Raw genomic sequence first — 53,238 nt, forward strand, 5'->3', positions numbered from 1 at the left:
CGCCACGTCGCCGCGCCCCCGCCCGAGTGCGCGGTGAGGATCAGGCGGTTCACGCCCAGCGCCGGAACGCCCGCCCGCGCCGCGAAGCGTTCCAGACTCCAGCGGATCAGCTCGCGCGCCCCGCCCGGCCGCACCAGCGCGGGAAAGTCGTACCCGGCCCCCGAGCGCCCGCCGTAGAAATGGCCGCGCGGGAGGAGGCCCAGGGTGGGCCGGGTGCGGCCAGGAGCGGGGTCGAGGCCGCGCGGGTCGCTCCAGTCCAGGCCGCTCGCGCCTTCCTTGTCGCGGGCGAGGTTCATCGCCGCGCCATGCGCCGAGAAGCCGTGAAAGTGCAGCACCACGTCCACCCGGTCCGTGACCGCCAGGGTGTTCCAGCGCAGGATCAGCCCCGGCCCGCGGTGGCCCTCCAGACCGGGCACGTCCCGGTCTTCCTCGCGGCCCGGAGCCGTGCGGGCGGAAAGGTCGGGGGGAGAAGGCAGGGCGGGCACGTCGAAAGGCGCGGTCATGGGGTTGCTCCTTCATTCCCTGGTGGGGTCGGTGCGGACGCGCAGCACCGCGTAATACTGGCGCTGCCCGCCGTCAGTCAGGACCAGACCGCGTTCGTCCACGCGGATCAGCTTGCGCCCCACCGTGTTGCCGACATTGCCGCCGATGACGGTAAGGCGGCCCGGCGCTGCCTCCACGACGATGTCGCAGTGCGATGGGCGGGCCTGGCCGTCGTCCACGTTCTCGAAGGTCACGCCGCTGTCCTGGCGGCCCGTGCAGACGAGGTCGCCCGGCTGTGGCGCGACTTCCGTGATGCGGGAGAGCCAGAAAGGATTCGCCAGGTCGCCGCGCAGGCGGTTGCGTTTGGCGGCGGCGCAGTAGACGGTGTGCCCGGCGGCGTAGCGGAAGCGGTCGCCCGCCCCGGCCCGCCGCATCACCCACGAGATAAAGGCGGCGCTCCAGGGGGTGCGGTCGTCAATCGCCCGGTCGGCGGCCACGCCCCCCAGCCCGGCCCCGTCCATCCAGTACCCGCGCAGCACTGGGCGCATGGCCGGATCCGTCTCGGAACGCGCCGCGCCTCCCGGGTGCCAGCGCGCGTCTTCCTCCAGCGCGATGCGGACCACGTCGGCCTTGAACTGGGTCCAGGCAGGGTCGCCCGGCGGGGGGGTCGGGGGGACCGGCTGGGGCGGAGGCGGCTGAGGGGAAGGCCCGGCCCCGCCCGCCCACTCGTCCAGCCTAGCCCAGGTCCGGGAACCGATGACCCCGTCGTGTTCGCGCGGCTGGCCGGGAAAGGCGAGCTGCTGGAAGGCGACCGTGACCGCGCGTGTCCGCTGCCCGAACGCCCCGTCCTCCGCCAGCGGGGCACCGGGGAGGGCGGGCCGTCCGGCGGCGAGTTCGCGGGCGTGGATCACGTTGAGGAGATGCTGGGCCTCGCGCACCGCCTCGCCCTGCGCGCCTGCCCGTAGCGTGGGCCGCGTGCCTGGACCGGGTGGGGTGGGGCCGGGCGGGACGGGCACGGGGGGAATGGGCGCTGGCGGCAGAGGCGACGCCCCTTCCAGCCGTGCGCGGGCCTCCTCCCAGCGTGGGCCACGGCAGCGCCGGTCCACTGCCGCCGTCAGGTCGGAGACGCGGATGGTGCCGTCCCTGCGGCGATCCAGGCCGCTGTTCGCGGCGTAGGCGCTGGGATAGGGACCGTCCCGCCCGGTCAGCACCGTGTCGGGGTCCGAGCCGCCCGCCAGCGTCGCGGGAAGAAAGGTCGCCTGGTACAGCCGCGCGGTGGAATTCAGGCTGTACCGCTTGTAGGGCCGGTAGAAGCGTTCGACAAAGGGAAGCTGTTCCTCCGCGCTGAGGCGGCGAAAGGCCTCGTGGCCCGCCGTCCAGCCCAGGCGCAGCAGCGTGGCGGGCATGAACTGGATCAGGCCGCTGGCGTGGCCGTGCGCGTTGTGTGCGTCGGCCCGGATGCCGCTCTCGGCCATCATCACCTGGAGGAGGTGCAGCGGCTGGGCGTCCAGAGCGGCCCCCACCGCCCTCATCCCCGCGAAGAAGGCGTCGGAAAGGTCGGCGGTCGCGCTCGACTCGGCGTCGGCCTCGCCGGTCGTGCGGGGCGGGTCGGTTACCGCGGGGGCTTCCCCGAAGTTCAGGTGGGCCAGCGAGAGCCAGCCGATCACCGTCCGGTCCTGCCCGCCGCGCAGGCTGGCGGTGCGGGGACCCAGGACCAGTTCGCGTTCCCGCTCGCGGGCGCACTCCAGGCCGCCCTCGCGCTGCCCGGCGTCGGCGCTACGCCAGAAAGTCCTGCCCGCCCGCTGCACCTCCTCCAGAAAGACGCAGACGTGTTCGCTACGGTTGTCGGCCCCCCGGATGAACACGATGTCGCCCGGCCCGGGCCGCTGCCCCGCCGCCAGTTCGCCATTCAGGGCGGACACGAAGGGGAGTTGTCCCAGGTTCCACAGGCGGCGGATGTTCTGCCCGGGGCGGTAGACGTAGCCGCCCGGTTCGGCCCGGTTGACGATCTCACGGTCCTGACAGCCCAGCCGCCACAGCAGCCAGTGCGGCAGAAAGCCGCAGGTGGTGCCGCAGCGGGGGACCGGATGACGCAGGCAGGCCGCGCCGTAATCCTTGGCGATCACGTCGAACACGCCGTCGCCCGCCGTGGAGGGTACGTGGGCGCGTAGCAGGGCCAGCGCGTCCCGCCGCACTTCGGGCACGGGGCGGGCGCGGGGCGGTGAGTCGGGCGGGGCCAGCGGGGGCGCCCCGGCCAGGAAAGCGTCGAGCTGCGCCCAGGTGCGCAGCCCCACCACCCCATCGTGGTCGCCCGGGTCCACGAAAACGCGCCGCTGGAACTCCAGCACCGCCGCGCGGGTGCGGGGGCCGAACAGCATGTCCACCGTGAGGGGGGCGAAGGGGAGGCCGGGGCGCCCCGCCGCCAGCTCGCGGGCGTGGACCTCGTTCAGTTTCGTCTGCACCTCGCCCACCGCCGGGTGCACCGCGCCCAGGGCAAGCGCGCGGGGGCGGCCGGGCAAAGGAGGGGGTGACAGCGTCATGGGGGAGGCTCCTTTCCGGCTTCAGCCGCGTTCAGGGCAGCGGGCGCGGGCCGCGCAGGTCGCCGAGGTTGCAGGTGTGCAGGCCCCGGTAGCAGTCGAAGTCCCAGTAACCGCGCGTGTCGAGGGCGACCGCGTTCCAGGCCTTGTGGGCCGCGTTGACCTCCATCCAGTCGCGGGCAAAGTTGCGCGAACCCGCCGCCAGCCGCGCTCCCATGTCCCGCGCGATGGCCTCGCCGTTGGGATGATCGAGCGGGGCCGACGCCTCGTAGCCCAGCAGCGCCGTGAGCGGGCCGCCTTTCGTCCGCAGGAGTTCTGCCCACTCGACGCCGGGGCCGCTGGGTCCCGACAGGTCCACCCGCAGCACCGAACAGCCCGCGAGGATCAGCACGTCGAGGTCCATCGGGCTTTTCCAGTGCGGCGCGAGGTCGGCGGGCGTGAGCCAGCAGCCGTAGCTGTGGGGCGAAGTCTCGACGGCCAGGCAGTTGCTCGCCCCCAGCCCGTGACCCGAGTAGTAGAAGACGTCGGCGGGGTTGCGCGCGAGGGCCTTGCGGGCGTCCGGCGGGACGCGCAGGCCGGGCTGCGGCAGCACCCGCGCCTCCAGCACCTCCAGCCCACCGGCCAGGAAGAGCTTGCGGGCGTCGGGCCGTTCGCTGGCCGCGTCGCCGGTCCCGGCCCCCGGCGTGCCCGGCTGGGTGCTCCGGCCACGCGGGGTCCAGCCCAGTGCCGTCCTGAAGTCCGCGTCGCTGGTCCCGCCGATGCGGACCACGGTGGCGACCTCCTTGCGCCGCGTCTCGACCGCCAGGAAGTCCCCCAGGTCGGCCAGGGCGACCGAGAGGCGGTACTCCTGCCCGCCGGAGGGCGCCCGACCGGAGCGCGCGGCGTTCAGCGACCGGCCCGTGAGGGTGGCCGTCCCGCTGTCGCCATTCGGGGGCCGACTCACGACGAACACGGGAAGCTCACCCGGCAGCACGGCGGCGGGGAGGCCGCTGGCGCGCAGGCGGACATTCAGCCGGGCTGCGTCCAGGCCGATCACGTCGTCCCAGGCGAGGGCGCGGGTGAAGGTGTCGTCCATCAGGGCCAGCGGCTCCACGGTGACCGCCGCCGCGCCCGAAGCGGGGTCGAGCACCACGGCGTCGAGCTGCGCCCAGGTGTGGGCGCCCACCTTGCCGTCGTGTTCGGCGGTCAGGCCGGGGAACACCTGCCGCTGGAATTCGAGCACCGCCGCCTGGGTGTGCGCTCCGAAGACACAGTCCTCGGTGAGCGGCACGCCCGGGAGGCCCGGCTGGCCGCGCAGAATCTGAGCGAAGTGAAAAGCGTTCAGCTTGCGCTGCACCTCGCGCACGGCGGGGTGGACCGATCCGCGAATCAGCAGCCGGGGGCGGTCGGCGGGCGCCACGGTCACGTCGGCGCATGGTCCGGCAACCTCGGCCAGGTCAGGGGCCAGCGTTTCCCCTAGACGCGGACGCAGCACGACCGTATGCGCGGCCACCCGCCCCGCGTCGTCCAGCACGCGCTGATGCGTTCCGCGCAGCTCGCCCGCCGCTGCCCGCCAGACCGGCGCGGAGGCGTCCCCCGGCCCGCGTACCACCGACACCGCCGTGAAGGGGCTGCCGGGCGCGCGCTGCACCAGCAGGTCACCGGGCAGGAGGCCGGACAGCGTTCCGCCCGGCGCGGCCACCAGCATCAGCCGGGGTTCAAGCGCGGCGCGCACCGCCGGGAACCCGTCTCCGCGAAAGGCGGCCCAGACCTCGTGGGGCCGCAGCGCTCCCCGCGCCAGCTCGGTCCAGAGGTCCGCCTCCTCGCCCCGCGCCGCCTCCAGCAGCACCTCGGCGGCGGAGGGAGGGCGGCCCGTCCCCAGCCCCGCCTCGAAGCGTTCGAGGAAGCGCAGGCCCGCCGGGCGGGCATCGGGGGGGGGAGGGATGGCAGGTTCGCTCTCGTCCCCGGTCCCCTTGCTCTCCTCCTCGGAGGCCGAGGCGAATTCAAACGCCGTCAGCTCGCCGTCCACGTCGGAGGTGAAGCCTTCTTCCGCTTCGGGCAGACTCTCCTCCCCGTCTGAGCTACCGGCAAATTCGAGCGCCGTCAACTCCGCGTCCACGTCGGAGACAAAACCTTCTTCCGACTCGGCTGTGGCTTCCACATCGGCCAGGCCGGGCGAGTGGACCGGGTGGACGTGTTCGCGCAGGAGGTCGGCGGCGGGCTGGGACGCTTCGTGCATGAGGGAAACCTCCTGCGCGGCGGGGAGGGGGAGGGAGGGAACCTGCCCCGTCCGCGCCGCCTGCACCGCCCGCCCGGGGTCCAGGTAGCCGCTGCCGACGCGCGCGAAATCCAGTTCCGGCGCGGCGGGTTCGCAACTGGCGAGGAGCAGGCGGCGCGTCCGGGCGATGTCGAGCGGCCCGGCGGCCTCGAACATCAGGGCCACCGTGCCGGTGACGTGGGGGGCGGCCATGCTGGTGCCCGACATCCGGGTGTAGAGGCGCGTCTCGCCGCCGTCCCGCCCGTGCGAGCGCGGCGCCAGGATCATCACGCCGGGCGCGATCAGGTCGGGTTTGGGCCGCCCGTCGCGCGTCGGCCCGGAGCTGGAGAAATGCCCCAGCGGGCGGTCCTCGCGGTGCGGGTCGTAGGCGCCCACCGCCAGGGTGCGGTAGCCGGTGCAGATGGTGCCGAGGGTATAGCGGGCGTCGGCCTCGTCACGGGGAAAGCGGGACTGGCAGCTCCCGCAGGCGCTGTCACGCTCGATCCAGGCGTGGACCCGCCCGTCCTGCACGTCCTGGCCGGTCAGGATCACGTGCCAGGCGTGAACGTCCGGCACCACCTCGCAGCGCACGCTGATCTGGTGGTCGCCGTTGTTGGGGTCGAAGGCGCGGTGGTAGACGCGCAGCACCTCGCGCCCGCCCTGCTGGGCCGCCGCGCGTTCGCCCAGCGCCGCCCGCGCGGCCAGTCGCCCGTCCGCCGAGCGCACCTCCACGCCCAGGCGGTCGCGGCCCGGATACCACAGGTCCAGTTCGTTGGGGGTGCGGTCCTGCGGGCTGACCTGCACCACGAAGGTCCGCGTCTCGCCGGGGCGCAGGGTCCAGTCGGCGTGGGTGCGGCGCTCGTAGTAGTTGCCGCAGCTCTGCACGATGGCCCGCCCCGGCGCGAGCGCGACCCACTCGTCCAGCGCGCGTTCGACCAGGCTGTGGCCGGTCTTCTCGCCCGCGTGGCGCCCCAGGCTCATGTTGACCACGCAGGGCCGCCCCGCCGCCACCCGCGCGATCAGGTCCAGCCCCTCCAGCAGTTCCACCGAGTTGCCCAACGGCACCGCGTCCGGCCCCTCCCGCGCGCCCATGTGCACGAACACCAGCTCCGCCTCCGGCGCGACGCCGGGCGGCCCACCCCCCCGGCCATTGCCGCCCGCGATGCCCAGCGTGTGCGTGCCATGCGCGCCCAGGCCCGGGTCGGCGTCGGCGGGGTGGTAGCCCAGCGCGGCGTAGGGGTCGGGCGCCTTCAACGCGGCGTTCAGGCGGGCCGCGTCGTAGAGCCGCCCGTACCCGTAGGGCCAGGCGTCCGTGTCGCCTCCCCGGCGCTGGTCCCACAGGGCGAGCAAGCGCGTGGTGCCGTCCGCGTGCCGAAAATCCGGGTGGGCGAAGTCGCAGCCCCAGTCGATCAGCCCGATCACCACACCGCGCCCGGTGGCGCCCAGGTCGCCCGCGCGCCGCTCGTCGTTGGGCGTGAGGGGCAGGGCCTCGGTCAGATCGGCGGGCCGGACGAGGTCGGGACTGACCCCTTTGGGCGCCTTCATGCTCTCCACCGCCGGGTCGCGCCACACCTCGGGGATGGTGCCGCGCTGTACCCGCGCCGTGACGACGTGGCCGAAGTGGGCCACCACGCGCGTGCCTTCGGGGGGCCGGGCCGGGTCGAGCAGCCGCAGGACCACCGCGACCTCGTCGGCCGGGTCGCCTTCCTGAAGCAGTTCGTACAGCTCGGGGTCCATAGGGTCCTCGGGAGGAAGCGGGGCGGCCAGCTTCACGGGCCGCCCCGGGGTGGGCAACGATTACCGGCCGGTCTGCGACTTGCCGCCCTGCGCGTTGATCGCGTCCTTGAGGTCCTTGACCGCCGCCGCGACCTCGGACGACTTCGCCAGGCCCTGCACGGCGGCCGTCACGTCGGTCGTCCTGGCGAGGCCGCTCACAGCCGCCGTGACATCGCTTGTTTTCGCCAGTTCCTCGGGCTTGATGGCCTGGCGGATGGCGTCGATCATCTGCTCGAACTGGGTCGGCTCGCGCTGCGAGATCACGAACAGCGTGACCTGACCGCCGGGCCGCAGAAAGGTGTGGGGCGGCGGGTCCTGGCTCCTCACGGTGTTCACCGTGCCGTCGGTTTCGACGAGTTGCACCCCGGGCGTCAGGCGGTGGTCCCGCACTTTCTGCTGGGCCGCGTCCACGCTGTCCCCCGTGAGGTCGGGCACCTCGACCAGTGCTGGCCCGCTCAGCACGGGGACGTGACCCGCGACCGGCGCGGCGGTGAACAGTTCCTGGAGTGTGCGGCCAAAGCCGCCTGCGGGGTTGGATGGATTGGTCATGGTGGTCCTCCGCCGGTTCCCGGCCTGGCCGCTCCCTCAGCGGCGCGAGAGCAGCACCGCGAGCAGCAGGGTGTTCGAGCCGTCCCCCAGCAGCCCGCCGCCGGGCGAGCTGTCGCCCGGGCCGCCGCCCATCAGCAGCAGGAAGGGCAGCATCGTGCTGAGGGTGTCGCTGGGCTGGGTGACGACCTTGGCGATGGTGCCGTCCGCCCGGGGCACGTCCTCGGTCCTCTGCGAGATCAGCGGCAGCAGCACCGCGAGGGTCTTGGTCTGTTGCAGGTCGCGCCGGATATTGTCGGTGGTCTTCTTGCGGTCCTCGGCCTCCTTGCGCATCGCGGCGGCCAGGCGGTCCTGCTCGGCGGCGACCGAGTTGGTGCGGCTCTCCAGCGTCTTGACGTTGCCCGCCAGCGTGCTGATCTTGCCGTCCAGCGAACGCACGGCGGCCTGGAGTTGCGCCTGGGTCACGGCGTTGGCCGAGGGCCGCGGCTGGAAGCTGCTCTGCGGCGAGGGGGTCCGCAGCGGGGGCTGGCCGCGCTGACGGCCGCGCGGGCGGGCGCGCTCGTCGGACTCGTCGTATTCGAGGTTGTCGAGGAAGCTGTCGATATCTTCGGTGTACAGCGTCATAACGCAGTCCTTTCGGGCGCAGCCGCGCCCCCGGTGGGTGGGGAGCCTTCCCGCTCAGGCAGGGCGGGCACGATCCAGCGCCGGAACGCTTCCGGGTCGGGCCGCAGGAAGCCCGGCCGGCCCCGGCCCCGGCACAGGCGGCACCCGGCGTCCTCGCCCCAGCAGCTCGGGCAGGCCCCCAGCGCGAGCGCGAGTTCGTCGAGCCGGGCCTGGCACGCGGCGAGGTCATCCTCCAGCTCCTCCAGGCGCAGGCGCAGCCGTTCCAGACGCGCGCGGCGCCGCTCCTGCCGCTGGGCCTCCTCAAGTTGCCGGGCTTCTTCCAGGCGGCGGACCTCCTCCAGGCGGGCGCGGGCCTCCAGCCGGTCTTCCTCGTTCTCCTGCACCTCCAGGTCGCGCTCAAGGGTCTGCTCGCGCCGGGCCAGGAACTGCGAGAGCAGGCCCAGCGCCGGGTCCGTCTGCCCCAGTTCCGACTGGGCCAGCCCCGCCAGGGCGTCCTGCACGTTGCCGCCCGCCGCGAGGTGCTGCTGGAGGCCGTCGAGCAGGGGATCACTCATCGCGCTCACGTCCCCCAGGCCAGGTCCGTCTCGTCGGCCTCGAACAGCTCGAACTCGGTGTCCTCGGTGTCGAAATACGCTTCCTCCTCGGCATCCTCCGCGTCGTCGTAGGCTTCCGTCTCCTGCCAGGGGACCGGACGGGCGCGGGGCAGCGGGGGGGCCGCTTGGAGCATCTGGAGCAGCCGCGCGGCGCGCTGGTCGGGCTGGCTGGGGTCCACCACGAACTGGCCCGCGCCGTTCATCAGGTAGGCGGGGGGGCTGTCCAGCGACTCGCCGGAGCCGGAAAAGCTCTCGGCCTCGGCTTCCCGCGCCAGCGCGCCCAGCAGGCCCGCGAAAGCGCTGGCCGGGACCGGGGTGCCGCCCGCGCCGACGGGAATCGCGCGGTTCTGCCCGCCCGCCAGGGCCTGGATCGCCCGCAGCGTCTCGGGCCGTCCCAGCAGGCCCATCAACTGGTTGGCCGCCCCGCCCCCGCGCCCGCCGGGCAGCCCGCCCAGGCCCGCGGCCATGCCGCCCCTTCCGCTGAGTGCCCCGGCGGTGTTCATCACGCCGCCGAGGACGTTGCCCACGTCCCGCGCCGCGCCCCGGCCATGCTGCGAAAGGCCCGAGCCGACGCCGCCCGCGACCGCTCCCGCGAGCGCGCCCCAGGGACCGAGCGCCGAACCCGTCATCGCGCCCTGAAGGGCACCCGACGCGACGCTGCCTGCCACGGGCGCGGCCCGTCCGGCAAACTTGCCGATATCGCTGACCGCGCCTCCCAGCGCGCGGCCCAGCCCGCCGAAGAATTCCTCGTACTCGGCGGGCGAGACGCCCTCCCCGAAGGCGGACTCGAAGGCAGCCTCCAGCGCCGCGTCAGGGAGCCCCGCGAACTCGGGGCTGAGCATTTCACGCATGTTGGGATAGAGCGTGGTCTGCTCATAAGTGGTTTGCACGTAGGTCATGACACCTCCTCGGGGGCCGGAATGACGCCGCCGCCACCCCCGGAGCGCCGGGGTTCAGGGAAAGGCTTCAGGGCGAGGCCCGCACCGGACAGCGTGAAAACAGACCACCTCCTCCTCTCAGGGTCGGCCCCGGCGACCGGCCGTGGCCCGGCCGACCAGCCGCTTCCAGCGGTGCCACCACCGCCAGCTCTGGCCCGGGTCCACCCCGGACCGCTCCAGAAACGCGGCGATCACCTCGGTGATCTCGTCGAGCCGCCGGACCGCTTGGCACTCGCCCCCCGGGACGTGGGTGATCTGGCCCCGCCAGGAGGCACGCTGCCGTCTGCCGCCCGGCGCCGCTCGCTCGAGCCAGACTTTGATGACGAACGACTGGGCGTTGTCGAACATGGGCACCTCGCGGCGGAAAGAAAGGCGAGCGGTCACCTCTGAAGGTAACAAGCCCGCCTCCGGGCCGCGTCTCGGCTCCGTCTCGCCCGCGTCTCTGCGAAAGGCCCTGGCTGCGCTCTGGGCAGTCGGCCGGGTGGGAGAGGGGAGAGCCGGTGCGGGCTTTGGCCTGTTCTGGCCTGTTGCGGCCCGGGCAGGGTAGCCTGACCGCATGACAGGCAAGCCCCAGGAACAGGCGCATGCGGGCCGGGCACATCCCAACTGGGCCGGACTGGTGCCCGGCGGCGTGCAGCCGTGGAAGACGCTGTCGTCGCGGGTGCTGGTGGAGGGCTTCCGGGTGGTGCTGGAAGACCGGGTGCAGACGCCCTCCGGCGCGGAGGTGGTGTACCAGTACCGCCCCAGGGGACCGCGCGCGATGTTCGTCCTGCCCGTGACGGCCGCGGGCGAGGCCGTGCTGATCCGCCAGTACCGCTATCCCCTCCAGGCGACCATCTGGGAGGTCGTGGCGGGCGGCGTGGAGCGGGGCGAGGACCTGTTGACGGCGGCGCAGCGCGAACTGGCCGAGGAGGTGGGAGGCGTGGCCGCCGAGTGGGTGCCGCTTCCCGGTTTCTACCCGCAACCCAGCATCAGCGGGGTGGTCTTTTATTCCCTGCTGGCCCTGGGGGTCACGCTGGGCGAGACAGCCCACGAGGACAGCGAGGTGATCGAGCGCGTGACCCTGCCGCTCGCCGAGGCCTACCGGATGCTGGAGGCGGGCGAGATTCAGGACGGCCCCAGCAGCCTGACCCTCTGGCACGCCCGGCGGCTGCTGGTGGAGCGCGGCCTGTTGTGAGTGATCTCCCCGCCCCCTTCACCACCCTCGCCGCGCCGCACCGCTTTGATGCCGTGACCCTGAACAGCGAGTTCCTGGCCTTCGCGGAGCGGGCCGACACGCCGGAAGACGCCCTCGCCCAGCTCGCCGCCCTGCGGGGCGCTACCCCGACGCCACGCACCACTGCTGGGCCTACCGCATCGGCCCTGCCTACCGCTTCAGCGACGACGGTGAGCCGGGTGGCACGGCGGGGGCGCCGATCCTGCGGGCCATCGAGGGACAGGGCGTAGATCACGTGATGGTCGTGGTGGTGCGCTACTACGGCGGCGTGAAGCTGGGCACCGGCGGGCTGGTGCGGGCGTACGGGGGCGCGGCGGCGGAATGCCTGAGAACTGCGCCGCGTCTGGAAGTCCGGCCCCGCCTCACCCTCAGCGTCAGCGTCCCTTTCGGGCATCTGAGTGCGCTGTATCACCTGCTGGGCACCTTCGATGCGGTGCGGGGCGAGGAGGCGTATACCGCTTCCGGTGTGACCTTGAGCGTGCAGGTCTCCCCCGAGGACGCGGACGCCTTCGCGCAGGCGCTGAGGGACGCGACGCGGGGGGCGGCGGAGGTGGCGCAGGCCACATGACGCTCAGCGGCGCCAGACGAGCAGCATGGTCGGCCACCAGAGCAGCCAGACCAGCAGCAGAACTGTGAACCCGGGACGGGGAAGCCCAGGCTGCTTCAGAAGCGGTAAGCCGATAGCTACGGGCAGCAACACGTGAACGAGCATCAGCAGATACAGCGGCAGGGCCTCGGAACCTGTGTGGAGCGTCACGGGATGCACGTCCAGTAAGGCCGCCCGCCAGAGGTCAGGCGGCGTCAGGGCGTGCCAGCCGAGCAGCAGCAAGGCGCTGGGGGGCAGCAAGGCCAGTCCTGCCCAGTGCAGGCGTTCCTGCCCAGCAGAATGGAGGGCCAGCAGGGAGGCCTGCCACATCACCCACAGATAAACGGCCACAAGGCCACCCGTGACACCCCACTCCAGCCACATCAGCCCTCAGGTTACAAGGCTCCCACCCTGTTTCCCCCCTACACTCCCCCCATGACCCTGCCACTTCGCATCGGTTACGGAGAAGACGCGCACCGCCTCGCGGAAGGGCGGACGCTGGTGCTGGGCGGCGTGCCTATCCCGCACGCCGAGCGCGGCCCCATCGCCCACAGTGACGGGGACGCCGTGCTGCACGCGCTGGCCGACGCGCTGCTGTCGGGCCTGGCGCTGGGAGATATCGGGCAGTATTACCCGGACACCGACTCGGCGCACGCGGGGGTGGACTCGCGGGTAATTCTCGAAGACAGCCTGGCGCTGGTGCGCGAGTGGAAGTACGCCCCGGCGAACGTGGCGCTGGTGGTCACCCTCGACCGCCCCAAGCTGGGGCCGCTGCGGGCCGACATCGCCCGCAATGTGGCGACGCTGCTGGGCCTGGCCGAAACCGAGGTGGGCGTGAGCTTCAAGACCTCCGAGGGCCTCGCGCCGGACCACGTCCAGGTGCGGGTCACGGTGCTGCTCCGGCAGGTGGAGGGGTGAGGGAACCGCTCCTCAACGTCGTCCTCTTCGAGCCGGAGAAGGCGGGGAACGTGGGCAACGTCGCGCGCACCTGCGCCGTGCTGGGCGCGGACCTGCATCTGATCCGCCCCTTCGGCTTCCACCTGCACGACCGCGAGTTCCGCCGGGCGGTGATGGACTACGTGCAGGGCGTGACGCTGTTTGAGCACGCGAACTGGTCAGCCTTCCAGGCAGCCCTGCCCCCCGGCGCGCGAGTCTGGGCCTTCAGCACGCACGCGACCGCGCTGCATACCCGCGCGGGTTTTCAGCGGGGAGACTTCCTGCTGTTCGGCCCGGAATCGCGCGGCCTGCCGGTCTGGCTGCGCGAGGGACTGCCCGCCCTCAAGCTCCCGCAGCCCGGCGGGGGCCGCAGCCTGAACCTGGCGGTGGCGGCGGGTGTGGCTGCGTTCGAGGCAGGGCGGCAGATCGAGGGGTGGTAGGGGGAAGGGGGAGCTTTTAGCGGTCAGCCAAGAGCCGCCAGGTTACGACGGACACGCTTTGACAACGAGAGCGCGTTACCGCTGTTGTTCTCCTTCCCCTGAAACGCCTGATGCGCAATAGAAACTTGCTGTCTCGGATGGGCTTTTTTCCCCCGCCCCCCTTGCGGGGGACTGGCACAGCTCCGCAGGAGAGGGTTGGCGAGGGGGGTGGCGAGCGAAGCTCGGCCTCGTGTCAGACGGGAAAATTGTCCGGCCCGCTAGACCTGTAATGCGCATCAAGCGTCTTGGGGAGGAGGCCGGGTGAGGGTAAGCAGGCCCTGCCTCCCAGACCAAACACTCAACCCGTTTGCGCGCCAGTCCTGACCTTTCAGCGGTCGCGTACCCATTTCCGCCGTCCCCACCACACCAACCACAGCACGCCGCCCACTGCGCCCACGACCGCCCCGACCGGCAGCGTCAGCAGCATCAGCCAGCCCAGCACGCCGAGGGTGTACAGCAGACCCCCCGCGTTCCACCCGGCGATCACGCAGGGGTGAATGCTCCCCTCGTCCAGCGCGCAGCCGTTGGCTGTGGCGACCGCCGAGGCGACCAGCACGCTCAGGAGGGGGCCGAACGTGAAGAGCGCCCACAGGAGGACGGCGAGGAGCGGCCAGAAGCGGCGCATGGCTTAGCGTAATGGGTGGAGGTTCCGCAGCCCTCGCCTTGCAATAGGTCATCCTTTCTACTTCGATCCTTGTCGAATCGAGTTATTCTTGACTCGAAAGGGGTCGAAATGATGCAAGCTCGACCTGAAGCGCCCCAGGTGCGGATGAATGCCGAGTACCGCCGCATCCTCGAAGGTTTGCTGACCAACGCGGAGCGGGATATGCGGCTGGCCCGCGCGGAAGGTGACCGCGCGGCCACGGCCAAAGCCCAGGCCCGGTTGGACACGCTGTGGGCCGCCCTGGAGATTTACGCCGCCAGCCACTTCATCGCGTACGGCGAACGCCCCTGGCCGCGCGAGGTGCAGCCGTGAGTGCCGATCTGAACGCCCGCGCCGCCGTCTTCCGCGCGCTCTCGCACCCGGCGCGGCTCACGCTGCTGCGCCTGATCTGGACCGAACCGCTGCCCGGCGAGACGCTCGCGCGGCTGATGAACCTCGCGCCCGCGACGGTCAGCCACCACCTCGCGGGGCTGGCCGAGGCGGGGCTGACCACCGTGCGCCAGGAGGGCCACCACCGCCTGCACGGGGCAAACCGGGCCGCCCTCGACGTGACGCTGGCCGCCCTGATCCGGGGGGAAGCGAACGCGCCCGCCCCCGAGGACCCCTACCGCGCCCGCGTGCTGCGCGCCTTCCTGAAGGACGGGCGGCTGACCCGGATTCCCGCCCAGCGCAAGAAACGCGACGTGATCCTGGTTGAACTGGCGAACCTCTTCGAGCCGGGCCGCACCTACACCGAACGCGAGGTGAATGACATCCTGGCCGGGTTCCACCCCGACTTCTTCACCCTGCGGCGCGAGCTGGTCGGCCTGGGCCTGCTGGCCCGTGAGAAAGGCGTGTACTGGCGGGTGACGGCCGGGGAAGCGGTCCCAACGCTCCCCTCAAGTTGACGCCGTAGAGTGACGCCTATGACCTCCAACCCTGGGTTTGAAGAGAAGCTGGCACGTTATGCCGAACTGCTTGTCCGGACAGGCGTGAACCTGCCGGAAGGCGGCAAGGTGCAGGTCAACGCGCCCGTCGAGGCGGCGGCGCTGGCCCGGCTGGTGGCGCGCGCGGCCTATCGGGCGGGGGCGACCGATGTGCGAGTGGACTACAACGACCAGCACCTCGCCCTCGCGCTCTACGAGGACGGCACCGACGCGGCGGTGGACTTCCTGCCCGAGTGGGACGCGCAGGAGAGTGAACATCTGGTGACCGACGGCTACGCCTTTATCTCCATCCTGGGAAGTGACCCGGCGCTGCTGGCAGGCGTGAACCCGGACCGGGTCGCGCGGCGCAGCAAGCTCTCCGCACAGATGTCACGGCATGTGCAAAAGGCCATCGGCGGCTTCGAGGTCAACTGGACCGTCGCCGCCATGTCCACCCCCGCCTGGGCACGCCGCGTCTACCCCGACCTGCCGGAAGAGGAGGCCGTGGCCCGCCTGTGGGACGACATTTTCAAAGTCACCCGCGCCGACCTGCCCGACCCGGTGGCCGCCTGGGACGCGCACCTCTCGCGGCTCGAACGCCTCACCGAGTACCTGAACGGCAAGCAGTACGCCGCCATTCATTTCAAATCCGGGCTGGGCACCGACCTCACCGTCGGCCTGGCCGAGAACCACATCTGGCAGGGCGGTGCGGAAACGGCGAAAAATGGGATTCGCGGCGTGCCCAACCTACCCACCGATGAGGTCTTCACCGCCCCACACCGGAACCGCGTGGACGGCGTGGCGGTGGCGAGCAAGCCGCTGAGCCTGCGCGGCCAACTGGTCGAGGGTATCCGCGTGCGCTTCGAGGGCGGGAAGGCGGTCGAGGTCAGCGCCGACCGGGGCGAGGAGACGCTGAAGCAACTGACCCTGACGGACGAGGGCGCCGCCCACCTGGGCGAGGTCGCGCTGGTCCCTGCCTCGGCCCCCGTCGCGCAGACCGGGACCCTGTTCCTGAACACCCTCTTCGACGAGAACGCCGCCTCGCACATCGCCCTGGGCCGCTGCTACCCCACCAATGTGCAGCACGGCGAGAACCCCGAAGCCCTGCGCGCGGCGGGCGGCAACGACAGCCTGATTCACGTGGACTGGATGATCGGCACCCCCGACACCGACGTGGACGGCATCACGCAAGGCGGCCAGCGCGAGGCGCTGATGCGCGGGGGAGAGTGGGTGGTGGGAGAACTTTCAGCGGCCGGGGCCAAAGCTTAAGCCTTCACCGCTGACGGCTGACCGCTGAAAGCTGACCGCTCGCTACAATGCCCCCATGACCTCCTCTGACACCTACCAGCCCGAAGGCTACACGCCGACCCCGGAACTCTCCTCCGAGCGCCAGACCCGCTTCTCGCAGGCTCCCGAACTGGGCGAGGGCATCGAACCGGGCAAGGCTTACCGCGCGGTGTTCGAGACCAGCAAGGGCCGCATCGTGCTGGACCTCTTCCCGGACGAGGCGCCCGTCACCGTCAATTCGTTCGCGTACCTGCTGCGCCACCACTACTACGACGGCATCAAGTTCCACCGCGTGATCGACGGCTTCATGGCGCAGGGCGGCGACCCCACCGGCACCGGCGCGGGCGGCCCCGGCTACGACTTCGAGGACGAGTTCAGCCCCGACCTCCGCCACGACCGCAAGGGCACGCTGAGCATGGCGAACCGCGGCCCCGGCACCAACGGCTCGCAGTTCTTCATCACCTTCGGCCCGACCCCGCACCTCGACGGGCGGCACACCGTCTTCGGGCGCGTGGTGGAAGGCCTGGACGTGCTGGACCGCCTGACGCGCATCCAGCCCGGGATGCCCGGCACGCCGGACGTGATCGAGCGGGCGTATCTGGTGGAAAAGGACGCGGAAGGCTGAGCGGGCGGGCCGCCTACACTGCCTCATGCCGTACCTGCGCGTCACCTGCCCGGCCCTGACCGCCGACCAGCGCCGCCTGATCGCCCGCCGCCTGACGGATGAGGTGGAGGCGCTGTTCTATCACCCGCGCGGCGGCCCTTCACGGGAGGAACTGCGCGAGCATACGACGGTGCAGTTCGTCCCTTACGGTGAGGCTGACCTGTTTATCGGGGGCCGCACGCCGGACGAGCGGGGCACGCCGGACGTGACGGTGGAACTCTCCGACTGGTCCATGAGCGTGCGGCAGCAGCGGCGGGTGGCGGCGCGGCTCACGCCGGTCCTGGCCTCCCTGTTCGGGGTGCCGCAGAACCGGTTGGACAGCGTCAATCTGCGCTTCCACCCGTACCCGCCGCGCGACTTCGCCGTGGGGGGCCGCCTGCTGAGTGACCAGGTCCCGCGCGTCGGGCAGGTGCTGAAGAAGCTGCTGGGGTAGCGCCTGGAGGCGGGGCCTTCTGCCTGCGGCTTCCTGCCCACTGTGGGAGTGCCGTGAGAGCCGCCGCGCTACACTGCCGCTATGGACAACCGCACGAACCTCGACGACTATCTCGCGGGGCTGGGGATCAGTGACGCGGACGAGAGCGCGCCGCCGCCCGCGCCGGAGGTCGCCGCGCCCGCCTCCTCTGCCCTGGAGGCCGCGCACGAGGACCCCCGCGCGGTGCTGGAACGCTTCCTGCGGGGCCTGACCTCCCGCATCGACCCCTCGCTCACCGTCAGCGTGCGGGGGGGCGAGGACGCGCTGGAGGCCGAGATCGGCGGGGAGAACGCCGGGCGGCTGGCCGGACGCGACGGGCGCACGCTGGCGGCCATCGAGGTGCTGGCCTACACGGTGCTGGCCAAGCAGGCGGGCCGCAGCGACCTGCGTGTGCGGGTGGACGTGGGCGGCTACCGCAAGCGGCAGGCCGACCAACTGACCCGCCTGGCCGAGCGCCTGGCCGTGCAGGTCGCCAAGAGCGGCGAGGCCCACGAACTCCAGCCCATGCCCGCCGCCGACCGCCGCGTGATCCACATCGCGCTCAAGGAACACCCCGACGTGACCACCGAGTCGGTCGGGGAGGGGTCGGCGCGTCGGCTGATCATCAAGCCGCGTCACGGCTAGAGGGCCAGCCGCCCCGGCTCCGGCACCTTCTCCATATGGGCGAGAGCCTGCCTCCCCCCACCCTCCGCGCCTGGCTGCACGAGGCCACGCGCCTGCTGCGCGAGGCGGGCGTCCCCTCGCCCGAGGCGGACGCGCGGGCGCTGGTGCTGCACGCCCTGAACCTCGGCGGCGCGGCGCTGCTCACGCGCGGTTCAGAGCCGGTGCCGGAGGCGGACGCGGCCCAGCTGGCGGACCTGCTGCGGCGGCGGGCAGCCCGGATTCCCCTCCAGCACCTGCTGGGCGAGGTGGAGTGGGGCGGCGTGCGCCTGCGAACGGACCGGCGGGCGCTGGTGCCCCGGCCCGAGACGGAATGGCTGCTGCACCTCGCGCTGGAAACGCTCGGGACCGTGTCCGCGCCGCGTGTGCTGGACGTGGGCACCGGTACGGGCGCCCTCGCGCTGGGGCTGAAGGCGGCCCGTCCGGAGGCCAGCGTCAGCGCCAGCGACCTCAGCCCGGAGGCGCTGACGCTGGCGCGGGAAAATGCCGGGCTGAACGGCCTGGAGGTGGCCTTCGTGGAAGGCAGCCTGCTGGCGGGCCTCTCCGGTCCCTTCGACCTGATCGTGAGCAATCCGCCCTACCTGCCCGAGACAGACCGCGAACAGGCCGACCCGGAAGTCCGCTTCGATCCCACTCTCGCCCTGTATGCGGGACCGGACGGGCTGGAGGTGGCGCGGCCCCTGGCGGCGGAGGCCGTGGCGGCCCTCGTGCCGGGCGGCGTGCTGCTGCTGGAACTCGATCCACGCAACGCGGCCCCATTTGCCGCCGAACTCCGGGAACAGGGCTGGCAGGCCGAGGTTCTCCCCGACCTCGCGGGACGGGTGCGGTTTGTGCGGGCGGGAAGGCGTGAGGCGTTAGGGAAAAGAGCAGGGGACGCGCCTTTTCTAAGCCCTCAAACCTAGTTCCTGACCCCTTCCCCGCACGGCCTCACCTTGCCGGGCTTCATGCGGTGTTAAGGTGACCTACGGCAATCCTCTACCCGGTTCGGGCAGGTTGCACAGCTCCTCACCCCTTCCACCCGCGTCCCGCGAGACGCCCCGTGCCCCGCACGGTAAGCCCGCCCGAGAGGCGGCGATGGAGGCCCGCCCATGAACAGCCACGCGCAATCCACGAGCGTCCGCCCGCAGCCCATGCCGGGGACGCTCGCCCTACTTTGGGAGTCCTGGCATGAAGCTTGAGCAACGGTACGAAGGCAAGGCGAAAAAGGTCTACGCGACCGAGAACCCCCTGGAATACGTGGTGGAGTACAAAGACGACGCCACCGCCTTCAACGGCGTGAAGCGCGCCCAGATTCAGGGCAAGGGCGAGATCAACAACGCGATCACCGCCCACCTCTTCCCCCTGCTGGAACGGGCAGGCGTGCCCACCCACTTCCTCGAAAAGCTCAGCGACCGCGAACAGCGCGTGCGTGCGGTCACGATCATTCCCGTCGAGGTGATCGTGCGGAATGTCGCGGCGGGGAGCTTTGCCAAGAGGCTCGGTCTGGAGGAAGGCACGCCCCTGGCCCGCCCCGTCGTCGAATACTGCTACAAGAGTGACGCGCTGGGCGATCCCCTGATCAACAGCGATACCGCCGTCGCCCTCGGCTGGGCCAGCGAGGCCGACCTGAAGCGCATCCGCGAACTCGCGCTGAAGGTGCGGGATTTCCTGGTGCCCTACTTCGAGCAGCGCGGCATCCGCCTGGTGGACTTCAAGCTGGAATTCGGCCGGACGCCGGACGGAACCATCGTCCTGGCCGACGAGATCAGCCCCGACACCTGCCGCTTCTGGGACGCCGAGACGAACGAGAAGCTCGACAAGGACCGCTTCCGCCGCGACCTGGGCGGGGTGGAGGACGCCTATGCGGAAATGCTGCGGCGCGTGACGGGGGAAGGGGTCAGGGATTAGGTTTGAGGGCTTAGGAACAGCCCCAACCTCACTTTCCCCCCTTCCTGCTTTTCCTGACTCCTAACGACTAACCCCTAATCCCTGAGGTTTCCATGCCCACCTACCACGCCAAAGTCTTCGTCACCCTCAAGCCTTCCATCCTCGATCCGCAGGGGCGCACCGTCGAGCGGGCGCTGTCGCACCTGGATTACGCGAACGTGTCGGGCGTGCGCGTCGGCAAGTACATCGAACTCACGCTGAGCGGCGAGCGGGCGGAAGTGGAAAGCCAACTGGCCGACATCGTGGAGAACGTGCTGAGCAATCCCATCATGGAAAACGCGCGCTGGGAGCTGGAAGCTGTGCCTATGCAGGAAGGGCGCGAGGTGGCGGGCGCGTGAAGACCGCCGTGATTCAATTCCCCGGCTCCAACTGCGACGCCGACGCGCTGCACGCCGCGCGACTGACGCTGGACCCGGAGGCGCAGTTCGTGTGGCACACCGAGGCGGGCCTGCCAGAAGGCACCGAGCTGGCGTTCCTGCCGGGTGGCTTTTCCTACGGCGACCACCTCCGCTCCGGCGCGATTGCCGCCCGCAGCCCGATCATGGCCGCCGTGAAGGAACATGCCGAGCGCGGCGGGTACGTGCTGGGCGTGTGCAACGGCTTTCAGGTGCTGACCGAGGCGGGACTCCTGCCCGGTGCCCTCTCGCGCAACCGTGACCTGCACTTTCACTGCGCGCCGGTCCACTTGCGCGTGGAGAACCACCAGACTGCCTTCACGGGCGCGTACGAGGCGAATCAGGTCATCGAAATCCCCATCGCCCACGGTGAGGGCAACTACTACGCCGACCCCGAAACGATTGCCCGCCTGGAGGCCGAGGGCCGCGTGGTCTTCCGCTACGTGGACAATCCCAACGGCTCCCTCAACGACATCGCCGGAATCATCAACGAGGACGGCAACGTGCTGGGCATGATGCCGCACCCCGAGCGGGCGGTGGAGTTGCTGCTGGGGAGCGCGGACGGGCTGGGGATGTTCGAGAGCCTGAAAGCGAAGTAACACTTAACTCTTCGTACTACAGTAAGATGACAGTATGACGCTACGCCTCAACCTGGGACGTTACCTGCAAGAACATGACATCTCCGCGTACCGGCTGGTGCAGGAGGTGAAAGGCCGCGTTGCGCCCAACACGGTCTACAGCCTGGCCCGCAAGCCTGTGCAGCGCATCGACCTGGATACCGTCGCCAAGATTTTGCAGGCGCTGGGGCGCGTCAGGGGTGAGAAAGTCGCCATCACGGAGATGCTGGAGGACGTGCCTGACGCGCCCCAGACGGCAATACCGCCCGTCTACGATGCCAGCAACCGCAAGGTGTTCAAGTACAACGGCTACCGTGCCAAAGTCGCCCCCGGCCCCTCGGCTCAGGAGATTCTGGATGACCTGCGGGGACATGTGGAATGACCACGCTGTATCTGGATTCCAACGCCTTCGTCAAGCTGTTCACGGACGAAAACCTGGGTGAAGCCGCACAAGTCGAAGCTGCCCTTGAGAAAAGCAGCGACCTCGCCAGCAGCGCCATCACTTACGCAGAGGTCTGCGGTGTCTTTGCCCGTCAGCTTCAGCAGGGGCGCATGAGCGAGGAGGTGTACTGGACGACCCGGCAAGCCTTTGAAGACAACTGGGAGCAGGTCAATGTCGTTGAAGTCTCTGCCACCGTCTCCAAAATCGCCGCTGACGTCCTGAAGGCTCAACAGGGCCTCCGCGCGATGGACGCCCTCCACCTCGCCTCGGGCCTCGCCTTGCGCGGAAGCACCGAAATCAAGTTCCTGACCTTTGACGTGAGGCTGCAAGACGCTGCCGGGAAGCTGATGCCGGAGCAGCATAATGAATGAGGCTGAGGCTCGAATGTTGCTTTCAACAGACGCCGGAATGTGGGCCGTCTGGGATAGGCAAACCTTCCAACACATCACGGGCTACGAGGAGTGGGAGGATGAGCTTGGCGAGGACAAGGATATTCTTCGTCATATTGCTTCGGGAGCCTTCGTGCCGATTTATATCCGCGCCGACGGCGCTGCCGAATTCACACTACGAGTTTCCAGAAACCCCAGCCTGACCGACAGGGAGCAGAAGTATCTCTTCTTGAAATCAGATTCGTATCTTTTGGAGACAGAAGACTCATGCGCTCTCAGTGCTATAGAAGAAATTGGACATGAACCGGAGCGTGCTATCCGATTCAAGCTTCCGCCGGGAATCTACACCGTCCGGGTACACATGTTGGATTGGAACGCCGAGTGCAAAGATCAAGGCATGGACCCAAGCAGCGGCGTTACTTTGCCCGATTACGTGATTCTCATATCTCCTGCAACGGAGAGGACGGGCTATCGCCAAAAGCTAGACACCTTTGAGCCACCACGAGGCTCTTCTGAGGCTGACAATGACTAACGTTACCCCCCCTCAATCCCTTCGCCCCCAGGCCGCCACCTTCGGCCTGACCACCGAGGAATACGACCTCCTCATCGAAGGCATCGGGCGCGAGCCGAACGCGCTGGAGGCCGCCATCGTCGGCGCGATGTGGTCCGAGCACTGCGGGTACAAGAACTCGCGGCCCCTCTTCCGCGCCTTTCCCACGACCGGGCCCCAGGTGCTGCAAGGCCCCGGCGAAAACGCGGGCGTCGTGGATATCGGGGAAGGCTGGGGCGTGGCCTTTAAGATGGAGAGCCACAACCACCCCTCGGCGGTGGAACCCGTGCAGGGCGCGGCGACCGGCGTGGGCGGCATCCTGCGCGACATCTTCGCAATGGGCGCGCGGCCCTTCGCCGTGCTGGACTCCCTGCGCTTCGGCAACCCCGACAGCCCCCGCACCCGCTTCCTGCTGAACGGCGTGGTGGAGGGCATCTCTCACTATGGGAACGCGATTGGCGTGCCGACCGTGGGCGGCGAGGTGACCTTCCACCCCTCCTATCAGGAAAATCCGCTGGTGAACGTGATGGCCCTGGGCCTGCTGCGCCACGAGGATCTGGCGAAGGGGACGATGGGCGCGGTGGGCAACCAGATTGTCTACGTTGGCTCCAAGACCGGGCGCGACGGGCTGGGGGGCGCGGTGTTCTCGTCCGCCGACCTCAGCGCGGCCAGTCAGGCGGACCGCCCCGCCGTACAGGTGGGCGACCCCTTCATGGAAAAACTGCTGCTGGAGGCCACATTGGAGGCCATCCAGGCGGGCCTGGTCGCGGGCGTGCAGGACATGGGCGCGGCGGGCCTGGTGTCCAGCACGTGCGAGATGGCCTACCGCGCGGGCTTGGGCATCACGATGGACCTCGACCTCGTGCCCACCCGTGAGAGCGGTATGGTGCCGATGGAACTGTGCCTCAGCGAGTCGCAGGAGCGGATGATCCTGGTGCCGGTGCCCGGGCGCGAGCAGGAACTGCTGGACCTCCTCGCCAAGTGGGAACTGGACGTGGTGACCATCGGGGAGGTGGAGGCGCATGACCGCTACCGCCTGACGTGGAAGGGCGAGGTGGTGTGCGACCTGCCCGTCGCCCTGCTGAACGAGGCCCCCAAGTACACCCGCGAGGGCGTGGAATCTGAGGAAATCAAGGCCAGGCGCGAGCGTGACCTCAGCGGCGTGCCCGTCCCCGGCGACCTGGGCGCGGTGCTGGTGGACCTGCTCTCGCACCCCACGATTGCCAGTAAACGCCCGATCTTCGAGCGGTACGACTATCAGGTGATGACGAACACGGTGCTGGTGCCGGGCGCTGCCGACGCCGCCGTGCTGCGTGTGAAGGGCAGCCGGATGGGCGTGGCCGCGACCTCCGACTGCAACCCGCGCTTCGTGTACCTCGATCCCTACAAGGGAGCCGCCGCCGCCGTCGCGGAAGCTGCCCGCAACCTCGCCTGCGTGGGCGCGACGCCGCTCGCCATCACCGACAACCTCAACTTCGGGAACCCACACAACCCCGAGGTGTACTTTCAGCTTCAGCAGGCGGTGCAGGGCATCGCGGACGCCTGCCGCGCACTGAATACGCCCGTCACGGGCGGCAACGTGAGCCTCTACAACCAGTACACCGAGGGGGATCACAAGGTCGCCATTCACCCCACACCCACCATCGGCATGGTCGGCGTCCTGCCTGACGTGACGCAGCGCGCCACCATGAACCTGAAGGCCGGGCCGCAGACCCTCTACCTGCTGGGCCGCCACGCGACCACCATCGGCGCCTCGCAGTACCTCGAAACCGTGCACGGGCTGGAGGCGGGGCAGGTTCCGGACCTCGACTTGGAGCTGGAAAAGCGCGTGATCAAGGGCACCCTCGCCCTGATTCGTGCCGGGTTGACGACCACCGCACACGACTGCTCGGAAGGCGGGCTGGCGGTGGCGCTGGCCGAGATGGCGATTGCGGGCGGGCAGGGGCTGAAGGTCGAACTGAAGGCCCCGGAAGGCGCGCGCCCCGATGCCGTGCTGTTCGGGGAAGCGCACAGCCGCGTGATCGTGGCGATTCCGCTGGGCCACGAGCAGGCGGCGCAGGAGGTGCTGGATGGCCTGGGGGTCCCCTATACGGCGCTGGGCGAGAGCGGTGTGGGCAGTGACCGCGTCACCATTTCGGTCACGGGGGCAAACGTACAGTTGAGCGTGAACCTTGAGACGCTGAGAACGGCCTTTGAGACGCCGCTGCGGGAGATTCTGGCGTGATCTTCGATCCTGCCACCGACAAGCCGCAGGACGAATGCGGCGTGTTCGGCCTCTACTCGCCCCAGCCGAACGATCTCGCCTGGCTCACGTACCTGGGCCTCTTTGCCCTCCAGCACCGCGGGCAGGAGGCGGCGGGTATGTGCGTCAGCGACGGCGAGAAGTTCCACGTGGACAAGGACCTGGGGCTGGTGACGCAGGTCTTCGACGAGCGGCGGCTGGACGGCCTGCGCCTGCCCAATGCCCACGTGAGCATCGGCCACGTGCGCTACTCCACCACCGGCTCGAATCTGCGCTTCAACGCCCAGCCCCTCACCACCCGCACCAACAAGGGCATCCTGGGCCTGGCGCACAACGGCAACTTCGTGAACGCCCGCGAGGTCCGCAGCGCGATGCTGATGGAAGGTGCCCTCTTCCAGACCACCAACGACTCGGAAGTGATGCTGAACCTGATCGCCCGCGAGTCGCACATGGACCTGATCGAGGCGACGGCGGGCGCGATGAAGCAGCTCAAGGGCGGCTACGCCTGCGTGCTGATGAGTCGCCACACGCTGCTGGGCTTCCGCGACCCGCACGGTGTCCGGCCGCTGGTGATCGGGCAGCGGGAGGACGGCGCGTGGGTGCTGGCCTCCGAACCCTGCGCCCTGTACGCAGTCGGCGCGAAACTCATCCGCGACGTGCAGCCCGGCGAACTGGTGTGGTTCGACAGAGGCGGCCTGCACTCCCTGTTGGTCGAACCCAGGCGGCCCACGCCCTGTTCCTTCGAGTGGATTTATTTTGCCCGCAGCGACGGCGAACTCGACGGTGTGGACATCCACGCCAGCCGCATCCGCATGGGCGAACAGCTCGCCCGCGAGAAGCCGGTGGAGGCCGACATCGTGGTGCCCGTCCCCGACAGCGGCATCGGCGCGGCCATCGGGTACGCCCGTGAGAGCGGCATTCCCTTCGACTACGGCCTCTACAAGAACCCCTACGCGGGCCGCACCTTCATCGCCCCCACCCAGGAAGCGCGCGAGCTGAAGGTGAAGATGAAGCTCTCGCCCACCAGCGCCGTGCGGGGCAAGCGCGTCATTCTGGTGGACGACTCCATCGTGCGCGGCACCACCAGCCGCCAGATCGTGAACCTGCTGCGCGAGGCGGGCGCGAGGGAAGTCCACTTCCGCGTCTCCAGCCCGCCTATCACCCACCCGTGCTTCTACGGCATCGACACCGCCGCCCGCAAGGAACTGGTCGCCAGCACGCACAGCGTCGAGGAAATCCGGGAGCTGATCGGTGCCGACACCCTCGCTTTCATCAGCGAACCAGGGCTGAGGCAGGCCATCGGCGGCCAGGGCCTGTGCGGCGCGTGCTTCACGGGGGAATATCCGGCGGGGACGCCGCTGCTAAATGATGTGGACAAGCTGGCGTTGGAGGTTTGAGCAAGCGGGAAACTTACGAGTGTGTACACTGCCCTTTAGGACAGGGGCAGTGTTTTCTATTCGGCGGGAAGGACCGGGGGAAACGGATGGCCCGCGACTACGACCACATGCCCATCATAAACTCCCTTGCCGAGATTCCCGAATTCGCCACCGAAGAGGAATACATCGAGTTCTGGCAGACGCACAGCATCGGCCCTGGCATGATCGAGGAAGGCAAGAACGACCCTGAATTGCAGGCCCTCGCCGCACGCCTCCGCCACAAAAAGCCCCGGCAGCCGCGCCAGCCCAAAGCCACCCACCCACATCGCCACCCTGCGCCTTGACGAGGACATGGAAAAGCGGCTCAAGCATGTCGCCGCCTTGAAGAAGGTGCCCTATCAGACCCTCCTCAAGCAGTTCGTAGCCGAGCGGCTGTACGAGGAGGAGAAGTGGTTGGGGGTGGTGTAGTTAGGTTTTTAATAGCCTCTCTCCATAAGTAACACCGCTTGCCCCTTTAACAGAAGCGCCCTCTTGTTAACAAATTCATCATAGTTATCATTAATGAAATCGCTTGGTATCATAGCCCTCGACAAAATCTCATCTGCCTGATCTGGCATCAAAGACCTGTATTGACTAGGTGGGCGAGAGGATATTTGGTTGTTATCAGAGCGACTCAGAAAGGTAAGATTGGCCAGAGTGTTTGAACCGTATTTTGTGGCCTTTTCTTTGAGATATTTTTGTGGGAAGATATGATGAAATTCATTACGATTATATTCTTTCAAAACCTTAGCGAGACTTACTTCATTACCAGATATAAAACTTAACGGCTTCTTATTTGCCAACATTAGAATTAGCGTCTTGGAGGCAATAGTGTTAATTCTAAATTCCTGGGAAGTGAAGTACTCCACTGTTATTTCATGTGGAAAGTCTCCTAGCTTGTGGTCTTTTCCATTTTTTAAGTTTATTATTTGACCTATGTCTTCCTGAAGACTAGCAACGGGCTGGCTATTGTATCTCCGCGTAAACGATACCCTCCAAAACCATTTAAGTATGTCATGTTTCTGTTCTGCTGTGTATCTTAATTGCCCTTTAGGAGCATGGGAGAAAAACACAGTTAGCGGTATAAGGATGTTTGGTGAGGGCAGGTTCTGCAAGGAGTAAACAGATAAATTCATTCTAAGAAAGTCTACTGCACCTTTCACACCTGTAGCGATTTCGTCAAATCTAGATCTCACTTCCCCACCGTTAAGCTTGATGAGATCATTAACATTAACACTCCTAGTTAGAACGGCAGAGATACATCTCATCAGGAGATTTGTATCTTGCCCCACGTCTTCAAAGCCGAAGGGCTTTAGATCGTCAGCCAAGTCTATAAACTTTCTCTGTAAATCAAAGTCTTCACTCCAGGTCCAAGCGGATAGTAGCTGTAGAGTATCTAATTCAACGCCCTTTTGATTTACCCTCTCAAATACAATGGCAACGGTGGCCCTATCCTCGGTTTCAATTAACTGTACAGGTACCCTAGCCTCCTTAAATACGGCCTGCATAGCATCAATTTTATTTGCGACATCATCGGGCAGATCACGAGTGGCTCGCCTGTAAGCCGTAGTATCAAAAAGATTTCTTAGTAGAAAATGCCGTTGAGGATCAAATTCGCTAGGCTTTAATGCCGTAAATTGAGACTCCTGGGCGTCAGGATTAGCAGTATAATCGTAATATATCTGCATCCAATCCTCATCTTCCTGCTGAGCTAAGTCTGTTTGAAAAACACCAAATATTGAGGTAATCCTTTGCTGACCATCTAGTATGTAATCAAGTGGATAGTCTGGCTCAAGAGGGGGAAGGTCAAAAGGTCCTAGCCTTCTTTCATATTTCAGGCTCTCCTTAGTTCTCCATAATAATATGGAACCAAAAGGATACCTCTTGTAGATGCTGTCCATTAGATATGCAACTCTATTTGAATCCCAAACAAAACCCCGCTGGAAGGCAGGCACTCTCAGTTGTCCATTCAGGATCTTTTCTATGATTTGCCTGATGGTAAGCTCGTTCATTTCAATTCTCCCCATGCATAGTAGGACTGTAGCACCAGAGTTAAGAAGATTCCCCAACGTGAACTTTGTTCCCGGTAATCGTTCTACAATACCATAGAACTATATAATTTCAACCTATAACTGGAGGATTAGACATGGTAAACAAAAATTCCACCCCCGACCTCCGCCACGCCCTCGCCCGAGTCCACCCGCCTCCCAACGCCCGCCTCTCCTGCATCTGGGCGGCAGAGTCCCAGCCCGACGGGTGGGAGGACGTACCGCCCGGCGTGCGGGCGTGGTGGCTCTCCCTGGCCCAGGAGTTGCTGAGCGGACCAGGCTGGGGGCGCGTAGTGCTGGTGCAGGACGTGGGACGGCGGTGGTTCCGAATGCGGTACGACGTGCGGGAGGCGACGCCTGAGCGGGTGCTGGCAGCGGTGGAGGAGCAACACGGGGCACCTTCCTCCAGCGGGTCATTCACGCTGGCGTGGGGTGCGGCTGTCGAGCGCGGGCGCGTGAGCTGCCGGGGCGCGGCGTTCAGTGTGGGCGATCAGTTGGGAGTGTGCCTGTACGCGGTGCCCACCGATCTAGAGCGGCTGGGAGCATGGGTGCCCGACGGATGGTCATAGAAGTTGATGGTGAAGGAGGGCAAAGCAGCCTCAACCTTCTCTCCCCTATCCTTCCTATCCTCCCTCCATGACGCCCCCACCCCGTTCCGCCATCCGCCCTGGCCTCACCGTCGATATCGTGCAGAAGCAGGACCAGCCCACCGGCAAGCTCACGCGCGGCGTGGTCGCGCAACTGCTCACGCGCTCGCCCACGCATCCGCACGGCATCAAGGTGCGGCTGACGAGTGGGCAGGTGGGGCGGGTGCAGGCGGTCGTGGGCCAAGACGCGGCGGGCTGAAAGCTTCTCAGGGGTGAGGTGTGCGCCGCCCCCACCCCAGGCTCAGGCCCAGACCGCTCAGGAAGCCCCCGGCGAGCGTGAGGCCAGTCATCAGCAGGATACTGTTGGTGGGGCTGGGGGAGTCCTTGCTGCGGTTGGCGTTGGCGACGGCGTGGAGCTGGTTGATGTCGATCACGTTCTTGACCAGCAAAAAGGCCGCGATCAGGACGATCACGACACCCAGAAGCAGCGCGGCCCGCGAGAGGACTTGCATGGATCCAGCATACGGGCGGGCCGGGAGGGGGAGTTTTCCCGTTCGTTAGGACAGGGTGGGTCAGGCGGGCGTGTCGGCCCAGGCCTCCAGCAGCGCCACCACCTCCGCCGGGCTGGCAATCCGGTACTCCGCCGCCGTCGCCCCCTCCCCGACCTTGACCGTCACGCCTCCCTGCCCCCGCAACGCCACGAAGCCCTCCTCGTCGGTCACGTCGTCGCCGAGGAAGACGGGGAGGTGCAGGGGAAAGGTCAGGGCGAGTTGCTGCGCCGCGCGGCCCTTCCCGAACCCGGCGGGCCGGAACTCGCGGATCTTCTTTCCGGCGATCACCTCCCACCCCTCGGGCAGGGGGACGGCGGCCAGGGCGGCCTCCACGTTCGCCTGCTGCGCTTCGGGCACCGCGCGGTAGTGGACGGCGAGGGTCCAGCGCTTGTCCTCCAGCCATAGGCCGGGCACGTCGGGAAGCTGCGCGGCAATGAAGCGCAGGGCCTCCTCGTTAGGGGGTCTGATCTCCTCGCCGGGCCATTCCATGCCGTGCAGGCCGATCACGGGCAGGTCGGGGAGGTTCAGGAAGGCGTGAACTTGTTCCGCGCGGCGGCCCGTCACGATGGCCGCATGGTGGGCGGGATGGGCGGTCAGGCGCCGCAGGGCCTCGCGGGCGCCGGGTTGTGGGAAGGCGTCTTCGGGACGATGGACGATGGGTGCGAGGGTACCGTCGTAGTCGCAGATGACCAGCAGGGGACGGTCCCCCAGCGTGTGCAGTTCGGGCGGGAGCGTCATGTCGCCGCCAGTTCCTGAATGAAGCCTTCCGCCCAGGCGTGCAGGTCGCTCTGCTTCAGGCGCTCGCGCAGGCGTTGCAATCGGGCCTTTTTCTCATCGAGGGGCATCTGGAGGGCTTCGAGCAAGGTCCCCGCCAGCCCGTCCACGTTGTAGGGGTTCACCTGGAGGGCTTCGGGCATCTCGTCGGCGGCCCCGGCGAAGCGCGAGAGGATCAGCACGCCGTCACGCGAGGAGGCCGCGAACTCCTTGGCGACCAGGTTCAGCCCGTCGCGCAGGGGCGTCACCAGCATCACGTCGGCGGCGCGGTAGTGGGCGACCAGTTCCTCGCGGGACACGCCGCGGTAGATGTACTGGACGGGGGACCAGCCGTCACGGGTGTGCTTGCCGTTGATGCGCCCCACCAGGCCCTCCACCTGTGCACGCAGTTGCCGGTAGGACTCCACCCGCTCGCGGCTGGGAACGGCGATCTGGAGGAGCGTCACGCGCCCCCGCGCCTCGGGATGCCGGTCCAGAAAGGCGTCGAAGGCTTCCAGGCGCTCGGGAATGCCCTTGGTGTAGTCGAGGCGGTCCACACCCAGCAGAATCTGGGTCTGCAAGGTTCGCCGGATGCGGTCGGCCTCCTCTTCCACCTCGGGGCTGGTGGCCAGCTCCTCGAACGTCTCCACCTCGATGCCGATAGGCCGGGCCACCATGCGCGAGATGTGGTCTTGCCAGCGCACCGTGTCGCCCTCCGTCTCCGCACCCAGCACCCGCTCGCAGGCGATCTGGAAGTAGCGCACGTAATCTTGGGTGTGCATCCCGATCAGGTCCGCACCCAGCAGGCCATCCAGAAGTTCGCGGTCCCAGGGCAGGGTGCGGAACACCTCGGCGGACGGCCAGGGGATGTGCCAGAAGAAGCCGATGCGGGCGTGGGGCAGCGCCTCGCGGATCATGCGGGGCACCAGGGCGAGCTGGTAGTCGTGGACCCAGATCAGGTCGCCTTCGCGGTAGCTCTCCACGGCGGCCTTGGCGAAGCGGCGATTCACATTCACGTAGGCGCGCCAGGTGGCGGTCTGGTACTTGGTCCGCCCGATGAAGTAGTGGCTCATCGGCCACAGGGCGCGGTTCGAGAAGCCGTAGTAGAAATCGCGCACCTCGGCCTCGCTCAGCCGCAGGCGCTTGAGGCGGTAGCGCGGCGCGTCCTGGGGAAGATCGACCTCTGATATCTCGGGCAATTCCTCGCCCCAGGCGATCCAGGTGCCGCCCGCGTGTTGCAGCGCGGGGTCGAGCGCGGCGGTCAGGCCACCGATGGACGGCACCCAGCGCAGCTCTCCGTCCTCGCCGCGCTTCGGGGCGTACGGCTCGCGGTTGGAAATGATGATCAGGCCCATAGCCCTCCTTTCACGCTGCGGCGGACAGTCCGGGGAGCATACCACCGCCGCCCGGCAGTCCGGGCGAGATCAGGCCTTGTTCCCCATGTACGCCCCCGCGTTCCCGCTGACCAGCGCGCCCATCCCCTACAGCGAGGTGATCAGCCTGGCCTACTGGGTGCTGGCCCGCCTGATCGCCAAGTTGGAACTCTTTCCCGGCTGGAGGCTCTACTGATGAGCGAGGACCGTTTCTTCACGCCGCGTGAGATCGCCGCCCTCACCTTCGTGGTGCTGGCCTTGGTGATCAGCGTCAGCTCTTACCGCATCGGCTTCTGGATGTCGGGGGGCAGCGGCGGCTCGGCGATGGCCGCCCAGCGGACGCTCCGGGCCGGGGCGTCCGTTTGCCCTGGCCTGGCAAAAGACACGGTCGGGGCGCGCTGCCCCCGCTACACTCGCGCGGTGACGCTTTCCTCCACCGACCTGCCTGCCGTGCGGGCCGCGCTGCTGGCCTGGTTTGACCGCTCGGGCCGTGCTCTGCCCTGGCGAGTAGGACCAGAAGGCAGACGCGATCCCTACCGCGTGTGGGTGTCGGAAGTGCTGCTCCAGCAGACGCAGGTGAGCCGGGGGCGGGTGTACTTCGAGCGGTTTCTCGAAGCCTTCCCGACGGTGCAGGCCCTGGCCGACGCGCCCATCGAGGCCGTGCTGAAGGCGTGGGAGGGCTGCGGCTACTACGCCCGGGCCAGAAATCTGCACAAGGCGGCGGGCGTGCTGGCTCGGGAAGGGATTCCGGCAAGCTACGAAGGCTGGCGGGCGCTGCCGGGCGTCGGGCCGTACACGGCGGCGGCGGTGGCGAGCCTTGCCTGCGGGGAAGCGCGGGCGGTGAACGACGGGAACGTGCGCCGGGTGCTGGCACGGCTGCACGGTGAGCGGCAGCCGACCGAAACCTGGGTGCAGGCGCGGGCGGACGAACTGCTCGACCCATCCCGCCCCGGTGCCTTCAATGAGGGCGTGATGGACCTGGGCGCAACGGTCTGCACGCCGAAAGCGCCTAAGTGCGGCGAGTGCCCGGTGTGGGCGTGGTGCGCGGCGTTCGCGTCGGGCGATCCGGCGGCCTTCCCGGCGCCGAAGGTGCGCGCGGCGGTGCGGGACGTGCGGGCGGTCGCGCTGCTGCTCGGAGACGCGCGGGAGGCCGTGCTGGAACGCCGCCAGGGCACGCTGCTGGGCGGCCTGATGGGCCTGCCGACCGAGGTGGTGGCGGACGGCGAAACCGAACGGGATGCACTGACCCGGCTGGCGACCCGGCTCGGCGCGAGCGTGACGGGCGAACTGGGGACCGTGACGCACGGCATGACGCACCGCCGCATCACCCTGACGGTCTATGCCGGGGTGGGCGGCCCGGCCCGTTCCCCCGTGGCCGAGGCGGCCCTGTCCCGCCTGGACCATAAAGCTCTCGCGCTCTGGGAAAGACGGCGGGCGTCCCTGTTTGCCCCGGCCTGAGTGCCCCTTTCGGTGGAAGCACGTTTCCCAACCAGGCGGTAAACTGACCCGCGTTATGAGCCGTGAACCCCTGAAGGTCGCCGTCCGCACCGCGAAGAAGACGCGGGACGCGGCGCGCGGCGCCCTGCTGTGGGGCTACGAGCAACGCCTGGGGCGCGCCGTCAAGGCCCACGGCAGGATGCCCCGCCACCTGGGCCTGATTCTGGACGGCAACCGCCGCTTTGCCCGCGCGGCCGGGATGGAACGCGAGATGGGCTACGAGTTCGGCATCGACAAGGCGCACGAGGTCCTCCAGTGGTGCCTGGAACTGGGCATCCCCGCCGTGACCATCTGGGTGCTGTCCACCGACAACATCACCCGTGACCCCGAAGAGGTGCGGCACCTGATGGGCCTCTTCGACCGCGAGGCGCGCAACCTCGCCCGCGATCCGCGCATTCACGGCAACCGCGTACGGGTCCGGGCCATCGGGCAGCACCAGGAGTTCCCCGGCAACGTGCTCGAAGCCCTGCGCGAACTGGAGGAAAAGACCGCCGACTATGACGGCATGCTGCTGAATATCGCGGTGGGCTACGGGGGCCGCGAGGAGATCGTGGACGCCGTGAAACAGCACCTCTCGGAGCAGGCGGCGGCGGGCAAGGCGCTGGAGGACGTGATCGCCGCGCTGGAGCCGGAGCACATCAGCGCGCACCTCTACACGGCGGGCACCCCCGACCCCGACTTCATCATCCGCACCAGCGGCGAGATTCGCCTCAGCGGCTTCATGCTGTGGCAGAGCGTCTATTCCGAGTACTACTTCTGCGACGTGTACTGGCCGGGCTTCCGACGGGTGGACTTCCTGCGCGCCCTGCGCGACTTCCAGGGGCGGGAACGGCGGTTCGGGAAGTAAGGACGGAGCGAGGAGGGACGCGCGGAGGTATGGCACCCATTGAGGCGGCGGTGCCGCGCGGCCTGACCTCACCGACTACGAGGTGGACGCGGCTTAGAGCCTGTTTCAGAAGGATCCTCATTGAAGGTAGGGTGCGCTGGGATGCCCGGCCTGTTCACCCCCTCCCAGCCTCCCCCCTCAAGGGGGAGGAGCAAAAAACGTCTCTCTATCACGTCTCTGAGAAGTCCTGCCTGACTTTTGAAACAGGCTCTTACGGGGCCTGCTCACCCCTGCCTGCTCTCAGGAACGGGGCTGATACCGCCGGTCACCCGCCGTCCAGGCCCTTGTTGAGGCGCTGCGCTCCAGACAGGGCAGGGCGGAGGTCCGGCTCTCCAGGCTGCCCGCCCGACCTCTGCCCTTTCCTGGTGTCAGCGGCCCTGCATGCTGACGTTCTGATTCAGGCGCAGCAGCATCTGCGTCTGCGAGCCGTCCGGTTCGGTCATGGTCAGGCGCATCCGCATGGTCTGCGTCCCAGTTTGTCCGGCGGGCAGCCCGTCGGGTCGGTAGAGGCTCTGGCCGCTTTCCGTCAGGTCCAGCAGTTCCAGCTTGAGGTGCATCGGCTCGGTCTGGTCGCCCAGTTCGATAGTCCAGGCGCCCGCGGTGCTGCTCGTGTCGAACACGCGCTGGCCACCCGCGTTCATGCCCCGGTAGGTGATGGTGGTCCGGACGGTGAGCGGCGTCGCCTTCAGGTTGCTGAAAGGATTTCCCCCGCCCATGCTGGCGGCCATAGCCCCGAACATGCTGCCCAGCAACGCCTGCGCGTCCACCGTCCGGGTCTGCGTCCGGGGTTGCCCGACCGTGAAGGTCTGGCCGTACAGGTCGGTCAGATTGCCGCCCTGATTCGCCTGGGCTTGCAGCACGTCGGGGGGAAGGGCCTGAAGAGCGGCCTGAACGGTGGGGTTATCGCTCTCCACGCGCGTGATCCGGGTCCTGCCGTCCGGCGCGACCGTCTGCGTGAGGCGGAGACTGATGGGCGGCTGTCCCGGCACGCTGGTCACCACGCTGGTCAGCAGGGTCACCGTTCCGTCCGCCGCGCGGTCCTGCACCTTGTAGAGGGTCCTGATCGACGGCACCGCGGCCGCCCCGCTGCTGAGCCCCTTCTGGATGTCGGCGCGCAGCCTGGCGACCTCGGCGGCGCTGGCGGGCTGGCCGCCAGGTTTGGTGACCTGCACGTCCTCCAGCGTGAGCTGGGTTTTGACGTTGGCGGTCAGTTCGACCGTCGTCCCCGGCTGCGCGGTCAGGCGCAGGGTGGTGGTCGCGGCCGTACCGGGTGCGGCCCTCGGTGCCGCGGTGGATGGAGGTGGTGTGGCGGGAATCGCCGGGATGGAAGTCTGGGCAGTGGCAGCCGGGGCGGCGAGCAGCAGGGCAGTCAGCAGCAGCGGTTTCATATAGGGAACGGTACGCGGAGCGTGGGGCCAGGGTTTCTGCGGGGAGCCGAACCCTCAGCTTTGATAAAGACCACGGGGCGGGGCGGGCCAGCCCTGATTCCAGCCTGTGGCCGACTCGGCGCAGAGGGTGCGGCACAATGGGACGCATGACCGACCCCTCTGACCTTGTCCGTCCCGACCTGCGCCCGGATGCCCGGCTGGTGGCCCTGCACGCCGAGCGAGGCGACCCCCATCGGCGGCTGGCCGCTGCCCTGGCCGCGCTGGAGGGCGCCGACTGGGGCCTGACGCTGGCGGGCGAGGCGGCCCTGGCAGGACAACTGGCGGCCCTGCTGGGACCCGGCGTGCTGCGGGTGGACGAGCGGCTGGGCGTGAACCGCGCCGCGCTTGCCGGGCACGGCCTGGCCGCCGCGACGCTGGACGCCGACTGGACCGGCGCGCGGGCCGTGTGGCTGGCCGAACCCGACGAACGGCTGCTGCGCCGGGCCGAGCGGGCGGGCGTGCCGGTGATCGTGGACGGCACCCTCGCGCCGGGGGGCGGCTGGTTCACGCGCGGCGTGGCCTCCGTGGTGTACCGCGACGGCGTGACCCTGACCGGCTTCGGGGACACGCCGCTCGCGCTGCTGTTCGGCCAGGGCCGCGCGCCGACACCCGCCGCGCCCTCCCCCGCCGACCTGACGGTGGCGCTGGCCCTGCGCGACGTGGCGACGCTGCCCCTGCGGCTGGCGCGCGCCGCCCGCACCGTCATGCAGCTCGCCGGGCAACTCGGCGGCGGCGCGCTCCCCTTCGGCCCGACCGCGCTGCTGCTCCCGCCGGACGCCGCGCCCGACACGTCCTGGCGGCCCGGCGGCGTGCTGGCCGCGACCCGCAGTGTGGAGGGCGGGGTGATCCTGACCCCTGGCCTTCAGGACGCGGAGACGGCGCTGGCCCTGCTGCGGGCGGGGGCGGCGGAACCGGTGACGGCCCCCCTCCCCCTGGTCCACGATCTGCACGAGCTGGAGGAAGCGGAGGCCACCGGAGAACCCGACTTCCCCCCGGCTGCTGGCCCGGCCCCCCAGGCGTCCCGCGACCTGCGCCCGCCCCGCCGCGAAGGCCGCCCCGACCGCGCGGAACGGGGAAGCCGCCCGCCCGCACCGCTCCCCGACCTGCCCCGCCCGGATGTGGCGGCCCCGGAGACGCCGGAACCCCTCGCCCGCGTGACCTTCGAGGTCCCCGAGGAAGCAACCGTCGCCCCCGACCCCGCCCAGCAGCCCCCGCACGAGGAGGAGGCCTGGACGCCCGAAATCGTGTTCAGCGACTCGGCGCCCGACGCCCACGCCGCCCTGCCGACGCCCATCAGCGGCGGGCCGGATGCACCGGAGCTGGACGTGACGCCGCCCCTCGCGTCCGCTGAGGAACCGGCCGGGGAAGAAGTCCCGGCTCCCGAACCTCAGCCCGAGCCGGAGGCCACGCCAGAGCCCCAGACCACAGAGGCCCAGCCCGCCGAACCCGCGCCCCCCGCGCTCGCCCTCACGCCCGACCTGCCCAGCACCTCCGGCGAGGGCGGCGCGCTCGACCCCGCCGCCGACCTCACCGACGAGCAGGCCGCCATCTACGCCCGCCTGCGCGAGTGGCGCAACGCCGAGGCCAAACGCCAGGAGGTCAGCCGCTTCATCATCGCCAGCAACGCCACCCTGGCCGAGATCGCCCGCCGCGTCCCCTACACCGAGGCCGACCTCAAGGCCGTGCGCGGCATGGGGCCGGAGCGGCTGCGGAAATACGGCGAAAAGATTCTGGACGTGGTGCGGGGGTAGGGGAGGGGACGGTCAGCACTCACCCGGGAGACGAGGCGGCCTGAGCAATGCCTCTCAGAGGGTGTTTCAAAAGGGGACTCATCAGAGACGGAGCGCGCCGGGAGGGCGTGCCGGTCCCCCCCTCCCAACCTCTGCTTCGCAGCTTTGCAAGTCGCACGCAAGGGGGGGGGAGCAAAAAGCGTGTCTCCATCGTGTGCCCAAGAAGTCCCTCTCGACTTTTAAAACACCCTCTCAGTCAAGTCCCTGCCTGGTGTGCTTCTCTTGTCCTTCAGCAAAATATCAATCCGCTGTTTGCCTTATGGCGTAATCATCCTGTACGATAGGGACACCATGACGAGTCCAGAGCGGGTGCTAGAAGCCTATAAGGCCGCCGTGTACGCGAAGGACGTTGATGCGTTCATGTCCCTGTACGACGAGGACGTGCAGGTTTTCGACATGTGGGGCACGTGGTCGTACGACGGGGCCGCCGCCTGGCGCGGCATGGTGACGGACTGGTTCGCGTCGCTGGGTACCGAGCGGGTGGTCGTGGACATGGAGGAGGTGCAGACGATCCTGACAGGCGAGGTCGCGGTCGCCCATGCATTTGTTACCTACCGGGGGGTGTCCACCGAGGGCCAGGCCTTGCGCGCCATGCAAAACCGGCTAACCTGCGTGCTCAAGCAAAAAGGCGGGACGTGGAAGATCGTCCATGAACACAGCTCGGCCCCCGCCGATTTCGAGACGTCAAAGGTCATTCTCCAGCGTTGACGCTGTGGGTTGACGGCAGGAGCGTCAAGCAAAAACCCCCAGCCGAAGCTGGGGCTTTGCCTTTGGGCGAGCTGGGGACGCGGCGAGAGCGCACGAGAGGCTTAGGTCAGTGGGGGTAGATCAGTCGGATGATCTCCACCAAGAGCTTGACCACGAGCAGGACAGCGGAAACTGCCCCCGCCCAGGCCGCCACACGTTTCGGCGTCAGCGGTTGCCGACGTTTGCGTTTCGTGGTACGCTTCTTGTGCTTCGTAGAGATTCACCACCTTTCAGTGGCCCCAGTGTTCCTAGCACTGGGGTTTCCCCTTTCTGGGAAATGGCCTCCACGTTCCCGCTTGTCATGCAACCCGTCCGCAGGCAAAGGCAGTCTAGCGATTTTCAGGGTCCGTACTTCCGGTCTTCCGGCAACTCCGCCTCCTCATAGACGGCCTGCGCGACCTTCGCGGCCAGGGGGAAATCGACGGCGGCGTACCAGCCTTCTTCCAGTTCGCCGCCCCGGTGACGGTACACGCACAGCGCCGGGCCGGAGCTGCACGCGCCCAGGCAGCCGCTCTCGGTGAGGCGTAGAGTCCCGCCCTGCTTGTAGTAGGCGAGGGAGGTCCGTTCCAGGTGGTTCCAGAGCGCCTTGTACAGCAGCACTGACCCGCGCGCCTGGCAGTTCTGGCCCTGACAGATCAGGAGGTGACCCCGGGTAGGAAAGAATTTCGGCGGCATCCGTCAGTCCTCCGGAATCACGAGCAGGCGGCCGGTATCGCGCAGCACCCGGGCGCGCAGGCCATAGGCGGCGTGCAGGTGCGCCGGGGTCAGGACTTCCTCGGGCGTGCCCTGCGCCAGCACGCGGCCCTGATGGAGCAGCAGCAGGCGGTCGGCGCGGGCGGCCAGGTTGAGGTCGTGCAGCACGGCCACAACGCCCAGGCCCCCGGCGGCCTCGCAGCGGACGTGGCGGATCACGTCGAGCTGGTAGGCGAGGTCGAGGTGGTTGGTCGGCTCGTCCAGCAGCAGGAAGCGGGGCTGCGCGGCCAGCGCCCGGGCCAGACTGACCCGCTGGCGTTCGCCGCCGCTGAGGTCCGTCACACGCCGTTCCCCAAAGCGCAGGGTATCGGTGCGGGTCAGGGCATCGGTGACGGCGTCCTCGTCGGCCTGCGTCCAGGGGCGGGTGGGAATCAGGCCCCATTTCCACTCGCCTGCGCCGCGTCCCAGCGCCACCACGTCCCGCACGCGGGCATCCGGCGGCAGCGCCTCCCCCTGTGCCAGATAAGCCAGCGTCCGGGCACGTTCGGAGCGCGGCCACGCGCGCAGCGGACGCCCGCTGAGCCGCACCTCCCCCGCTTCCGGCACGCTCAGGCCCAGCAGCGCCCGCAGCAGGGTACTTTTCCCCGCCCCGTTCGGCCCGATCACGGCGGCAAACTGCCCGGTGCGGAACGCAGCACTCACTCCCTGCACGGCGGGAAAACTCCCGGCGCGGACATACAGAGCATGCGCCTCCAGCGTGCCCACTGCTGACGGCTGAGGGCTGACGGCTGAAAGCTCCCTACTCATGCCGTTCCCGCCGCAGCAACCACAGAAAAAACGGTCCCCCCAGCAGCGTCGTGACCACCCCGACCTGCGAGAGCAGGGTGGTCCGTGCCAGCAGGTCGGCCAGCACGAGGAGCGCCCCGCCCAGCAGCGCCGAGACGGGCAGCAGGACGCGGTGGTTCGCGCCCCAGGCCAGCCGGACGACGTGCGGCACGATCAGTCCCACAAAGCCGATAATCCCCACGTAGGCGACGGCGGCGGCGGTGGCGATGCTCGCGGCGATCACCACCAGCAGCCGCAGCCGCTCCACGGGGACGCCCAGGCTGCGCGCCGTCAGGTCACCGAGTTGCAGCGTGTCCAGCGCCCGCCCGAGCGCGATCAGCACGCCGCAGCCGACAGCGGCATACGGCAGCACTGTCCCCACGTCCCGCCACCCGCTGAAGCCCAGATCGCCCAGCGTGTAGGCCAGCACCTCCCGCGCCCGGTCCTCACCGCGCAGGATCAGGAAGGTGGAAAAGGCGCTCAGCACGCTCCCCACCACCACCCCCGCCAGGATCAGGCGCGTGGGCGGGAACCGCCGTCCTTCCCGCGCCAGGCCGAGCGTCACGCTGACGGCCACCAGCGCGGCGGCCAGCGCCGCCAGCGGAATACTCCCGCGCGGCCACCCCGCCACGATCCCGACGGTCGCGCCCAGCCCCGCCCCGCTCGCCACCCCCAGCAGGTAGGGGTCCGCCAGCGGGTTGCGAAAGACACCCTGAAAGGCTCCCCCGCACACCGCCAGGCAGGCCCCGACCACCACGCCCATCACCACGCGCGGCAGGCGAATCTGCCACACGATCACGTCGTTTCCGGCCAGTTCGGCCCTGCTCAGGCCGCGCCACAGCGCCCCCAGCACCTCGCCGGGCGCAATGGTCACGCTGCCCAGCCCCACCGCCAGCACGATGACCGCCAGCAGCAGGACCACCAGCGCGGCCGTGCGGCCCAGGCGGCGCGGCCCTGGCCGGGCCATGAGGCGCCCCTCTTGCTCCAGGCTCATCGCGGCACGGCTCAGCGGAAGAGTTCGGGGTGGATGAGCCGCGCCAGTCCCCGGAGCGCCTGCGGCAGACGCGGACCGGGGCGGCCCAGGATGGTGTTCAGGTCCTTCGGGATGGGCAGCACCCGCCCGGTCTTCACCGCCTGGATGCTGTTCCAGCCCGGGCGGCTGCGCGCCGTCCCCAGGTCCAGGCCCAGCATCAGCTCCGGGTTGGCCTTCACGACGAACTCGGGGTCCACCTTCGGGAAGTCACCCAGGCTGGCGGGGATGATGTTGCGCGCGCCTGCCTTGGTCAGCAGCACCCCCATGAAGGAGTTCGGCCCGATGGAGTACGGCGTGGGGTCGATCTCGAAGTAGGTGGTGGGCTTCCGGACGGCGTTTTTGGTCAGGATCTCGACCCGGGCGATGTCGCGCTTCATGTTCAGGACGAGGGTTTTCGCCTGCGCCTCGCGGTTCACGACCTTGCCCAGCAGCAGGGTCTTGCTGAACACGTCGTCGTAAGTCTCGGGGTTCACGGCCAGCACGGGAATCCCTGCCTGGGTCAGCGGCCCCGCCAGCTTGCCGTACTTGCTGACGATCACCAGATCGGGCCTCAGGGCCACCATCGCCTCGACATTTGGATTGTAGAGGCCGCCCACCTTCGGCAGCCGCGTGACCTGCGCCGGAAAATCGCTGAACTCGTCCACGCCGACGAGCCGGTCGCAGACGCCCAGGGCGCACAGCGTCTCGGTATCGCTGGGCAGCACGCTCACGATCCGCTTCGGTTCCGAGCGCAGCGTGACCTGGCGGCCCAGGTCGTCGGTGAGGGTCAGGGGGTAGGTGGTCGCGCCCGCCGCGCCAGCGGTCAGGGTCAGCGTGGTGAGGGTCAGGAGCTTGTGCATGAAAATCCTCCTTCCCTCACGGAAAAGGCCGCCCGGGTGGGGCGGCGGCGGGAGCGTCCAGACAGCCGCGCGGGGCGCGCGGGCCGGGCGGTTCCTCCATTCCGCGAGAGGTCAGGCCACCGGCCGCCTGCTCGGGCGGGCCGGAACGGGGCAGGTGTTCGGACTTTCCGCCTCGGGAGGCGGTCACCGTTGCGCGACAGTGCCGGACTTTCGCCGGTCTTTCCCCACGCCGTCCCGGCCACTATAGCCCCCGCGCGGGAGGAGCACGGTGACGGACGCCCGGGGATTCAGTGGCCCAGGCCCCCGGCCAGCCGCGTCAGTTGCCCGGCGGCGTCCTCCCTCACTGCGCCGCCGTGGTAGGTCAGCACTGTGGTCACGGGCAACTCCGCCAGCTTCCGCACGCTGTTCAGCGCCTCGGGCAGGTCAGGCGTCGCCCGCTCCAGCGGCCCACGGAGCTGCCCGTCTTCGCTCGTCAGGGCGTCTCCGGCGATCAGCACGCCGTCCTGCTCGACGAACAGGCTGAGATGCCCCACGGTATGGCCCGGCGTGGCGACAACCCTCACGCCACCCGCGAGGTCCAGCCGTTCGCCGTCGTGCAGCGCGCGGTCCACCCTGGCCCGGGGTGGGTTGTTGAAGAGGGCGACCATTTCGGGGGGCAGGCTGGACACCATCTGCGGTGAGGGCTGCTTCTGGCCGGGCCTGTCCCCCTGGACATAGGGCATCTCCGCTTCGAGGGCGAGGACCTGCGCGCCCGACGCGGCCACGACGGCGGGCAGCGAGCCGATGTGGTCGAGGTCATGGTGGGTCACGATGACCCGCTTCAGATCACGCCAGCCCAGCCCCAGGGCCTCAAGAGCCGCGCCGAAGGCACCCTCCCTTCCGGGAAGACCGGCGTCCACGAGGGAAGCGCCCCGCCTCTCATCCAGGATCAGCGCCGGAAAGATCGTCGTCGGAGCGCCCAGGAGTGAGGCCTCGATGGGGAGGGCGTAGACGTGTTCGCTGATTCGGAGGGGCGCGGCCATACCGCTCAGGCTAATCCAGGCCCGCCGCTTAAGGGAAAACGCTTCCTGAGCGTGGCCCGGGGCGGGACTGAAGAGAAGGAGGCTGCCGGGGATGGGCCATTCGCGGCCTCAGTTCCCCGGCCGCTCCCCCACCGGTCCCGCGAGTTCGGTCAGGCGCTCGCCGATGGCGGCGGTCAGCGCCTTGATCCCCCCGGTCGGCGCCATCGGCTCCCCGAAGCGCACGATCCAGCGCCGACCCTCGCGGCTGAGGCCGACGGGCAGCACCGGGGCCTTGCCTTTCAGGGCCAGCAGCGCCACGCCGCCCTGCATCTCGCCGCCGCCGCGCGTGCCCTCGGGGAAGATGCCCAGCGTGCCGCCCGCTTGCAGGATGCGGAGGCTGGTTCGCACGGCCCCCAGGTCGTTCGCCTGCCGGTCCACCGGAAAGGAACCGCCCGCGCGGATGATGTGGCCGATGACGGGCACGAACAGTTCCTTTTTGGCCATGAATTGCAGGTGGCGGCCCGGCGGCAGGCTGCGCGCGATCAGGAAGGGATCGAGGTTGGTGCGGTGGTTCCCGGCCACGATCAGCGGTGTGCCGGGCGGCGGGACGTGTTCGCGGCCATGCACCTCGATGCGCTGACCCCGCAGGAACACGGGCAACGTCGTGAAGAACACGACCGCGCGGTACACCCAGGGAATGACGGGAGGGGCGCTGGCCGCTTCAGCCGGGGCGGTGGCGGCGGGAGGACGGGCATCGCTCATGAGGTGAGGATACGCCGCCCCCGGTGTCAGGCCTCCTGATCCGCGTCCAGCCCGGGGTCCTCCTCGCTGTCTTCCTCGGCCTCCGCCCAGCCCCCCGCCAGCACGGCGCGCACGGCCTCGATCCGTTCGCGGCAGGCGGCGTAGGCGGCGCGGGCCTCTTCGAGCAGCGGCAGCACGCGGTCGAGGTCCGCTTCCCCGCTTTCCAGCTCGGCGGCGATCCGCGAGAGCCGCGCGTAGGCCTCGCGGTACGTCAGGGAGGTGGGGACGTCCGGCACGCCCAGAGGATAGCGCCGTACCCTGAAGCGTGACTGCTCCTGCCTCTTTTCGGCACTTCGACTTCAGCGCCCTCAGCGCCGCCGACCGTTACAAGCTGGTGACCGGGGTGGTGGTGCCGCGCCCGATTGCCTGGGTGACCACCCGGGGCGCGGACGGCCACGTCAACCTCGCGCCCTTTTCCTTCTTCGGCCTGATGGGGTCCGACCCGGCGGTGGTGGCCTTCGCCCCCGGCGACCGGGCCGACGGCACGCCGAAGGACACCGCCCTCAACCTCGTGGCGGGCGGCGAGTTCACGGTGAATCTGGTCAGCGCGGACCTCGCGCCTTTGATGAACGCGACCGCCACCGATTTTCCGCACGGCATGGCGGAGCCGGACACGCTGGGTGTGGTGCTCCTCCCCGGGATCAGCGTCCATGTGCCGCGTGTGGCAGCCAGTCCCGCCGCCCTCGAATGCCGCGAAGTGCAGACCGTTCTGATCGGCCGCACCCGCGTCATTCTGGGCGAGGTGCTGGGCCTGACCCTGCGCGAAGACGCCCTGCTGGACGAGGCCCGCCGCCACGTGAACACCGCCGCCCTCGATCTGGTGGGGCGGATGGGGGGGCGGGGCACGTACACGCACACGCGGGACACCTTCACGATTGACCGGGTGAGCTACGCGGAGTGGCAGGCGGGGGAGGCAGAGAAGATGGAGTGAGGGAGGCGGGACGTGGTCCAGGCCTTTTCCCGCGCCCTGCTTCCCACGTACCCTGAAACATGGCCCCGCCCTTCACCCTCCGCCCCGCCACTCCCCCCGACGCGCCCGCCCTCGCCCACGTTCATACCGCGAGCTGGCGCGAGACGTACACGGGGTTGCTGCCGCAGGAGTTCCTGGCGGGGATGACGGACGACGCAGCCCGCGAGCGGCGGCAGCGCATGTGGGAGGTCCTCGCCGCCGACCCGTCCCAGATCGTCCTCGTCACGCAACAGGACGGCGAGGTGGTCGCTTTTGCCTCGGGCGGCCCCGCGCGTGACCATCCGGGCGTGGACGCGGAACTGTACACCCTCTACGCCCTGAAATCCGCCCACGGACAGGGCCTCGGGCGGGCACTGCTGCACGCGCTGGCGCGGGAGTTGCACTTGGGGGGCGCGAACAGTCTGGCCCTGTGGGTGCTGGATCAAAACCCGACCCGCCAGTGGTACGCGCGGCAAGGCGCTCGTGAGGCGGGGGAGAAGACCCAGCCCCTCCCCGCTGGCGGCGAATTGCGCGAAGTGCGGATGGTCTGGGACAACCTCGCGCAGCTACGATAGAGGCATGAGCGACCCCGCCCCCCAAGCCATGAGCGTGGAGGAGTACCTGCGGACGGAGGAGAAAAGCCCCTACAAGCGCGAGTATGTCGGCGGGTTCGTCTACCCACTGCACGCCCAGGCGGGGGCCAGCGAGCCGCATGTCCTGATCTGCATGAACATCGCTGGGACCCTCTACGCCGACGCCATGCGCGCCGGATGCCGCCTTTACCAGAACGACATGAAGCTCCGGGTCGAAGATAGCGCCTCCTTCTTTTACCCGGACGTGATGCTCGTCTGCGACCAGAACGACAACGACCGATACGCCAAGACCTCCCCCTGCCTGCTGGTGGAAGTCCTCTCGGAAAGCACCGCCTCGCATGAGCGCTTCGGCAAGTACGGCGTCTACACCGCCATTCCCTCTCTCCAGACCTACCTGATCGTGGAGCAGAAGGAACGGCGGGTGTACGCCTACAGTCGGCAGGAAGGCGGGTGGCAATTGCAGGAGCTGATCGGCAGCGGCAGCATCGAAGTGCCCTGTCTGAACCGCCGTCTCACACTGGACGAGATTTACCTGGGCGTTCTCTGAACAGCTACCGCCGCAGCTTGCGTGCCGCCTCGTCCGGCGTGATCTCGCCGCGTTCCAGGCGTTCGAGCACTTCTGCCTGGGGGTCCGCGAGTTCGGGTTCATAGCCGATGGCGCGCAGCAGCATGTCGAAGCGGGCGCGGACGGTGGGATAACTGACGCCCAGCACCCGTTCGACTTCCTTCAGGTTGCCGCGCACGCGGATGTACAGCCGCAGGAATTCCAGGTTCTCAGGGGTCAGGGTGGCGAATTCGTTCAGCTCGAAGACGCCGCGCACGGTCACGCCGCTGGTCGGAAAACGCAGTTCAGTCACCAGCGGGGCTTCCGTCTCGTCAGGGAAGGGGAGGGGGAGAGGTCTGGGCATAAGTCAGGGTACGCGGGACGCGGCGCATGGTGGGGCTTTTCCTGCGCGCCGCGTCCCGCCTCCTTCATTTCAGACTGATCCGCACGCTGTTTCCCGAGCTGTCCTCGGCGTCGATCAGGTCGCCGGGGGGTGGCCCGGCCTCGATCAGGAGTTGCAGCGCCTCAATGCTGAGGCCCGCGCGTTCCAGCGCCTCGCGGCCGTGCGGCGGAATCAGCCGGTCCAGGTGCGGCGCGAGGCTGACGGGGAGGTTGGCGGTATACTCGTCGCCGCTGCTGGACTCGACCTCGACGCGCAGGATGCGGGCCGAAGCGGGGCGGGAGGCGGAGCGGGGAGGGGCACCGTCAAAGGCGCGGTCCACGCTGTCGGTGATACGGTCAACCATACCGTCGATGCCTCCAGTCAGGCGTTCCACCAGGCCGTCCACGCCCTGAACGTGGCGTCCTCCCACCACCACCCGCGGGATGCGGGGCGCCGAGGGCGGCTGGGGCACGTCGCGCACGCCGCGCAGCAGCAGCAGATGCTCGGCCACCTGCCCGGTGTCCATGTCCTCGCGGGCGAGCAGGGACGCCACGAGTTCGCGGTCGCTGTCGGTCAGGGCGAGGCGGGGGTTCAGGGCGGCCAGCAGCGGCCCGGCGTCTTCCAGGCTCAGGCGGCCCGCCCGCACCAGGTCGAGGAGGCGTTTGACTTTCTCTTTCATCCGGCCACCACCTTGACCTGGCCCGCGGCCACGCGGCACGAGAGGCGGGCGTCACCGCTGCCGAGCTGTCCACTGTGCCGTGTGTTGATGAAGCCCCCGCTCTTGTGGGTGGGAAAGTCGGCCTTGAAGGCCCCCACCGTCACGTCGGCGTCCAGTTGGACATTGCTGCCGGGCAGCAGGTGCAGCGTGGCGCTTCCGGCGTTCACTTCCAGGCGGTGGTCCCCCTGCGTGAGTTGCCCGGCCCAGCGGAGATTCCCGCCGTTCACGCTGGCATTCAGGCTGGCCGCCTGGGTCAGGGTGAGGTTGCCGCCATTCACGCTCAGGTGCGCAGGGCCGCGAATGACGGCCGCGTTCAGGTTCCCGCCGTTCACGTCCGCTTGCAGGCTCCCGGCGCTGCCCATCCGAAGATTCCCGCCGTTCACATCGGCCCGCATCTCGCCGCCCAGGTCCGGGAGGGTGAGGCTGCCGCCTTCCACCTGCGCGGCGACATTCCGGGGCACGAAGGGCACGCTGAGGATCGCCTTGAGCAGCGAGTGGTTGCCTTGCAGCGGGTGCGTGCGGGCCACCCGCCAGCCGTCCGGCGTGGCCGTCAGGCTCAGCTCACCCTCGCGGTTGGCGCTGAGCTGGGGCTGCGCCGTCGCCGGGTCATGAATCACCGTGAGGCTGTACCCGCTGACCTTCAGCACCAGGTCGGGGGGCGTGTCGCCGGAGTCGGCCGCCGTCTGAAGCACCGGCAGATCAGCGGGCGCGGCGGTTTCCTGTTCGGTCCCCTCCAGCAGTCCGGCCGCTTCCTCGGGGGTGAGTTTGCCTTCGGCCACCAGACGGTCCACCTGGGCACGGAAGCTCTCGTCAACGTGTTCATTCATGTGCTCCTCCTCTGACGAAATAGAAACATAGAAATATCAGACTGTCAACCCTGGCTTTCGTCTTAATGAAGGGGGAGGGCGAGGTAGGCTGCTGTAAGGGCCTTTCGGGGCTTCACCTCGCCCTCCCGAGCAGGAGATAGAAATCTCAACTTTCCAATCGTCGGGAAGGGGAGGGCCGCGTATCCTCGGGGCATGACTGTCCCTTCTTCCGCCCTTCCCGAACTGACGCCCGCGCAGCGTACGGAGGTGGAACTGGTCGCCCGCGGCAAACAGGAGAAATCCCGCACCCTGCGCGACCTGGCCCAGCCCGAGACGCCCGAGGCCGCGCACGCGCTGCTGCTGCGCCTGGGCCTGTGGGACGAGGCCCGGACGCCCTACGCCGACCGTCTGGGCGCAACCCTCCAGCCCGTGACCCTGGAGGTCTCTGACTTTCCCGAGGAGGAACGCCTGGACCTGACGCACCTTGACTCTTACGCCATCGACGACGAGGGCAACCGCGACCCCGACGACGCGGTGGGCATCGAGGCGCTGGACGGCGGCCTGACGCGCCTGTGGGTGCATGTGGCGGACGTGGCGGCCCTCGCCCCGGCGGGCAGCCCCCTGGACGAGGAGGCCCGCTCGCGCGGCGCGACCCTCTACCTGCCCGACCGGACCATCGGGATGCTCCCCGACGCGCTGGTGGAACGCACCGGCCTGGGCCTGACGGAAATCACCCCGGCCCTCTCCATCTCGCTCGATCTGAACGAGGAAGGCAACGCGGAGGCGGTGGACGTGCAACTGACGAGGGTCCGCGTCACGCGCCTCACCTACACCCAGGCGCAGGAACGGCTGGAGGCGGGCGAGGAACCCTTCGTCACGCTGGCCCGCCTGGCCCGTGCCAGCCGCGAACTGCGTGAGGCGGAGGGTGCCCTCTCCATCGACCTCCCCGAAGTGAGGGTGAAGGCCGACGCTGGGGGCGCGACCGTCACCCCCCTCCCCAAGCCCGAGATGCGCGCGGTGGTGCAGGAGTGCATGACGCTGGCCGGGTGGGCCGCCGCGATCTACGCCGACGACCACGGCCTGCCTCTGCCCTTCGCCACCCAGGACGCGCCCACGCGGGACGTGCAGGGCGATACCCTGGGCGCGCACTGGGCGCGGCGCAAGACGCTGGCCCGCACCCGCTTTCAGCCCGCGCCGGGGCCGCATCACGGCATGGGCCTGGACCTCTACGCGCAGGCGACCAGCCCGATGCGGCGGTATCTGGACCTGGTGGTGCATCAGCAGTTGCGGGCGCACCTGACGGGGGCTGAACCGCTGAGCGGCAAGGCGGTGGCCGCCCGCGTCGCCCAGGCCCAGATGAACGCCGACACCACCCGCCAGGCCGAACGCCTCAGCCGCAAGCACCACACCCTGCGTTTCGTGGCTGCCCAGCCGGAGCGCGAGTGGGACGCGGTGGTGGTGGAAAGGCGCGGCCCGCAGGCGACGCTGCTGATCCCCGACCTGGCCCTCGACCTGCCGCTCAGCACACCCGTCCCGGTAGGCACGGCGCTCAAGGTGCGGCTGACGGACGTGAACCTGCCTGCGCTCACGGTGCGGGCGCGGGTGGTGGGGGGGTAAGGAGGAAGCTCTCAGCGGTCAGCACAGAACTGCTGCCGTCCCAGAGTGGCGTATTTGGGGTGTTTTAAGGGCAGCCTGCGGCAGCTACCCCCTCCCAAGCTCCCCCACCAGGAGGGAGGGGCAAAAGACTCACGCCCCTTCTTGTTCCCGGCTCAGAGGTGTCCGCTGACCCGCCCCCACAAGCCACCAGCAACCCATCACACGCCCGCGGCCCTCGCCAGAATCCGCTTCACCTTGCATTCATGTGCGGCCCAGCCTGTTTACACTCAGGGCCATGAACGGCGTGCCGACCGACATCGTGTCCCTCAGGATGAGTCACTGCCGAGCCGAACACGCTGCGTCCGGAGCGCAGTATCACCTGGCCGTGCTGTACTACCGCGAATGTCTGGAAGCGGCCGAGCGCCGCGAGGACTGCCGCGCGGTCGAGTTTTTCGCGCTGAAACTCGCGGGCTGCTACGAGCAGATGGGCCTGTTCGAAAAAGCCGCCCACTTCCGCGCCCTGGCAGGCTCAGGTGAGCTGCCGCTGCTCGGCTGAGGGCAGCTCCCGCTTCCGGTTAAGACAGAATCATCAAACTTGAGGGCTGTGCCCGGCTGCTTCGCCCCGGAGCGCCCGTCACCTTCGCCCCGCGCCGGGGTGCGACAATGCGCCCCGTGACCGACGCCGCGCCTCTGCACCTCCTCCCCACCGCCCCCACCCCACGCGAGCTGGGCTTCGCGATGCCCCCCGAATGGGCCGAGCACCAGGCGACCTGGATGAGCTGGCCCGCGGACGACGAGCTGTGGTTCGGCCACCTGGCAGGCGTGCGGGACGAGTTCGCGCAGCTCGTGCGGACCATCGCCCGCTTCGAGCCGGTGCATCTGCTCGTCCGCGACGAGGAAAGCGAACAGGACGCCCGCTCGCGGCTCTCGGGCGCGAACGTCACCTATCACCGCGTCCCGCTGGACGACGTATGGATTCGGGACAACGGCCCGATGTTCATCACGCAGGGCCAGCCCACCCCCCACGCCCCCCTTTCCCTCGTCAACTGGCGCTTCAACGCCTGGGGCGGCAAGTTCCACTGGGAGCAGGATGACCGCGTGCCCGAGTACGTCGCCGGATGGCTGAACCTGCCCCACTGGGACCGCCCGGAGGTGCTGGAAGGCGGCGGCCTGGAGGTGAACGGCGCGGGCGTGGGCCTCACCACCCGCTCCTGCTTCCTGAGCAAGGCGCGCAACCCCGGCCTGAGCGAAGAGGACTACGCGGCGCTGCTGCGGGGGGCGCTGGGCGTGGACAAACTGCTGTGGCTGGACGGCGGCCTGGAGAACGACCACACCGACGGGCACATCGACACCATCACCCGCTTCGTGGACCCCCGGACCATCGTGACCAGCGTGGCCGAGGACCCGAACGACGCGAATTACCCGGTGATGCAGAAGAACCTGGCCGACCTGCGCGCGATGACCGACCTGAACGGCGACCCCTTCCGCATCGTGGAACTGCCGCTGCCCGCCAAGAGGCTGGAGGGTGCGGAGGGCCGCCTCCCGCCCACCTACGCGAACTTTTACATCGGGAACGGCTTCGTGGTCGTGCCGCAATACGGCGACCCGAACGACGCCCGCGCGCTGGAGGTGCTGCGCCCCCTCTTCCCCGGCCGCGAGGTGATCGGCCTGAGGAGCCGCGCGATCATCGAGGGCGGCGGCTCCTTCCACTGCATGACGCAGCAGCAGCCGGTCGGGCAGCCCTGGACAGGAGAGGCGTGGAAGGGCCAGTAATCTGGCTGGGCGACGGGTACGAGGCCCGCCCGCTCACACTGGAAGCCTACCGCGACGCCTGTGCCCGGCTGGAAGGCCGCATCTTCGGCGGCAACTGGGGCTACGCCTTTGACCGGCCCGTGAAGTCGCCGCTCCCTCTGGGCGAAACCTTCCAGTGGGGCCTCTACCACGGCGACGACCTGATCGGCTGGCACCACGCCCACCAGCAAGGCGAGCGGACGGTCTACATGGCCGACACCGGAATATTGCCCGAACACCAGGGGCGCGGCCTCTATTCGCGCCTGCTGCCGCACGTGGTGGAGGTGTACCGGCAGGCGGGCTATACGTTGGTGCAGAGCCACCACCGCGCCACCAACAACCGCGTCATCATCCCCAAGCTGCGCGCGGGCTTCTTCCTTCAAGGCCTGAACCTCTACGAGGGTGGCCTGAACGTGGCGCTCACGCTGAGTCTGGACGACACGTACCGGGAGGCGATGCACGTCCGCAGCGGTTTCCGGCAGGCGGTGGGGGAGACGGCGCGGCGGCTGGGGCTGAACCTGGGGCCGGGGGAGGAGAGGGAGAAGGCGGCGCCCTGCGTGCCGATGCCAGAATTGCCGGACACCGAAGCCTTCGACCTGGGGGGCGGCTATACCGCGCACCCCGTCCCATACAAGGTGTACTGGGCGACCTACAAACAGTTGGAAGACGTCGCCTACCAGTCCGTGTCCTTCGACTGGCAGGGCGCGCCGACCGCCTCCGGCCCCACCGCGCCGTCCTGGGCCTGGCTGATCGCGCGGGAGGGCGAGGTGGTGGGCTGGTCCGCCGCCCGCGCCTGGAACGAGCGCACCGTCTACATGAGCAACACGGCCTTTTTGCCACAGCACCGGGGCAAAGGGCTGTATACGCGCCTGCTGCCGCACTTGCTGGACACCTTCCAGCGTGAGGGCTATCCGCTCGTCCGCAGTCACCACCACGTCACGAACAACGCCGTGATTGTGCCCAAGCTGCGCGCGGGGTTTCGTATCCAGGGCCTGCAAACCGACGAACACGGCGTGATGGCGGTCCTGATTCATGCCTTTGACCCCGTGTACCGTGACTACATGGACGCCCGCAGCGGCCTGACTCGCCCACGCGGCGAGGTGGCCCGCCGCCTGGGCCTGCATTTGAGGGAGGATGAGGCATGACTCGAAACGTGAAGCTCGCCGTCGTGCAGATGCACGTGACCGACCAGCTCGAAGACAACGTGAGCCGCGCCGAGGCCTTTGTGCGTGACGCTGCCCGGCAGGGTGCGCAGATCATCCTGCTGCCCGAACTCTTCGAGAACCTGTACTTCTGCCAGGTGGAGCGCGAGGACTATTTCGCACTGGCGCACCCCATCGAGGGGCACCCCTTTATCGGGCGGTTCCAGAACCTCGCGCGGGAATACGGCGTGGTGCTGCCCCTCTCGTACTTCGAGCGGGCGGGGCAGGCGCATTACAACTCGCTGGTGTGCATCGACGCGGACGGCAATCTGCTGGGCAACTACCGCAAGACCCACATCCCCGACGGCCCCGGCTACGAGGAGAAGTATTACTTCAATCCCGGTGACACCGGCTTCAAGGTCTGGCCGACCCGCTACGGGCGCGTGGGCGTGGGCATCTGCTGGGACCAGTGGTATCCCGAGACGGCCCGCGCGCTGATGCTCCAGGGGGCCGATTTCCTGCTGTACCCCACCGCCATCGGCTCCGAACCCGCCGAGGTCGAAAGCCCCAACAGCCACCAGATGTGGCAGCGCGCGATGCAGGGCCACGCCGTCAGCAACTCGACCTACGTCGGCGCCGCCAACCGCATCGGCACCGAGGTGGTGGGCGACGTGACCCAGACGTACTACGGCCACTCCTTCATCTGCGACTACACCGGCGAAATCGTGGCCGAGTTCGGGGAGACGGAGGAAGGCGCCCTGATGCACGACCTGAATCTGGCCGAGGCCCGCAAGTTCCGCGCCGGGATGGGCTTTTTCCGCGACCGCCGCCCGGAACTGTACGGCCCGCTGCTGACGACGGACGGGGTGACGCGGCGGGGGTGAGAGACTCAAGACCAGGCGGGGCATCCCCCTCAACGACGGCAGTTAGCTTTTGTGCTAATATCTGGCCGTGACTCCGGGCTTCGATTTCAGCACGTCAGAAGTGCTGGAGTGGGAACTCGACGCTATCTGGACGGCGCTCGACGAGGACCGTCTGATCTTCAGCCGCCACGCCCGCGAGGAACTGAGCCTTGACGCCCTAACCCTGGATGATGTTCTGGACGCCATCAACTTTCCCGATGAGGTCAGCAAGGACCTCCCCGGCGGCTCGCGCGCACCGGGTCTGAACTTCGACCGACACTTGGGCCGCGTCCGTCTGCGCGCCAAGGTTGGCTGGCGAGATGACGTCTACATCGTCGTCACGGTGATGGCGAACTGAAAGGAGACTCCATGCCCATCCAGTCCACCACCTATCAGACCCAGCAGCGCGGCGTGCGAATCACCGTCACCGGCGTACCGACGACCTTTAGTGACGACGGGGAAGAACTGGGCTTCGACCTGAAGGTGATGCGCCAACTGGACGCCTTGGTGCAGGAGGCGCTGGCGCAGGCACCGGAAGGCGGCGCGGTCGAACTCGCCTACGCCGAAACGGTGCCGCCGCCTGATCCGGTCAGCCTGGAACTGCGGCGGGCGCTGCGGCTGCGAAAGATGAGCGGCGCGCAGGTGGCTCAGCAGCTCGGCGTCACGCCTCCGGTCGTCTCCCGCTGGCTCAGCCCCGACTATCACGCGCACGGCATGGAAACGCTGCGGCGCATTGCCGATGCCCTGGACATGGACGTGGAAGTGAAGCTCAAACCCAGGGAACGCAAAGCGGCCTCGTAGCTGCGGGTGTGGCTGGACGGACTTCAGGCCATCTGGCCGATGCTGTCCCGTACCCTCTCGCCTACCCTGCCGTATGGATGAGATCGCGGCGTACTACGAATTGGACCGGGAGCACGACCGCCTGACACGCGGGCTGGGCGTGGTGGAATTCGGGCGGACCCTGGAACTGCTGGGCCGGGTGCTGCCGCCTGCCCCGGCGGTGGTGCTGGACGTGGGCGGCGGAACGGGCATCTACGCGCGTGAACTACTGAACGCCGGGTATACCGTGCATCTGCTGGACGCCATGCCGGGCCATGTGGCGCGGGTGCAGGCGGACCCCTCGCTGGCGGCCCTCGCTTCGGTCACGCTGGGGGACGCGCGGACATTGCCGTTTGCCGAGGCGAGTGCGGACGCCGTGCTGCTGATGGGGCCGCTCTACCACCTCACCCGGCCGGGGGACCGTCTGGCCGCCCTGGCGGAGGCGCGGCGTGTCCTGCGGCCAGGCGGTCGGCTGGTGGTGACAGTCATTCCCCGTTCCGCCGCCATCTGCGGTGACTTCACGCGCGGCCTGCCCGCCGAGGCTTACTTCCGCCCCATTCGTGAAGC

62 protein-coding genes and 1 pseudogene (2 of these 63 only partly in view) are annotated in these 53,238 nt (G+C 68.8%); 38 read left to right on the forward strand and 25 right to left on the reverse strand.

Annotation, left to right across the window (positions count from 1 at the left end; translation table 11 throughout):
• The 8 genes from E5F05_RS06105 to E5F05_RS06140 form a co-directional block, all read right to left on the reverse strand.
• Nucleotides 1–503, reverse strand: partial view of a peptidoglycan DD-metalloendopeptidase family protein gene (locus E5F05_RS06105; RefSeq protein WP_129117743.1) — the beginning only. Its footprint begins 2,251 nt before the window's first position; 503 of the gene's 2,754 nt are visible here — the first part of the coding sequence; it begins with the start codon at nt 501–503; its stop codon lies off the left edge, out of view.
• Nucleotides 504–515: 12 nt separating this feature from the next.
• Entirely contained in the window at nt 516–3,023 is a 2,508-nt protein-coding gene (locus E5F05_RS06110) for a DUF2272 domain-containing protein (RefSeq protein WP_129117744.1), read from the reverse strand.
• Nucleotides 3,024–3,054: 31 nt separating this feature from the next.
• On the reverse strand, nt 3,055–6,993 hold the full coding sequence (locus E5F05_RS06115; RefSeq protein ID WP_129117745.1) for a S8 family serine peptidase: 3,939 nt from the start codon (nt 6,991–6,993) through the stop codon (nt 3,055–3,057).
• 60 nt (nt 6,994–7,053) lie between these two features.
• Entirely contained in the window at nt 7,054–7,581 is a 528-nt protein-coding gene (locus E5F05_RS06120) for a PASTA domain-containing protein (protein ID WP_129117746.1), read from the reverse strand.
• A 36-nt stretch (nt 7,582–7,617) separates the two neighbouring features.
• Complete coding sequence (locus tag E5F05_RS06125) at nt 7,618–8,202, reverse strand: hypothetical protein (protein WP_129117747.1); 585 nt, start codon at nt 8,200–8,202, stop codon at nt 7,618–7,620.
• Nucleotides 8,199–8,756 carry a hypothetical protein gene (locus E5F05_RS06130; protein ID WP_129117748.1) on the reverse strand — a complete coding sequence of 186 codons (558 nt, stop codon included), beginning with the start codon at nt 8,754–8,756 and terminating at the stop codon, nt 8,199–8,201. Before E5F05_RS06130 ends, E5F05_RS06125 begins: the two co-directional genes overlap by 4 nt.
• Nucleotides 8,757–8,761: 5 nt before the next feature.
• A complete protein-coding gene (locus E5F05_RS06135) occupies nt 8,762–9,694 on the reverse strand; it encodes a hypothetical protein (RefSeq protein ID WP_129117749.1) in 933 nt (310 codons plus the stop codon).
• A 117-nt stretch (nt 9,695–9,811) separates the two neighbouring features.
• Nucleotides 9,812–10,117: a hypothetical protein gene (locus E5F05_RS06140; protein WP_138223781.1), complete on the reverse strand. Its 306-nt coding sequence runs from the start codon at nt 10,115–10,117 to the stop codon at nt 9,812–9,814.
• Nucleotides 10,118–10,289: 172 nt separating this feature from the next.
• Here E5F05_RS06140 and E5F05_RS06145 point away from each other — a divergent pair, with 172 nt between their 5' ends.
• Nucleotides 10,290–10,910: an NUDIX domain-containing protein gene (locus E5F05_RS06145; protein ID WP_129117751.1), complete on the forward strand. Its 621-nt coding sequence runs from the start codon at nt 10,290–10,292 to the stop codon at nt 10,908–10,910.
• A pseudogene (locus E5F05_RS06150) lies at nt 10,907–11,517 on the forward strand (IMPACT family protein). Before E5F05_RS06145 ends, E5F05_RS06150 begins: the two are co-directional and overlap by 4 nt.
• 3 nt (nt 11,518–11,520) lie before the next feature.
• Here the strand turns inward: E5F05_RS06150 and E5F05_RS06155 are convergent.
• Nucleotides 11,521–11,886: a hypothetical protein gene (locus E5F05_RS06155; RefSeq protein WP_129117752.1), complete on the reverse strand. Its 366-nt coding sequence runs from the start codon at nt 11,884–11,886 to the stop codon at nt 11,521–11,523.
• An 84-nt stretch (nt 11,887–11,970) separates the two neighbouring features.
• Between E5F05_RS06155 and ispF the strand changes: the two genes are divergently transcribed.
• Together ispF and E5F05_RS06165 are read left to right on the forward strand one after the other, a co-directional pair.
• Nucleotides 11,971–12,453 (forward strand): 2-C-methyl-D-erythritol 2,4-cyclodiphosphate synthase, encoded by a 483-nt coding sequence (ispF, locus tag E5F05_RS06160; RefSeq protein WP_129117753.1) that lies wholly within the window; start codon nt 11,971–11,973, stop codon nt 12,451–12,453.
• Entirely contained in the window at nt 12,450–12,911 is a 462-nt protein-coding gene (locus tag E5F05_RS06165; protein WP_129117754.1) for a tRNA (cytidine(34)-2'-O)-methyltransferase, read from the forward strand. Before ispF ends, E5F05_RS06165 begins: the two co-directional genes overlap by 4 nt.
• A gap of 367 nt (nt 12,912–13,278) precedes the next feature.
• On the opposite strand, the gene E5F05_RS06170 is transcribed toward E5F05_RS06165, so the two are convergent.
• A complete protein-coding gene (locus E5F05_RS06170; protein WP_129117755.1) occupies nt 13,279–13,575 on the reverse strand; it encodes a hypothetical protein in 297 nt (98 codons plus the stop codon).
• Between the two features lie 108 nt (nt 13,576–13,683).
• Between E5F05_RS06170 and E5F05_RS06175 the strand changes: the two genes are divergently transcribed.
• From E5F05_RS06175 to E5F05_RS06250, 16 genes are all read left to right on the forward strand, one after another.
• A complete protein-coding gene (locus E5F05_RS06175; protein WP_241687064.1) occupies nt 13,684–13,926 on the forward strand; it encodes a hypothetical protein in 243 nt (80 codons plus the stop codon).
• The gene (locus E5F05_RS06180; RefSeq protein ID WP_164973371.1) at nt 13,923–14,501 is read left to right on the forward strand and encodes a DUF2087 domain-containing protein; all 579 of its coding nucleotides are present in this window, start codon (nt 13,923–13,925) and stop codon (nt 14,499–14,501) included. Before E5F05_RS06175 ends, E5F05_RS06180 begins: the two co-directional genes overlap by 4 nt.
• A gap of 18 nt (nt 14,502–14,519) precedes the next feature.
• Complete coding sequence (locus tag E5F05_RS06185; RefSeq protein ID WP_129117757.1) at nt 14,520–15,788, forward strand: aminopeptidase; 1,269 nt, start codon at nt 14,520–14,522, stop codon at nt 15,786–15,788.
• Between the two features lie 55 nt (nt 15,789–15,843).
• Entirely contained in the window at nt 15,844–16,431 is a 588-nt protein-coding gene (locus E5F05_RS06190) for a peptidylprolyl isomerase (protein ID WP_129117758.1), read from the forward strand.
• Nucleotides 16,432–16,456: 25 nt separating this feature from the next.
• The gene (locus E5F05_RS06195) at nt 16,457–16,903 is read left to right on the forward strand and encodes a tautomerase family protein (RefSeq protein ID WP_129117759.1); all 447 of its coding nucleotides are present in this window, start codon (nt 16,457–16,459) and stop codon (nt 16,901–16,903) included.
• 81 nt (nt 16,904–16,984) lie between these two features.
• Nucleotides 16,985–17,566, forward strand: a complete 582-nt coding sequence (locus tag E5F05_RS06200) for a Jag family protein (protein WP_129117760.1) — start codon at nt 16,985–16,987, stop codon at nt 17,564–17,566.
• Nucleotides 17,567–17,601: 35 nt separating this feature from the next.
• The gene (prmC, locus tag E5F05_RS06205; RefSeq protein ID WP_129117761.1) at nt 17,602–18,504 is read left to right on the forward strand and encodes a peptide chain release factor N(5)-glutamine methyltransferase; all 903 of its coding nucleotides are present in this window, start codon (nt 17,602–17,604) and stop codon (nt 18,502–18,504) included.
• A 265-nt stretch (nt 18,505–18,769) separates the two neighbouring features.
• The gene (purC, locus tag E5F05_RS06210) at nt 18,770–19,489 is read left to right on the forward strand and encodes a phosphoribosylaminoimidazolesuccinocarboxamide synthase (protein WP_129117762.1); all 720 of its coding nucleotides are present in this window, start codon (nt 18,770–18,772) and stop codon (nt 19,487–19,489) included.
• A gap of 92 nt (nt 19,490–19,581) precedes the next feature.
• Complete coding sequence (gene purS, locus E5F05_RS06215) at nt 19,582–19,866, forward strand: phosphoribosylformylglycinamidine synthase subunit PurS (protein ID WP_129117763.1); 285 nt, start codon at nt 19,582–19,584, stop codon at nt 19,864–19,866.
• The gene (gene purQ, locus E5F05_RS06220) at nt 19,863–20,522 is read left to right on the forward strand and encodes a phosphoribosylformylglycinamidine synthase subunit PurQ (RefSeq protein ID WP_129117764.1); all 660 of its coding nucleotides are present in this window, start codon (nt 19,863–19,865) and stop codon (nt 20,520–20,522) included. Before purS ends, purQ begins: the two co-directional genes overlap by 4 nt.
• Nucleotides 20,523–20,556: 34 nt before the next feature.
• Nucleotides 20,557–20,922 (forward strand): helix-turn-helix domain-containing protein, encoded by a 366-nt coding sequence (locus tag E5F05_RS06225; RefSeq protein ID WP_129117765.1) that lies wholly within the window; start codon nt 20,557–20,559, stop codon nt 20,920–20,922.
• A complete protein-coding gene (locus tag E5F05_RS06230; protein WP_129117766.1) occupies nt 20,919–21,353 on the forward strand; it encodes a type II toxin-antitoxin system VapC family toxin in 435 nt (144 codons plus the stop codon). Before E5F05_RS06225 ends, E5F05_RS06230 begins: the two co-directional genes overlap by 4 nt.
• The gene (locus E5F05_RS06235) at nt 21,346–21,903 is read left to right on the forward strand and encodes a hypothetical protein (RefSeq protein WP_129117767.1); all 558 of its coding nucleotides are present in this window, start codon (nt 21,346–21,348) and stop codon (nt 21,901–21,903) included. The genes E5F05_RS06230 and E5F05_RS06235 overlap by 8 nt, the downstream gene beginning before the upstream one ends.
• A complete protein-coding gene (gene purL, locus E5F05_RS06240; RefSeq protein WP_129117768.1) occupies nt 21,896–24,145 on the forward strand; it encodes a phosphoribosylformylglycinamidine synthase subunit PurL in 2,250 nt (749 codons plus the stop codon). The genes E5F05_RS06235 and purL overlap by 8 nt, the downstream gene beginning before the upstream one ends.
• A complete protein-coding gene (gene purF, locus E5F05_RS06245; RefSeq protein WP_129117769.1) occupies nt 24,142–25,560 on the forward strand; it encodes an amidophosphoribosyltransferase in 1,419 nt (472 codons plus the stop codon). The genes purL and purF overlap by 4 nt, the downstream gene beginning before the upstream one ends.
• Before the next feature lie 86 nt (nt 25,561–25,646).
• Nucleotides 25,647–25,883 (forward strand): hypothetical protein, encoded by a 237-nt coding sequence (locus tag E5F05_RS06250; protein ID WP_129117770.1) that lies wholly within the window; start codon nt 25,647–25,649, stop codon nt 25,881–25,883.
• Between the two features lie 132 nt (nt 25,884–26,015).
• On the opposite strand, the gene E5F05_RS06255 is transcribed toward E5F05_RS06250, so the two are convergent.
• On the reverse strand, nt 26,016–27,590 hold the full coding sequence (locus tag E5F05_RS06255; protein WP_129117771.1) for a DUF262 domain-containing protein: 1,575 nt from the start codon (nt 27,588–27,590) through the stop codon (nt 26,016–26,018).
• 134 nt (nt 27,591–27,724) lie between these two features.
• Between E5F05_RS06255 and E5F05_RS06260 the strand changes: the two genes are divergently transcribed.
• Together E5F05_RS06260 and E5F05_RS06265 are read left to right on the forward strand one after the other, a co-directional pair.
• Nucleotides 27,725–28,195, forward strand: coding sequence for a hypothetical protein (locus E5F05_RS06260; protein WP_129117772.1), 471 nt, complete (start codon nt 27,725–27,727; stop codon nt 28,193–28,195).
• Nucleotides 28,196–28,262: 67 nt separating this feature from the next.
• Nucleotides 28,263–28,472, forward strand: a complete 210-nt coding sequence (locus tag E5F05_RS06265) for a YwbE family protein (RefSeq protein WP_129117773.1) — start codon at nt 28,263–28,265, stop codon at nt 28,470–28,472.
• Between the two features lie 7 nt (nt 28,473–28,479).
• Here E5F05_RS06265 and E5F05_RS06270 read toward each other — a convergent pair whose 3' ends face one another.
• The 3 genes from E5F05_RS06270 to E5F05_RS06280 are packed head-to-tail and all read right to left on the reverse strand — an operon-like array spanning nt 28,480 to nt 30,872.
• Complete coding sequence (locus tag E5F05_RS06270; protein WP_129117774.1) at nt 28,480–28,725, reverse strand: hypothetical protein; 246 nt, start codon at nt 28,723–28,725, stop codon at nt 28,480–28,482.
• 60 nt (nt 28,726–28,785) lie between these two features.
• A complete protein-coding gene (otsB, locus tag E5F05_RS06275) occupies nt 28,786–29,502 on the reverse strand; it encodes a trehalose-phosphatase (RefSeq protein ID WP_129117775.1) in 717 nt (238 codons plus the stop codon).
• Nucleotides 29,499–30,872, reverse strand: coding sequence for an alpha,alpha-trehalose-phosphate synthase (UDP-forming) (locus tag E5F05_RS06280; protein WP_129117776.1), 1,374 nt, complete (start codon nt 30,870–30,872; stop codon nt 29,499–29,501). Before E5F05_RS06280 ends, otsB begins: the two co-directional genes overlap by 4 nt.
• Before the next feature lie 85 nt (nt 30,873–30,957).
• On the opposite strand from E5F05_RS06280, the gene E5F05_RS21880 reads away from it, so the two are divergent.
• The 3 genes from E5F05_RS21880 to E5F05_RS06290 are packed head-to-tail and all read left to right on the forward strand — an operon-like array spanning nt 30,958 to nt 33,234.
• Nucleotides 30,958–31,086: a hypothetical protein gene (locus E5F05_RS21880; protein ID WP_260177131.1), complete on the forward strand. Its 129-nt coding sequence runs from the start codon at nt 30,958–30,960 to the stop codon at nt 31,084–31,086.
• On the forward strand, nt 31,086–32,348 hold the full coding sequence (gene mutY, locus E5F05_RS06285; protein ID WP_241687065.1) for an A/G-specific adenine glycosylase: 1,263 nt from the start codon (nt 31,086–31,088) through the stop codon (nt 32,346–32,348). The genes E5F05_RS21880 and mutY overlap by 1 nt, the downstream gene beginning before the upstream one ends.
• A gap of 55 nt (nt 32,349–32,403) precedes the next feature.
• Nucleotides 32,404–33,234 carry an isoprenyl transferase gene (locus E5F05_RS06290; RefSeq protein ID WP_129117777.1) on the forward strand — a complete coding sequence of 277 codons (831 nt, stop codon included), beginning with the start codon at nt 32,404–32,406 and terminating at the stop codon, nt 33,232–33,234.
• 407 nt (nt 33,235–33,641) lie between these two features.
• Here E5F05_RS06290 and E5F05_RS06295 read toward each other — a convergent pair whose 3' ends face one another.
• Nucleotides 33,642–34,661 carry a hypothetical protein gene (locus E5F05_RS06295; protein WP_129117778.1) on the reverse strand — a complete coding sequence of 340 codons (1,020 nt, stop codon included), beginning with the start codon at nt 34,659–34,661 and terminating at the stop codon, nt 33,642–33,644.
• A gap of 146 nt (nt 34,662–34,807) precedes the next feature.
• On the opposite strand from E5F05_RS06295, the gene E5F05_RS06300 reads away from it, so the two are divergent.
• Nucleotides 34,808–36,451: an HRDC domain-containing protein gene (locus E5F05_RS06300; RefSeq protein WP_129117779.1), complete on the forward strand. Its 1,644-nt coding sequence runs from the start codon at nt 34,808–34,810 to the stop codon at nt 36,449–36,451.
• Nucleotides 36,452–36,781: 330 nt separating this feature from the next.
• On the forward strand, nt 36,782–37,198 hold the full coding sequence (locus E5F05_RS06305) for a YybH family protein (RefSeq protein WP_129117780.1): 417 nt from the start codon (nt 36,782–36,784) through the stop codon (nt 37,196–37,198).
• Between the two features lie 378 nt (nt 37,199–37,576).
• Here the strand turns inward: E5F05_RS06305 and E5F05_RS06310 are convergent, their stop codons facing one another.
• The 7 genes from E5F05_RS06310 to xseB form a co-directional block, all read right to left on the reverse strand.
• Nucleotides 37,577–37,912, reverse strand: coding sequence for an NAD(P)H-dependent oxidoreductase subunit E (locus E5F05_RS06310; RefSeq protein ID WP_129117781.1), 336 nt, complete (start codon nt 37,910–37,912; stop codon nt 37,577–37,579).
• 3 nt (nt 37,913–37,915) lie between these two features.
• Entirely contained in the window at nt 37,916–38,737 is an 822-nt protein-coding gene (locus E5F05_RS06315) for an ABC transporter ATP-binding protein (RefSeq protein ID WP_129117782.1), read from the reverse strand.
• A complete protein-coding gene (locus E5F05_RS06320; protein ID WP_241687066.1) occupies nt 38,730–39,722 on the reverse strand; it encodes a FecCD family ABC transporter permease in 993 nt (330 codons plus the stop codon). The genes E5F05_RS06315 and E5F05_RS06320 overlap by 8 nt, the downstream gene beginning before the upstream one ends.
• A 38-nt stretch (nt 39,723–39,760) precedes the next feature.
• Nucleotides 39,761–40,627: an ABC transporter substrate-binding protein gene (locus E5F05_RS06325; RefSeq protein ID WP_129117784.1), complete on the reverse strand. Its 867-nt coding sequence runs from the start codon at nt 40,625–40,627 to the stop codon at nt 39,761–39,763.
• A 287-nt stretch (nt 40,628–40,914) separates the two neighbouring features.
• Entirely contained in the window at nt 40,915–41,649 is a 735-nt protein-coding gene (locus tag E5F05_RS06330) for an MBL fold metallo-hydrolase (RefSeq protein WP_129117785.1), read from the reverse strand.
• A 108-nt stretch (nt 41,650–41,757) separates the two neighbouring features.
• Nucleotides 41,758–42,390: a lysophospholipid acyltransferase family protein gene (locus tag E5F05_RS06335; protein ID WP_129117786.1), complete on the reverse strand. Its 633-nt coding sequence runs from the start codon at nt 42,388–42,390 to the stop codon at nt 41,758–41,760.
• A gap of 26 nt (nt 42,391–42,416) precedes the next feature.
• Nucleotides 42,417–42,665: an exodeoxyribonuclease VII small subunit gene (gene xseB, locus E5F05_RS06340; RefSeq protein WP_129117787.1), complete on the reverse strand. Its 249-nt coding sequence runs from the start codon at nt 42,663–42,665 to the stop codon at nt 42,417–42,419.
• 29 nt (nt 42,666–42,694) lie between these two features.
• Between xseB and E5F05_RS06345 the strand changes: the two genes are divergently transcribed.
• Genes E5F05_RS06345 through E5F05_RS06355 form a run of 3 tightly spaced genes read left to right on the forward strand, consistent with a single transcriptional unit; the run spans nt 42,695 to nt 44,518 of the window.
• Nucleotides 42,695–43,360, forward strand: a complete 666-nt coding sequence (locus E5F05_RS06345) for a flavin reductase family protein (RefSeq protein WP_129117788.1) — start codon at nt 42,695–42,697, stop codon at nt 43,358–43,360.
• Nucleotides 43,361–43,419: 59 nt separating this feature from the next.
• Nucleotides 43,420–43,953, forward strand: a complete 534-nt coding sequence (locus tag E5F05_RS06350) for a GNAT family N-acetyltransferase (RefSeq protein ID WP_129117789.1) — start codon at nt 43,420–43,422, stop codon at nt 43,951–43,953.
• Between the two features lie 4 nt (nt 43,954–43,957).
• Nucleotides 43,958–44,518: a Uma2 family endonuclease gene (locus E5F05_RS06355; RefSeq protein ID WP_129117790.1), complete on the forward strand. Its 561-nt coding sequence runs from the start codon at nt 43,958–43,960 to the stop codon at nt 44,516–44,518.
• A gap of 4 nt (nt 44,519–44,522) precedes the next feature.
• Here the strand turns inward: E5F05_RS06355 and E5F05_RS06360 are convergent, their stop codons facing one another.
• From E5F05_RS06360 to E5F05_RS06370, 3 genes are all read right to left on the reverse strand, one after another.
• The gene (locus E5F05_RS06360; RefSeq protein ID WP_129117791.1) at nt 44,523–44,879 is read right to left on the reverse strand and encodes a DUF2089 domain-containing protein; all 357 of its coding nucleotides are present in this window, start codon (nt 44,877–44,879) and stop codon (nt 44,523–44,525) included.
• A 64-nt stretch (nt 44,880–44,943) separates the two neighbouring features.
• Nucleotides 44,944–45,576: a hypothetical protein gene (locus E5F05_RS06365; protein WP_129117792.1), complete on the reverse strand. Its 633-nt coding sequence runs from the start codon at nt 45,574–45,576 to the stop codon at nt 44,944–44,946.
• Nucleotides 45,573–46,442 carry a DUF4097 family beta strand repeat-containing protein gene (locus E5F05_RS06370; RefSeq protein WP_129117793.1) on the reverse strand — a complete coding sequence of 290 codons (870 nt, stop codon included), beginning with the start codon at nt 46,440–46,442 and terminating at the stop codon, nt 45,573–45,575. The genes E5F05_RS06365 and E5F05_RS06370 overlap by 4 nt, the downstream gene beginning before the upstream one ends.
• Nucleotides 46,443–46,634: 192 nt before the next feature.
• Here E5F05_RS06370 and E5F05_RS06375 point away from each other — a divergent pair, with 192 nt between their 5' ends.
• The 8 genes from E5F05_RS06375 to E5F05_RS06410 all read left to right on the forward strand — a co-directional run.
• Nucleotides 46,635–48,038: an RNB domain-containing ribonuclease gene (locus E5F05_RS06375; protein ID WP_129117794.1), complete on the forward strand. Its 1,404-nt coding sequence runs from the start codon at nt 46,635–46,637 to the stop codon at nt 48,036–48,038.
• 274 nt (nt 48,039–48,312) lie between these two features.
• Complete coding sequence (locus E5F05_RS06380; RefSeq protein ID WP_129117795.1) at nt 48,313–48,573, forward strand: hypothetical protein; 261 nt, start codon at nt 48,313–48,315, stop codon at nt 48,571–48,573.
• Nucleotides 48,574–48,680: 107 nt separating this feature from the next.
• Nucleotides 48,681–49,790, forward strand: a complete 1,110-nt coding sequence (locus E5F05_RS06385; protein ID WP_129117796.1) for an agmatine deiminase family protein — start codon at nt 48,681–48,683, stop codon at nt 49,788–49,790.
• Nucleotides 49,775–50,953 (forward strand): GNAT family N-acetyltransferase, encoded by a 1,179-nt coding sequence (locus tag E5F05_RS06390; RefSeq protein WP_129117797.1) that lies wholly within the window; start codon nt 49,775–49,777, stop codon nt 50,951–50,953. Before E5F05_RS06385 ends, E5F05_RS06390 begins: the two co-directional genes overlap by 16 nt.
• Nucleotides 50,950–51,834 carry an N-carbamoylputrescine amidase gene (gene aguB, locus E5F05_RS06395; protein WP_129117798.1) on the forward strand — a complete coding sequence of 295 codons (885 nt, stop codon included), beginning with the start codon at nt 50,950–50,952 and terminating at the stop codon, nt 51,832–51,834. Before E5F05_RS06390 ends, aguB begins: the two co-directional genes overlap by 4 nt.
• Nucleotides 51,835–51,901: 67 nt before the next feature.
• Nucleotides 51,902–52,210, forward strand: a complete 309-nt coding sequence (locus E5F05_RS06400) for a DUF4258 domain-containing protein (RefSeq protein ID WP_129117799.1) — start codon at nt 51,902–51,904, stop codon at nt 52,208–52,210.
• 11 nt (nt 52,211–52,221) lie between these two features.
• Nucleotides 52,222–52,653 carry a helix-turn-helix domain-containing protein gene (locus E5F05_RS06405; RefSeq protein ID WP_129117800.1) on the forward strand — a complete coding sequence of 144 codons (432 nt, stop codon included), beginning with the start codon at nt 52,222–52,224 and terminating at the stop codon, nt 52,651–52,653.
• Between the two features lie 73 nt (nt 52,654–52,726).
• Nucleotides 52,727–53,238 carry the 5' portion of a class I SAM-dependent methyltransferase gene (locus E5F05_RS06410; protein ID WP_129117801.1) on the forward strand. The gene runs 286 nt beyond the window's last position, so only the first 512 of its 798 coding nucleotides appear in the window; its start codon is at nt 52,727–52,729; the stop codon falls past the right edge of the window.

The organism is Deinococcus metallilatus (genome assembly GCF_004758605.1).
Taxonomy (GTDB): Bacteria; Deinococcota; Deinococci; order Deinococcales; family Deinococcaceae; genus Deinococcus; species Deinococcus metallilatus.

What these genes read in the sequence shown, in the direction of transcription:
- E5F05_RS06360 (WP_129117791.1), bottom strand. Translation starts at nt 44,879, where the DNA reads ATGCCCAGACCTCTCCCCCTCCCCTTCCCTGACGAGACGGAAGCCCCG.
- otsB (WP_129117775.1), bottom strand. Translation starts at nt 29,502, where the DNA reads ATGACGCTCCCGCCCGAACTGCACACGCTGGGGGACCGTCCCCTGCTG.
- E5F05_RS06325 (WP_129117784.1), bottom strand. Translation starts at nt 40,627, where the DNA reads ATGCACAAGCTCCTGACCCTCACCACGCTGACCCTGACCGCTGGCGCG.
- E5F05_RS06200 (WP_129117760.1), top strand. Translation starts at nt 16,985, where the DNA reads ATGGACAACCGCACGAACCTCGACGACTATCTCGCGGGGCTGGGGATC.
- E5F05_RS06365 (WP_129117792.1), bottom strand. Translation starts at nt 45,576, where the DNA reads ATGAAAGAGAAAGTCAAACGCCTCCTCGACCTGGTGCGGGCGGGCCGC.
- E5F05_RS06135 (WP_129117749.1), bottom strand. Translation starts at nt 9,694, where the DNA reads ATGACCTACGTGCAAACCACTTATGAGCAGACCACGCTCTATCCCAAC.
- prmC (WP_129117761.1), top strand. Translation starts at nt 17,602, where the DNA reads ATGGGCGAGAGCCTGCCTCCCCCCACCCTCCGCGCCTGGCTGCACGAG.
- E5F05_RS06355 (WP_129117790.1), top strand. Translation starts at nt 43,958, where the DNA reads ATGAGCGACCCCGCCCCCCAAGCCATGAGCGTGGAGGAGTACCTGCGG.
- E5F05_RS06380 (WP_129117795.1), top strand. Translation starts at nt 48,313, where the DNA reads ATGAACGGCGTGCCGACCGACATCGTGTCCCTCAGGATGAGTCACTGC.
- E5F05_RS06110 (WP_129117744.1), bottom strand. Translation starts at nt 3,023, where the DNA reads ATGACGCTGTCACCCCCTCCTTTGCCCGGCCGCCCCCGCGCGCTTGCC.
- purS (WP_129117763.1), top strand. Translation starts at nt 19,582, where the DNA reads ATGCCCACCTACCACGCCAAAGTCTTCGTCACCCTCAAGCCTTCCATC.
- E5F05_RS06385 (WP_129117796.1), top strand. Translation starts at nt 48,681, where the DNA reads ATGCGCCCCGTGACCGACGCCGCGCCTCTGCACCTCCTCCCCACCGCC.
- E5F05_RS06175 (WP_241687064.1), top strand. Translation starts at nt 13,684, where the DNA reads ATGATGCAAGCTCGACCTGAAGCGCCCCAGGTGCGGATGAATGCCGAG.
- E5F05_RS06170 (WP_129117755.1), bottom strand. Translation starts at nt 13,575, where the DNA reads ATGCGCCGCTTCTGGCCGCTCCTCGCCGTCCTCCTGTGGGCGCTCTTC.
- E5F05_RS06335 (WP_129117786.1), bottom strand. Translation starts at nt 42,390, where the DNA reads ATGAGCGATGCCCGTCCTCCCGCCGCCACCGCCCCGGCTGAAGCGGCC.
- E5F05_RS06370 (WP_129117793.1), bottom strand. Translation starts at nt 46,442, where the DNA reads ATGAATGAACACGTTGACGAGAGCTTCCGTGCCCAGGTGGACCGTCTG.
- E5F05_RS06310 (WP_129117781.1), bottom strand. Translation starts at nt 37,912, where the DNA reads ATGCCGCCGAAATTCTTTCCTACCCGGGGTCACCTCCTGATCTGTCAG.
- mutY (WP_241687065.1), top strand. Translation starts at nt 31,086, where the DNA reads ATGAGCGAGGACCGTTTCTTCACGCCGCGTGAGATCGCCGCCCTCACC.
- E5F05_RS06195 (WP_129117759.1), top strand. Translation starts at nt 16,457, where the DNA reads ATGCCGTACCTGCGCGTCACCTGCCCGGCCCTGACCGCCGACCAGCGC.
- purC (WP_129117762.1), top strand. Translation starts at nt 18,770, where the DNA reads ATGAAGCTTGAGCAACGGTACGAAGGCAAGGCGAAAAAGGTCTACGCG.
- E5F05_RS06330 (WP_129117785.1), bottom strand. Translation starts at nt 41,649, where the DNA reads ATGGCCGCGCCCCTCCGAATCAGCGAACACGTCTACGCCCTCCCCATC.
- E5F05_RS06230 (WP_129117766.1), top strand. Translation starts at nt 20,919, where the DNA reads ATGACCACGCTGTATCTGGATTCCAACGCCTTCGTCAAGCTGTTCACG.
- ispF (WP_129117753.1), top strand. Translation starts at nt 11,971, where the DNA reads ATGACCCTGCCACTTCGCATCGGTTACGGAGAAGACGCGCACCGCCTC.
- E5F05_RS06375 (WP_129117794.1), top strand. Translation starts at nt 46,635, where the DNA reads ATGACTGTCCCTTCTTCCGCCCTTCCCGAACTGACGCCCGCGCAGCGT.
- E5F05_RS06265 (WP_129117773.1), top strand. Translation starts at nt 28,263, where the DNA reads ATGACGCCCCCACCCCGTTCCGCCATCCGCCCTGGCCTCACCGTCGAT.
- E5F05_RS06350 (WP_129117789.1), top strand. Translation starts at nt 43,420, where the DNA reads ATGGCCCCGCCCTTCACCCTCCGCCCCGCCACTCCCCCCGACGCGCCC.
- E5F05_RS21880 (WP_260177131.1), top strand. Translation starts at nt 30,958, where the DNA reads ATGTACGCCCCCGCGTTCCCGCTGACCAGCGCGCCCATCCCCTACAGC.
- purL (WP_129117768.1), top strand. Translation starts at nt 21,896, where the DNA reads ATGACTAACGTTACCCCCCCTCAATCCCTTCGCCCCCAGGCCGCCACC.
- E5F05_RS06280 (WP_129117776.1), bottom strand. Translation starts at nt 30,872, where the DNA reads ATGGGCCTGATCATCATTTCCAACCGCGAGCCGTACGCCCCGAAGCGC.
- E5F05_RS06145 (WP_129117751.1), top strand. Translation starts at nt 10,290, where the DNA reads ATGACAGGCAAGCCCCAGGAACAGGCGCATGCGGGCCGGGCACATCCC.
- E5F05_RS06300 (WP_129117779.1), top strand. Translation starts at nt 34,808, where the DNA reads ATGACCGACCCCTCTGACCTTGTCCGTCCCGACCTGCGCCCGGATGCC.
- E5F05_RS06130 (WP_129117748.1), bottom strand. Translation starts at nt 8,756, where the DNA reads ATGAGTGATCCCCTGCTCGACGGCCTCCAGCAGCACCTCGCGGCGGGC.
- E5F05_RS06185 (WP_129117757.1), top strand. Translation starts at nt 14,520, where the DNA reads ATGACCTCCAACCCTGGGTTTGAAGAGAAGCTGGCACGTTATGCCGAA.
- E5F05_RS06255 (WP_129117771.1), bottom strand. Translation starts at nt 27,590, where the DNA reads ATGAACGAGCTTACCATCAGGCAAATCATAGAAAAGATCCTGAATGGA.
- E5F05_RS06115 (WP_129117745.1), bottom strand. Translation starts at nt 6,993, where the DNA reads ATGGACCCCGAGCTGTACGAACTGCTTCAGGAAGGCGACCCGGCCGAC.
- E5F05_RS06405 (WP_129117800.1), top strand. Translation starts at nt 52,222, where the DNA reads ATGCCCATCCAGTCCACCACCTATCAGACCCAGCAGCGCGGCGTGCGA.
- E5F05_RS06305 (WP_129117780.1), top strand. Translation starts at nt 36,782, where the DNA reads ATGACGAGTCCAGAGCGGGTGCTAGAAGCCTATAAGGCCGCCGTGTAC.
- aguB (WP_129117798.1), top strand. Translation starts at nt 50,950, where the DNA reads ATGACTCGAAACGTGAAGCTCGCCGTCGTGCAGATGCACGTGACCGAC.
- E5F05_RS06120 (WP_129117746.1), bottom strand. Translation starts at nt 7,581, where the DNA reads ATGACCAATCCATCCAACCCCGCAGGCGGCTTTGGCCGCACACTCCAG.
- E5F05_RS06260 (WP_129117772.1), top strand. Translation starts at nt 27,725, where the DNA reads ATGGTAAACAAAAATTCCACCCCCGACCTCCGCCACGCCCTCGCCCGA.
- E5F05_RS06225 (WP_129117765.1), top strand. Translation starts at nt 20,557, where the DNA reads ATGACGCTACGCCTCAACCTGGGACGTTACCTGCAAGAACATGACATC.
- E5F05_RS06270 (WP_129117774.1), bottom strand. Translation starts at nt 28,725, where the DNA reads ATGCAAGTCCTCTCGCGGGCCGCGCTGCTTCTGGGTGTCGTGATCGTC.
- E5F05_RS06250 (WP_129117770.1), top strand. Translation starts at nt 25,647, where the DNA reads ATGGCCCGCGACTACGACCACATGCCCATCATAAACTCCCTTGCCGAG.
- E5F05_RS06190 (WP_129117758.1), top strand. Translation starts at nt 15,844, where the DNA reads ATGACCTCCTCTGACACCTACCAGCCCGAAGGCTACACGCCGACCCCG.
- E5F05_RS06320 (WP_241687066.1), bottom strand. Translation starts at nt 39,722, where the DNA reads ATGGCCCGGCCAGGGCCGCGCCGCCTGGGCCGCACGGCCGCGCTGGTG.
- E5F05_RS06125 (WP_129117747.1), bottom strand. Translation starts at nt 8,202, where the DNA reads ATGACGCTGTACACCGAAGATATCGACAGCTTCCTCGACAACCTCGAA.
- E5F05_RS06295 (WP_129117778.1), bottom strand. Translation starts at nt 34,661, where the DNA reads ATGAAACCGCTGCTGCTGACTGCCCTGCTGCTCGCCGCCCCGGCTGCC.
- E5F05_RS06315 (WP_129117782.1), bottom strand. Translation starts at nt 38,737, where the DNA reads ATGAGTAGGGAGCTTTCAGCCGTCAGCCCTCAGCCGTCAGCAGTGGGC.
- E5F05_RS06290 (WP_129117777.1), top strand. Translation starts at nt 32,404, where the DNA reads ATGAGCCGTGAACCCCTGAAGGTCGCCGTCCGCACCGCGAAGAAGACG.
- E5F05_RS06235 (WP_129117767.1), top strand. Translation starts at nt 21,346, where the DNA reads ATGAATGAGGCTGAGGCTCGAATGTTGCTTTCAACAGACGCCGGAATG.